At 55.8% G+C, this 57671-nt stretch carries 54 protein-coding genes (1 of these 54 cut by a window edge); 21 read left to right on the top strand and 33 right to left on the bottom strand.

The window, feature by feature from the left end:
* Together mlaE and A6R74_RS21640 are read right to left on the bottom strand one after the other, a co-directional pair.
* Window positions 1–444 carry the 5' portion of a lipid asymmetry maintenance ABC transporter permease subunit MlaE gene (mlaE, locus tag A6R74_RS21645; protein WP_064236540.1) on the bottom strand. Its footprint begins 357 nt before the window's first position, so 444 of the gene's 801 nt are visible here — the first part of the coding sequence; it begins with the start codon at window positions 442–444; its stop codon lies beyond the left edge, outside the window.
* Between the two features lie 53 nt (window positions 445–497).
* A complete protein-coding gene (locus tag A6R74_RS21640; RefSeq protein WP_064236539.1) occupies window positions 498–1319 on the bottom strand; it encodes an ATP-binding cassette domain-containing protein in 822 nt (273 codons plus the stop codon).
* Window positions 1320–1626: 307 nt separating this feature from the next.
* On the opposite strand from A6R74_RS21640, the gene A6R74_RS21635 reads away from it, so the two are divergent.
* From A6R74_RS21635 to A6R74_RS21590, 10 genes are all read left to right on the top strand, one after another.
* The gene (locus tag A6R74_RS21635) at window positions 1627–2613 is read left to right on the top strand and encodes a KpsF/GutQ family sugar-phosphate isomerase (RefSeq protein ID WP_064236538.1); all 987 of its coding nucleotides are present in this window, start codon (window positions 1627–1629) and stop codon (window positions 2611–2613) included.
* A 55-nt stretch (window positions 2614–2668) separates the two neighbouring features.
* Window positions 2669–3211, top strand: coding sequence for a KdsC family phosphatase (locus A6R74_RS21630; protein ID WP_064236537.1), 543 nt, complete (start codon window positions 2669–2671; stop codon window positions 3209–3211).
* A complete protein-coding gene (gene lptC, locus A6R74_RS21625; RefSeq protein ID WP_064236536.1) occupies window positions 3212–3781 on the top strand; it encodes an LPS export ABC transporter periplasmic protein LptC in 570 nt (189 codons plus the stop codon).
* A gap of 12 nt (window positions 3782–3793) precedes the next feature.
* On the top strand, window positions 3794–4288 hold the full coding sequence (gene lptA, locus A6R74_RS21620) for a lipopolysaccharide transport periplasmic protein LptA (RefSeq protein WP_064236535.1): 495 nt from the start codon (window positions 3794–3796) through the stop codon (window positions 4286–4288).
* A 53-nt stretch (window positions 4289–4341) separates the two neighbouring features.
* A complete protein-coding gene (lptB, locus tag A6R74_RS21615; RefSeq protein WP_064236620.1) occupies window positions 4342–5067 on the top strand; it encodes an LPS export ABC transporter ATP-binding protein in 726 nt (241 codons plus the stop codon).
* 144 nt (window positions 5068–5211) lie between these two features.
* Window positions 5212–6627, top strand: coding sequence for an RNA polymerase factor sigma-54 (locus tag A6R74_RS21610; protein ID WP_064236534.1), 1416 nt, complete (start codon window positions 5212–5214; stop codon window positions 6625–6627).
* Window positions 6628–6725: 98 nt separating this feature from the next.
* Window positions 6726–7034, top strand: coding sequence for a ribosome hibernation-promoting factor, HPF/YfiA family (gene hpf, locus A6R74_RS21605; RefSeq protein WP_007114683.1), 309 nt, complete (start codon window positions 6726–6728; stop codon window positions 7032–7034).
* A 4-nt stretch (window positions 7035–7038) separates the two neighbouring features.
* A complete protein-coding gene (locus tag A6R74_RS21600; RefSeq protein ID WP_064236533.1) occupies window positions 7039–7509 on the top strand; it encodes a PTS sugar transporter subunit IIA in 471 nt (156 codons plus the stop codon).
* A gap of 117 nt (window positions 7510–7626) precedes the next feature.
* Entirely contained in the window at window positions 7627–8556 is a 930-nt protein-coding gene (rapZ, locus tag A6R74_RS21595) for an RNase adapter RapZ (RefSeq protein ID WP_064236532.1), read from the top strand.
* Window positions 8557–8600: 44 nt separating this feature from the next.
* Window positions 8601–8870: an HPr family phosphocarrier protein gene (locus A6R74_RS21590; protein WP_064236531.1), complete on the top strand. Its 270-nt coding sequence runs from the start codon at window positions 8601–8603 to the stop codon at window positions 8868–8870.
* Window positions 8871–8885: 15 nt separating this feature from the next.
* On the opposite strand, the gene pmbA is transcribed toward A6R74_RS21590, so the two are convergent.
* Window positions 8886–10226, bottom strand: coding sequence for a metalloprotease PmbA (gene pmbA / locus A6R74_RS21585; RefSeq protein WP_064236530.1), 1341 nt, complete (start codon window positions 10224–10226; stop codon window positions 8886–8888).
* A 155-nt stretch (window positions 10227–10381) separates the two neighbouring features.
* Between pmbA and yjgA the strand changes: the two genes are divergently transcribed.
* Window positions 10382–10915, top strand: coding sequence for a ribosome biogenesis factor YjgA (yjgA, locus tag A6R74_RS21580; protein WP_064236529.1), 534 nt, complete (start codon window positions 10382–10384; stop codon window positions 10913–10915).
* 48 nt (window positions 10916–10963) lie between these two features.
* Here the strand turns inward: yjgA and tldD are convergent, their stop codons facing one another.
* The 7 genes from tldD to A6R74_RS21545 form a co-directional block, all read right to left on the bottom strand.
* Window positions 10964–12415: a metalloprotease TldD gene (tldD, locus tag A6R74_RS21575; protein ID WP_064236528.1), complete on the bottom strand. Its 1452-nt coding sequence runs from the start codon at window positions 12413–12415 to the stop codon at window positions 10964–10966.
* A complete protein-coding gene (locus A6R74_RS21570; RefSeq protein ID WP_064236527.1) occupies window positions 12412–16266 on the bottom strand; it encodes a YhdP family phospholipid transporter in 3855 nt (1284 codons plus the stop codon). Before A6R74_RS21570 ends, tldD begins: the two co-directional genes overlap by 4 nt.
* 2 nt (window positions 16267–16268) lie before the next feature.
* On the bottom strand, window positions 16269–17732 hold the full coding sequence (gene rng / locus A6R74_RS21565; protein ID WP_064236526.1) for a ribonuclease G: 1464 nt from the start codon (window positions 17730–17732) through the stop codon (window positions 16269–16271).
* Between the two features lie 70 nt (window positions 17733–17802).
* On the bottom strand, window positions 17803–18384 hold the full coding sequence (locus A6R74_RS21560; protein WP_064236525.1) for a Maf family protein: 582 nt from the start codon (window positions 18382–18384) through the stop codon (window positions 17803–17805).
* Window positions 18381–18869 carry a rod shape-determining protein MreD gene (gene mreD / locus A6R74_RS21555; RefSeq protein ID WP_064236524.1) on the bottom strand — a complete coding sequence of 163 codons (489 nt, stop codon included), beginning with the start codon at window positions 18867–18869 and terminating at the stop codon, window positions 18381–18383. Before mreD ends, A6R74_RS21560 begins: the two co-directional genes overlap by 4 nt.
* Complete coding sequence (mreC, locus tag A6R74_RS21550; protein ID WP_064236523.1) at window positions 18869–19798, bottom strand: rod shape-determining protein MreC; 930 nt, start codon at window positions 19796–19798, stop codon at window positions 18869–18871. Before mreC ends, mreD begins: the two co-directional genes overlap by 1 nt.
* Window positions 19799–19822: 24 nt before the next feature.
* A complete protein-coding gene (locus tag A6R74_RS21545; RefSeq protein WP_007114671.1) occupies window positions 19823–20860 on the bottom strand; it encodes a rod shape-determining protein in 1038 nt (345 codons plus the stop codon).
* Between the two features lie 230 nt (window positions 20861–21090).
* On the opposite strand from A6R74_RS21545, the gene gatC reads away from it, so the two are divergent.
* The 3 genes from gatC (at window position 21091) to gatB (ending at window position 24387) form a co-directional block, all read left to right on the top strand.
* Window positions 21091–21378 (top strand): Asp-tRNA(Asn)/Glu-tRNA(Gln) amidotransferase subunit GatC, encoded by a 288-nt coding sequence (gene gatC / locus A6R74_RS21540; RefSeq protein ID WP_064236522.1) that lies wholly within the window; start codon window positions 21091–21093, stop codon window positions 21376–21378.
* Window positions 21379–21472: 94 nt separating this feature from the next.
* Window positions 21473–22933 carry an Asp-tRNA(Asn)/Glu-tRNA(Gln) amidotransferase subunit GatA gene (gene gatA / locus A6R74_RS21535; RefSeq protein WP_064236521.1) on the top strand — a complete coding sequence of 487 codons (1461 nt, stop codon included), beginning with the start codon at window positions 21473–21475 and terminating at the stop codon, window positions 22931–22933.
* Window positions 22933–24387, top strand: a complete 1455-nt coding sequence (gene gatB, locus A6R74_RS21530; protein ID WP_064236520.1) for an Asp-tRNA(Asn)/Glu-tRNA(Gln) amidotransferase subunit GatB — start codon at window positions 22933–22935, stop codon at window positions 24385–24387. Before gatA ends, gatB begins: the two co-directional genes overlap by 1 nt.
* A gap of 83 nt (window positions 24388–24470) precedes the next feature.
* On the opposite strand, the gene sixA is transcribed toward gatB, so the two are convergent.
* From sixA to A6R74_RS21510, 4 genes are all read right to left on the bottom strand, one after another.
* A complete protein-coding gene (gene sixA / locus A6R74_RS21525) occupies window positions 24471–24953 on the bottom strand; it encodes a phosphohistidine phosphatase SixA (RefSeq protein ID WP_064236519.1) in 483 nt (160 codons plus the stop codon).
* Window positions 24946–26076: an NAD(P)H-dependent glycerol-3-phosphate dehydrogenase gene (locus A6R74_RS21520; RefSeq protein ID WP_064236619.1), complete on the bottom strand. Its 1131-nt coding sequence runs from the start codon at window positions 26074–26076 to the stop codon at window positions 24946–24948. The genes sixA and A6R74_RS21520 overlap by 8 nt, the downstream gene beginning before the upstream one ends.
* Before the next feature lie 108 nt (window positions 26077–26184).
* Complete coding sequence (gene htpG / locus A6R74_RS21515; protein WP_064236518.1) at window positions 26185–28119, bottom strand: molecular chaperone HtpG; 1935 nt, start codon at window positions 28117–28119, stop codon at window positions 26185–26187.
* Window positions 28120–28253: 134 nt separating this feature from the next.
* On the bottom strand, window positions 28254–28586 hold the full coding sequence (locus A6R74_RS21510; RefSeq protein WP_064236517.1) for a YkvA family protein: 333 nt from the start codon (window positions 28584–28586) through the stop codon (window positions 28254–28256).
* 138 nt (window positions 28587–28724) lie between these two features.
* On the opposite strand from A6R74_RS21510, the gene A6R74_RS21505 reads away from it, so the two are divergent.
* Window positions 28725–30674 (top strand): transglycosylase SLT domain-containing protein, encoded by a 1950-nt coding sequence (locus A6R74_RS21505; protein ID WP_064236516.1) that lies wholly within the window; start codon window positions 28725–28727, stop codon window positions 30672–30674.
* 38 nt (window positions 30675–30712) lie between these two features.
* Here A6R74_RS21505 and A6R74_RS21500 read toward each other — a convergent pair whose 3' ends face one another.
* Entirely contained in the window at window positions 30713–31369 is a 657-nt protein-coding gene (locus tag A6R74_RS21500; RefSeq protein ID WP_064236515.1) for a LysE family translocator, read from the bottom strand.
* A 133-nt stretch (window positions 31370–31502) separates the two neighbouring features.
* On the opposite strand from A6R74_RS21500, the gene A6R74_RS21495 reads away from it, so the two are divergent.
* Complete coding sequence (locus A6R74_RS21495; protein ID WP_007114660.1) at window positions 31503–31706, top strand: cold-shock protein; 204 nt, start codon at window positions 31503–31505, stop codon at window positions 31704–31706.
* 69 nt (window positions 31707–31775) lie between these two features.
* Here A6R74_RS21495 and A6R74_RS21490 read toward each other — a convergent pair whose 3' ends face one another.
* The 4 genes from A6R74_RS21490 to A6R74_RS21475 form a co-directional block, all read right to left on the bottom strand.
* A complete protein-coding gene (locus A6R74_RS21490; protein ID WP_064236514.1) occupies window positions 31776–32591 on the bottom strand; it encodes a hypothetical protein in 816 nt (271 codons plus the stop codon).
* Window positions 32592–32635: 44 nt separating this feature from the next.
* Window positions 32636–33592, bottom strand: a complete 957-nt coding sequence (gene yegS / locus A6R74_RS21485; RefSeq protein ID WP_064236513.1) for a lipid kinase YegS — start codon at window positions 33590–33592, stop codon at window positions 32636–32638.
* Window positions 33593–33636: 44 nt separating this feature from the next.
* A complete protein-coding gene (pepN, locus tag A6R74_RS21480; RefSeq protein WP_064236512.1) occupies window positions 33637–36267 on the bottom strand; it encodes an aminopeptidase N in 2631 nt (876 codons plus the stop codon).
* A 68-nt stretch (window positions 36268–36335) separates the two neighbouring features.
* Window positions 36336–36821, bottom strand: a complete 486-nt coding sequence (locus A6R74_RS21475) for a YajQ family cyclic di-GMP-binding protein (protein WP_007114656.1) — start codon at window positions 36819–36821, stop codon at window positions 36336–36338.
* A 250-nt stretch (window positions 36822–37071) separates the two neighbouring features.
* Here A6R74_RS21475 and cobO point away from each other — a divergent pair, with 250 nt between their 5' ends.
* Entirely contained in the window at window positions 37072–37671 is a 600-nt protein-coding gene (cobO, locus tag A6R74_RS21470) for a cob(I)yrinic acid a,c-diamide adenosyltransferase (RefSeq protein WP_064236511.1), read from the top strand.
* A gap of 67 nt (window positions 37672–37738) precedes the next feature.
* On the opposite strand, the gene A6R74_RS21465 is transcribed toward cobO, so the two are convergent.
* From A6R74_RS21465 to A6R74_RS21415, 11 genes are all read right to left on the bottom strand, one after another.
* Entirely contained in the window at window positions 37739–39034 is a 1296-nt protein-coding gene (locus A6R74_RS21465; protein ID WP_007114654.1) for an adenylosuccinate synthase, read from the bottom strand.
* Window positions 39034–40230: an ATP phosphoribosyltransferase regulatory subunit gene (locus A6R74_RS21460; RefSeq protein ID WP_064236510.1), complete on the bottom strand. Its 1197-nt coding sequence runs from the start codon at window positions 40228–40230 to the stop codon at window positions 39034–39036. Before A6R74_RS21460 ends, A6R74_RS21465 begins: the two co-directional genes overlap by 1 nt.
* A 199-nt stretch (window positions 40231–40429) precedes the next feature.
* Window positions 40430–41326 (bottom strand): protease modulator HflC, encoded by an 897-nt coding sequence (gene hflC, locus A6R74_RS21455; RefSeq protein ID WP_064236509.1) that lies wholly within the window; start codon window positions 41324–41326, stop codon window positions 40430–40432.
* Window positions 41327–42601 carry an FtsH protease activity modulator HflK gene (gene hflK, locus A6R74_RS21450; protein ID WP_064236508.1) on the bottom strand — a complete coding sequence of 425 codons (1275 nt, stop codon included), beginning with the start codon at window positions 42599–42601 and terminating at the stop codon, window positions 41327–41329.
* Between the two features lie 148 nt (window positions 42602–42749).
* Window positions 42750–44060 carry a ribosome rescue GTPase HflX gene (hflX, locus tag A6R74_RS21445; protein WP_064236507.1) on the bottom strand — a complete coding sequence of 437 codons (1311 nt, stop codon included), beginning with the start codon at window positions 44058–44060 and terminating at the stop codon, window positions 42750–42752.
* 37 nt (window positions 44061–44097) lie between these two features.
* The gene (gene hfq, locus A6R74_RS21440; protein ID WP_007114649.1) at window positions 44098–44346 is read right to left on the bottom strand and encodes an RNA chaperone Hfq; all 249 of its coding nucleotides are present in this window, start codon (window positions 44344–44346) and stop codon (window positions 44098–44100) included.
* A gap of 205 nt (window positions 44347–44551) precedes the next feature.
* On the bottom strand, window positions 44552–45490 hold the full coding sequence (miaA, locus tag A6R74_RS21435) for a tRNA (adenosine(37)-N6)-dimethylallyltransferase MiaA (RefSeq protein WP_064236506.1): 939 nt from the start codon (window positions 45488–45490) through the stop codon (window positions 44552–44554).
* A 75-nt stretch (window positions 45491–45565) separates the two neighbouring features.
* Window positions 45566–47545 carry a DNA mismatch repair endonuclease MutL gene (gene mutL, locus A6R74_RS21430; RefSeq protein WP_064236618.1) on the bottom strand — a complete coding sequence of 660 codons (1980 nt, stop codon included), beginning with the start codon at window positions 47543–47545 and terminating at the stop codon, window positions 45566–45568.
* Between the two features lie 18 nt (window positions 47546–47563).
* The gene (locus tag A6R74_RS21425) at window positions 47564–49027 is read right to left on the bottom strand and encodes an N-acetylmuramoyl-L-alanine amidase (RefSeq protein WP_064236505.1); all 1464 of its coding nucleotides are present in this window, start codon (window positions 49025–49027) and stop codon (window positions 47564–47566) included.
* Window positions 49018–49569, bottom strand: a complete 552-nt coding sequence (tsaE, locus tag A6R74_RS21420) for a tRNA (adenosine(37)-N6)-threonylcarbamoyltransferase complex ATPase subunit type 1 TsaE (RefSeq protein WP_064236504.1) — start codon at window positions 49567–49569, stop codon at window positions 49018–49020. Before tsaE ends, A6R74_RS21425 begins: the two co-directional genes overlap by 10 nt.
* Window positions 49570–49580: 11 nt before the next feature.
* A complete protein-coding gene (locus A6R74_RS21415) occupies window positions 49581–51053 on the bottom strand; it encodes a bifunctional ADP-dependent NAD(P)H-hydrate dehydratase/NAD(P)H-hydrate epimerase (RefSeq protein ID WP_064236503.1) in 1473 nt (490 codons plus the stop codon).
* 144 nt (window positions 51054–51197) lie between these two features.
* Here A6R74_RS21415 and queG point away from each other — a divergent pair, with 144 nt between their 5' ends.
* Window positions 51198–52289, top strand: coding sequence for a tRNA epoxyqueuosine(34) reductase QueG (gene queG, locus A6R74_RS21410; protein ID WP_064236502.1), 1092 nt, complete (start codon window positions 51198–51200; stop codon window positions 52287–52289).
* A 67-nt stretch (window positions 52290–52356) separates the two neighbouring features.
* On the opposite strand, the gene orn is transcribed toward queG, so the two are convergent.
* Window positions 52357–52962, bottom strand: coding sequence for an oligoribonuclease (orn, locus tag A6R74_RS21405; protein ID WP_082906776.1), 606 nt, complete (start codon window positions 52960–52962; stop codon window positions 52357–52359).
* A gap of 157 nt (window positions 52963–53119) precedes the next feature.
* Between orn and rsgA the strand changes: the two genes are divergently transcribed.
* The 3 genes from rsgA to asd are packed head-to-tail and all read left to right on the top strand — an operon-like array spanning window position 53120 to window position 55844.
* Window positions 53120–54139 (top strand): small ribosomal subunit biogenesis GTPase RsgA, encoded by a 1020-nt coding sequence (gene rsgA, locus A6R74_RS21400; RefSeq protein ID WP_064236501.1) that lies wholly within the window; start codon window positions 53120–53122, stop codon window positions 54137–54139.
* An 18-nt stretch (window positions 54140–54157) separates the two neighbouring features.
* Window positions 54158–55000, top strand: coding sequence for a sulfurtransferase (locus A6R74_RS21395; RefSeq protein WP_064236500.1), 843 nt, complete (start codon window positions 54158–54160; stop codon window positions 54998–55000).
* 10 nt (window positions 55001–55010) lie between these two features.
* Window positions 55011–55844, top strand: a complete 834-nt coding sequence (gene asd / locus A6R74_RS21390) for an archaetidylserine decarboxylase (RefSeq protein WP_064236499.1) — start codon at window positions 55011–55013, stop codon at window positions 55842–55844.
* A gap of 41 nt (window positions 55845–55885) precedes the next feature.
* Here asd and epmA read toward each other — a convergent pair whose 3' ends face one another.
* Complete coding sequence (epmA, locus tag A6R74_RS21385) at window positions 55886–56866, bottom strand: EF-P lysine aminoacylase EpmA (protein ID WP_064236498.1); 981 nt, start codon at window positions 56864–56866, stop codon at window positions 55886–55888.
* Between the two features lie 91 nt (window positions 56867–56957).
* Window positions 56958–57524 carry an elongation factor P gene (gene efp / locus A6R74_RS21380; protein WP_007114636.1) on the bottom strand — a complete coding sequence of 189 codons (567 nt, stop codon included), beginning with the start codon at window positions 57522–57524 and terminating at the stop codon, window positions 56958–56960.
* Window positions 57525–57671 lie beyond the last annotated feature (147 nt).

Genomic DNA, 57671 nt, shown 5'->3' with positions numbered 1-57671 from the left:
CACCCGGCGTAGCGGATCAACACCAATCATTTCCATGCTGGTGAGCTGCTCTGTGGCTTTCATCAAGCCAATCTCGGCGGTAAGCGCAGAGCCTGCCCGCCCAGCAAACAGCAGCGCCGCCACTACTGGCGCTAGCTCACGCAATAGCGAAAGCGCTACCATTTGTCCCAGGGCCTGCTCAGCACCGAAATCGACCAGAATGGTATAGCCCTGCAGCGCCAGCACCATGCCGATAAACAGCCCCGACACCAGCACAATGGCTAACGAAAGCACGCCAACAAAGTGCATCTGGTGCAACCATAGTCGCCAGCCTTCTCGGGAAGGCACACCAATTGCTGACTGAAACAGAAACACGCCAGCTCGACCTAATGCTTCCATTAAGTCGCACCCTCGGCGCCCCAGCCGGGTGATACGCGCGGCGCTGTTAGAGAATTTTGACTGCATTAACTCTGCCCTTTATTTACCCTGCATATGTGCATTTAAGCCAACTTTGCCACCTAATCTTTCTGTGTCACCGGGGTTTCACCCAGAATATCGCGATAAAACGCCTCAGCGGGGTAATGAAACGGTACCGGGCCATCAGGCTCACCATGAATAAACTGACTCACCCGAGGATCCTGATTGATATCCAGCGTTTGCGGCGTGCCATGCGCTATTACCTGACCATCTGCGATGAGATAGAGATAGTCAGCAATACTCAATGTCTCTTTGATGTCGTGGGAGACCACCACAGAGGTGAGCTGCAGCGCTTGATTAAGACGCTTAATAAGCTGCACCAACACGCCCATCGAAATGGGATCCTGACCGACAAACGGCTCGTCATATAGAATCAGCTCCGGATCCAGCGCCACCGCACGGGCCAACGCTACCCGGCGCGCCATCCCTCCCGATAGCTCAGCGGGTGTTAAGTGACGCGCTCCGCGCAGTCCGACGGCCTGTAGCTTGAGTAACACAAGATCTCGCACCATCGTATCGGGTAAATCAGTATGCACCCGCAACGGAAAGGCAACATTCTCAAACACATCCAAATCGGAAAACAGCGCACCACTCTGAAACAGCATCCCCATCCGCTTGCGTAGCGTAAATAGCGCCTTCCGAGATAGCCGGTGAACGTCCTGCCCATCAATCAGTATGCGTCCGCTCTCCGGGGTCAACTGCCCACCGATCAACTTCAGCAGCGTCGTTTTACCGGTGCCGCTCGGCCCCATGATCGCGGTCACTTTACCCCGCGGTATGGTCATATTCACGCCACGGAAAATTTCGTGATCGCCACGAAAGAAATAAAGGTCTTCAATTTCTATAAAGGGTGCATCTGTCATGGATCAGTTGACTCTTAACGGGGCGCAGCTAGGGCTAAATAGCATACCCTACTTGCTACTAGCGCAGTTAGAAAACAGTGTTTCTAAAACATTATCGAACATTGTACTATAACGCCACAAAACATTACTCCGCGAGTGAGCATTCCTAGTGATTAGTATAACGACTGGTGAGCAGATCCCTAGGCTAGGGCAGTTTATCGCTCAAGCCACCAGGGATTACGACCTCAATTACTGCCTATAAGCGGTGTCGAGATGTTATTCTTGCGGTTACTACTTTTCATATTTTCAATCGTTAAGAGAAAACGCTATGCGCCAGCCTCTCGCTTCATCCAGCCTACTACGCGAAAGCGCTCTGCGTACGCTGCAAATTGAGCAGGCAGCGATTGGAGGCCTCCAGGCTAAACTAGACGAAAGCTTTGACCGCGCCTGCGAGCTAATCCTCGCCTGCCAAGGACGCGTGGTGGTGACTGGCATGGGCAAGTCGGGGCATATTGCAGGCAAGCTGGCGGCAACGCTGGCCAGTACGGGCACACCGGCTTTTTTCGTTCACCCCGGTGAAGCCAGCCACGGCGATTTAGGCATGATCACCCGCGCTGATGTTGTGCTGGCGTTATCTAACTCGGGAGAAACGGCTGAAGTCACCGCCCTACTGCCGCTGCTTAAACGCTTGGGCACACCGCTGGTCAGCATGACGGGGCGCCCCCAATCCACGCTTGCCAAACACGCTGATGCGCACCTAAACAGCGGCGTTGAGCGAGAGGCGTGCCCGCTCGATCTCGCCCCTACCAGCTCCACCACTGCGGCTCTCGCCCTAGGCGATGCACTGGCGGTGGCGTTACTGGAAGCACGCGGCTTTACCGCTGAAGACTTTGCCCTTTCCCACCCTGGCGGCAGTTTAGGCAAGCGCTTACTGCTGCGCGTCAGAGACCTGATGCACGATGGCGAGCGGCTACCCCAGGTCACATTAGGAAGCCCACTGCGCGATGCGTTATTAGAGATCACCCGGCAAGGACTTGGCTTTACCTGCGTGGTGGATAGCGAAGGACGCCTGGCCGGGGTTTACACCGATGGCGACCTGCGCCGTACGCTGGATCAGTTTCACAACCTGCGCGATGTCCTCGTTGACGACGTTATGACCCGGCCAGGCAAACGCATCGGCCCCGACATCCTGGCGGCCGAAGCGGTACGTATTATGGAAGAGAGCCGGATTACCGCGCTAGCGGTGGTCGATGAACAACAGCGCCCTATTGGGGCTCTACATATGCACGACCTGCTCGCCAGCGGCGTTATTTAACCCATCGGCGTTTTTTATCCGTCTGGCTATAAGAAATTACTGATATGGAGGCTCTATGACCCTACCCACCGCGCTACTCGATCGACTCCGCCGCGTACGCCTATTGGCGTTGGATGTTGACGGCGTCCTCACCGATGGCCGCCTCTACTTTCAGGCCGATGGAATCGAAATCAAAGCCTTCCATACTCAGGATGGCCATGGGCTAAAGCTGCTCAAACGCGTGGGCGTGCATGTTGCACTGATTACCGGGCGCGATTCCCCCATGGTCAGTCAGCGTGCCGCCGCCCTGGGTATCGACCATGTTCACCAAGGCTGTGAAGACAAACTGGCTACCCTGCGCGGGCTTTGCCAGCGCCTTGATATCGAGCTGGAACAAGTAGCCTATTGCGGCGACGACCTGCCCGATCTAGCGGCTATTAAGCGTTGCGGCGTCGGCATTACCGTGCCTAACGCACCGGATTATATGCACACCCACGCCGACTGGATCACCGAACGCCTGGGTGGTCACGGTGCCGTTCGTGAAATCTGCGATACGCTGCTTGAATCTCAAGGGCACTGGGGCGCGGTGCTCGACACCTATTTGCACGGTCGAGCATAAATGTTGAAGCGGCTTAAGGTACGCCTCTGGCTGGGCGGGCTGGTTATCGCGCTGGGTGCGCTGCTGGTATGGCTTGACCCCGGCGGCCCTCAAGACACTACCATCGACCCTGAAGCGCAGGCTCAGGAACCAGGTCACGTACTGGAAAATGCTGAAATTACGCTATTCGGTGATAACGGCAGCGTTTTGCAGTCGCTGACAACACCGCGTCTTATCCATACGCCTCAGCAAAGCGAAACCTGGTCGGAAGAGCCCGAAGCCGTTCTGTATGACAATGAGGGGCGCCAGTGGCTGGCTAGCGCCGATGTAGGCACGCTCAACACCGCTACCCAAGCGCTGTTACTGTCAGGCTCGGCTCGCTTGATCGCACCTGATGAAGGCTGGCAGCTAGATACCGAGCTATTGCATTATGATGGGGTAACTCAGCATGCCTGGAGTGCAACACCGGTACTGTTACAGCAACCGCCCCAGCAAATGCGCGCTTCACGTATGGACGTGTGGCTTAACGATAGCCGGGTACGCCTAACTGATAATGTGCGCGGCACACACCCCCCGGCCACGCAACCTTAAAGAGGAGTCGCCATGAAAGCACTTATTTACACCGCCCTATTTGCGCTAGCGATGCCATTATCGGCACTGGCCCAAACTTCACAACAGGCCCCTGTGGAAGTGGAAGCCGACCGTTTAGATCTCGACCAGCGGGCGGGCACCGCCGTTTATACCGGGGATGTAGAGATACGTCAGGGCGAAATGCAGCTGCGAGGTGATCGGGTAGAGATCAAACGCAACGAGGCCGGCGAACTTTCGACGGCAACCTCCACCGGTGAGCGCGCCTACCTGCGTCATCAAGCACAAGGTCAGGATGGCCCCACTGAGGGCTGGGCAAGAAGGATTATTTATCATGTCGCTGAACGCCGCGTAGAACTGATTGACCAAGCCGAGCTGACTCAGCAAGAGGACAAGTTCAGCGGCGGGCGGCTTGAATACTTTATTGACCGTGAAGTGATTCAAGCACGCTCTGACGTTGACGGCAGCGAGCCCCAGCGCATACGTATGACCCTTCAGCCTGAACAATAGGGAGCCGAGCTGTGGCAACTGTTGACACTACGCCGAACCAAATTCTTACGCCGATCAAAACCCTTTATGCCCACCACCTGGCCAAAAGCTACAAACGCCGCCGCGTGGTCAAAGACATCAATTTGGAAATCTGCCAAGGCAGCGTGGTCGGCCTACTTGGCCCTAATGGTGCCGGCAAAACCACCTCGTTCTATATGATTGTCGGGCTGGTAAAATCCGATGCTGGCGAAGTGGGCATCGACGATGTGGATTTAACCCGCGCACCTATGCACGAGCGCGCAGCAGCAGGTATCGGATATCTCCCCCAGGAGGCGTCTATCTTCCGCAAACTTTCGGTTGCTGACAATATTATGGCGATACTCGAGACGCGCAAAGAGCTCAATCGCAGCGACCGGGAACAGCGCTTGGAAGCGCTACTCGAAGACTTTCATATCACTCACATTCGCGACAACCTCGGCATGAGCCTTTCGGGCGGCGAGCGCAGACGCGTGGAAATTGCACGCTCCTTAGCAACAGAGCCTGCCTTTATTTTGCTCGATGAGCCCTTTGCTGGCGTTGATCCCATTTCTGTGGGCGAAATTAAAACCATCATTCGTGCGCTGAAGCAGCGCCATATCGGTGTACTGATTACCGACCATAACGTGCGTGAAACCCTGGATATTTGCGATATCGCCTATATCGTCGGTGATGGGCAAATCATCGCCAGCGGCTCGCCAGCTTCAATACTTACTAACCAAAAAGTAAGGGATGTTTATTTGGGCGCAGATTTTCGCCTCTAAGATTATTTTCACTTCTAAACTGACTTTTCACCCCACTAAATAGCGCTTTACAACAACTTTACTACCAATGGCATGCTTATTGCACTTGCACCCGGCACTCACTCGCACTAGTGTGGAACATTCCGATTAACGAGTGGTTCTCAGATGGTCATGAAAGCTTCTCTCCAACTGCGTATCGGCACACAGCTGACCATGACGCCCCAGTTGCAGCAGGCCATTGCGCTGTTGCAACTTTCGACGCTGGACCTTCGTCAAGAAATTCAGCAGGCCCTAGACGCCAACCCCATGCTGGAGCAAGAAGATGAATTTAGTGAGCAGGCTGTCAGCGAGCCTAAAGAAGAAGAGTGGTCAGAGAGCATCCCTACTGAGCTCTCGGTAGATAGCGACTGGTCAGATACCTATCAAGATATGGGTAGCCAGGGTGGTAGCAGCAGCGAAGGCCCCGACTTTGAGCGCCAGGCAGCCGGACAGAGCCTGCACGGGCACCTGCTGTGGCAACTTGCCATGACCGATTTTAGCGCCCGTGAACAGCTTGTCGCGGAGAGCTTAATCGACGCGCTAGATGCTAATGGCTACCTAACCCAGCCGCTCAACGATATCCGTGAAGGACTTCGTGCCCAGGGCATTGACGGGCTTAGTCAGCGCGAAGTGGAAACCACGCTGCTCAAGCTCCAACAGTTTGAGCCGACCGGTATCTTTGCCCGTGATTTGCGTGAATGCCTGATGCTGCAGCTCGCCGCCCTTCCCGACGATACACCACTGCTGGTTCCCGCCCGCCGTCTCGTTCGGCAGTTTCTTGAAGCGCTCGGCAAGGATGATATGCGCTTGCTTAAGCGCCGTCTCGGGCTTGATGACGAGCAGTTGGCCGATGTTATCCTACTCATTCGCAGCCTCGACCCACGTCCAGGTAGCGCCTACGGCGATACCGACGACAGTTATGTAACGCCCGATCTAGTCGTCCGCCACGACCAAGATGGCTGGCATTTAGAGCTCAACCCAGAGGCCCTGCCACGGCTGCGCATTCAGCCCGACTACGCCAGCTTGATTAAGCGTGCGGACAAAAGCGATGATAACCAGTTTCTCAAAGAACACCTGCAGGAAGCGCGCTGGCTGATTAAGAGCCTGTCTAGCCGTAACGATACGCTATTGCGGGTTGGTCGCGAAATTATCACTCGACAGATTGGCTTTTTGGAGCACGGCGAAGAAGCCATGAAGCCGCTGATACTCGCCGATATTGCCGAAGCCGTTGAGATGCACGAATCAACTATCTCGCGGGTAACGACGCAGAAATACATTCATACGCCCCGCGGTGTTTTTGAGCTCAAGTACTTTTTCTCGAGCCAGGTGAGCAGCCAAGATGGCGACAGTCACTCAAGTACCGCCATCCGCGCGCGTCTCAAAAAACTGATTCAAGAGGAGCCCCCTGGCAAACCGCTTTCTGACAGCCGCTTGGTCACGCTATTAGGCGAAGGGGGCGTGCAGGTGGCGCGTCGCACGGTGGCTAAATATCGTGAAGCCATGGGCATCCCCTCCTCCAGCGAAAGGCGCCGTTTACGCTAGGCCCTGCTGCCGTTTCAGGGAAACTCTCGACAAGGGCTTTGCAACGCGGCAAAAAGGGTTACAATCGAAGTACAGTCCGATGGATAAGGAGTACGTCAATGCAAGTAAATATCACTGGTCATCACGTAGAACTGACTGACGCCTTGCGTGACTATGTCAACGAAAAGCTTGAGCGTGTAGAGCGCCATTACGACAATATAACTACGGTGCAAGTCACCTTATCAGTGGAGAAAGAGCGCCAGCAGGCCGCCTGTACGCTGCACGCCGCAGGTGCTGACTTACATGCGGAAGCCCTAGACAGTGATATGTACGCCGCTATCGACGCCCTAGCGGATAAAATCGACCGTCAACTCGTTAAACACAAGGAAAAAGCACAAGCTCGCGCCCAAGGCGCAGGTGTGCGTTAATTCAATGACGTTGGAAACCATACTTCCCCCGGAACGCGTTCTATTTGACGTACCCGGGGGCAGCAAAAAAAGGGTGCTGGAGTTTTACAGCACCTTTATTGCCCAAAATATTCCCAGCTTGGACAGCCAAGAAGTGTTTAGCCGTTTAATCGGCCGTGAACGCTTAGGCAGCACCGGTATTGGTAACGGCGTGGCTATTCCCCATGCGCGTAGCCCCCACTGCACCGCCCCTATCGCTGGTTTTTTAAAATTGTCAGAAGCGATTGATTTTGACGCTATCGATGGCGACCCGGTAGACCTGGTGTTTGTACTGTTGGTACCCGAAGAAGCAGATGACACGCACCTTTCACTGCTCGGCCAAGTAGCGACCATCATGAATGATGCGGATACACGCCAGCTGCTGCGTAAAGCGGCCAGTCAGCGTGAATTGCTTGAGCTCATCACTGCCAAAATTCGTGAGCAATCAGCGGCCTAACCGGTCTTAAAATCTATTTTAAAACCTATTTTTAAAATCTATTTAAGGTTAGTCACCGCAGGTGTATGTTTCGCTCACCACCCTTAACGCAGCTTGACCAAGGCAAAGAGAGACTCTATGCAACTGGTGATCATTAGCGGCCGCTCAGGTTCAGGTAAATCTATCGCTCTACAGGCGCTGGAGGATCTTGGCTACTACGCGATTGATAACCTCCCCGCTATGCTGCTGGGCTCGTTGGTGGACGAATTACGCGGCCAGGGTGACCGTACTCATTTGGCGGTCAGTATTGATGCCCGTAATTTGCCGGGAGCGCTGGAGCGCTTGCCCTCTTTGTTAGAGGAGTTGCGCCAGCGTAAAATTAACTTTCAAGTGATTTACTTGACCACCGATGCCCGCATCCTGCTTGAGCGTTACTCGGCTACCCGGCGACGTCATCCGCTGACTCGCGATAGTGAAATGACCCTCGAAGAAGCGATCAATAAAGAAGAAGAGACGCTGGAGGATATTCGCGACCTAGCCGACTTACTGATCGATACATCACGGTTATCGGTACACGATTTACGCCGTCGCATTACCGACCAGGTAGCACACCAGCAGCGCGATAAGCTAACGTTGACCCTTGAGTCATTCGGTTACAAACGCGGCGTGCCGTTAGATGCTGACTTGGTCTTCGACGTGCGCTGCCTGCCGAATCCTTACTGGGATCCAACGCTGCGCCAGTTCACCGGCCGTGACGCTGATATTGTGGCTTTTTTGAGCAGCTATCCTATTGTTGACGCCATGAGCAACGATATTTTGGCGTGGCTTGAGCGTTGGCTACCCGCTTACCAGAATAGCCAACGCAGCTACATGACCATCGCGATTGGCTGCACTGGTGGCCAGCACCGCTCGGTCTACATGGTCGAGAAGCTGGCGGAGAGGTTGACCACTAGCATGGGCGACGTTCAACTACGCCATCGTGAACTGGGGCTGCACTACACCTTGGGTGAACAGTCGGCGGCGGCTCTCCTCAGCGCTACTTCCAACAACGAACGGAAAGAGACTTAGCGCGTTTATCCATTAATGACACCACTCGGCGAGAAGGAACCAGGGTGCCAGAAAGAATACTCACACTTACCAATCAACGCGGGCTACATGCTCGCGCGGCGACAAAACTGGTCAAATGCGGCCAACAGTTTACGGCTAAAATACGTGTTTACAAACAGCAACAGGTAGCTGACGCCGCCAACATCATGTCACTGCTGATGCTAGCCGCCCCTTGCGGTACCGAGCTAACGATCAACGCCGAAGGTGATGACGCCGAACAGGCGCTTGAAGCCATTCAAGCGCTGTTCGATGCCCGCTTCGAGGAAGATCAGTAGCCGCCGCTATACCTGTTAGTCACCCGCCACCGTCATCGCATCAATCAACCAACTACCCGTGTGAACACTGCCACGGGTATCAGTGTCATCGCCAATCCCGGCTAATCCAGCAAACATCCGATCTAGGTTACCGGCAATGGTGAACTCTTCAACCGGGTACTGCACCTTACCGTTTTCGACCCAAAAACCTGCTGCACCGCGGGAGTAATCACCGGTCACGCCATTAACGCCTTGGCCCATCAGCTCAGTCACCCAAATACCCCTGCCCATCTCCTGCAACAGGCTTTCGCGTGATTGCAGCGGCGCCGCTAACCTTACGTTCCTCGCCCCACCGGCATTCCCCGTGGTATGCATACCCAACCGACGAGCGCTGTAAGCAGAGAGCATATAGCTTGCGATGCTACCCTGATCGATAAAGCGATTATTGCGGGTTTGCACACCCTCGCCATCAAATGGCGAGCTGGCCGTGGCACCAATCTCCATGGGCAGCTCTTCAAGACTAAACCAGTCTGGAAACAGTGGTGTGCCGAGCCGGTCACACAAAAACGAGGCCTGACGGTAGAGCGCGCCACCGGCTAAACCACCAAGCAGATGGCCAATTAAGCCACTGGCCAACGAGGGGTCAAACAGCACCGGAAAGGTGCCCGTGGGGGGACGTTTAGCACCCAGCCTGCGCAGCGTGCGCGCGGCGGCCTCGCGGCCCACCTCGGCGGGGTCACGCAGCGTCTTGGGGTCGCGGGCAGATGTGTAGTCGTAGTCGCGCTGCATACCCGCCGCGTCTTGGGCAATCAGCATGCACGAAAGCGAATGGCTGCTGCCTTTTTGAGTACCTAAAAAGCCGTGGCTATTGGCGTAAACGCGTACCCCTTCGCCGCTGGAGAGTGACGCGCCATCCGACTGGGAAATGCCTTCAACGTCGCGCCCCGCCTGCTCACAGGCAAGCGCCAGCTCAATCGCCTCATCCGTTGTCAGGGCCCAGGGGTAGTGCACTTTTAGATCGGGCAACTCGGCGGCCATCAGAGAGGCGTCGGCTAGCCCTGCGGCCGGGTCTTCACCGGTATAACGAGCAATCGCCAGCGCTTTCTCCACCGCTGCCTGAATCGAGGCGCTGCTGGCGTCTGTGGACGAGGCGCTGCCTTTACGCTGGCCCACGTAAAGCGTGACGGCAATGCCCTGGTCACGGGATAACTCAACCGTTTCAACTTCACCCTGACGAACGCTAACGCCGATGCCCTGATCAACGCTGGCGCCCACTTCGGCAGCATCCGCGCCCAAGCGTTTTGCCAGCGCTAGCGCCTCTTCGGCACGCGCGGTCAATAACGACTGCTGCGCGGATGCATCAAATGCCTGTGCCATATGGCCTCCTTTTTTCAAACGAATGTCTCTCAACCGAATATCTTTCAAGAGAACGTCTTTCAAGAGAGTATCTTTCAAGAGAGTATCTTCGGCGAATCAATGTTGTACTCGCAGCTGGTATAATGCCGCCACGAATCTTGTCTGTGAGTCACACTATGCGTAAGCAACGTCCCGATCCCGTCCTAAGTACTAATGAAGTAGAAGAGCAGGAAGAACGCCCTAGCAAGTCGCAACTCAAACGTGAAATGCATGCCTTACAGGCACTTGGGGAAACCTTAATCGCCATGCGACCGGCGGAACGAGCTCGTTTCCCCCTTTCTGACGATATGCTGCGCGCTATCGAGGAAACCTCGCGCATTCGTTCCCATGAAGGTCGCCGCCGTCATATGCAGTATGTCGGTAAGCTAATCCGTAAAGAGGATCTCACCGCCATTCAAGGCGTATTCGATTCCATCGATCAGGAGCAGGAGCAGCGCGACCATGCCTTCCACCGACTGGAAAAATGGCGGGAACGCTTAATTGACGAAGGCGATCCTGCTGTTGACCTTTTTATGGCAGAGCACCCAGATGCCGACCGCCAGACCTTGCGTCAGTTGATTCGCAACGCCCAGCGAGAGCGCGAACAGGGCAAACCACCCACCAGCTCGCGCAAGCTCTTCAAACACCTGCGCGAAACGCTTGCTCTTTAAAGGCAGCACTTAAGACCAGCACTTAAGACCAGTACTTAAGACCAGCACTTAAGACTGAGTCCCACCGACGGTCAGCTCATCCAATTTCAAGGTAGGCTGGCCGACACCCACCGGCACTCCCTGCCCCTCTTTACCACACACGCCGATGCCGGTATCCAGCGCCATATCGTGGCCAATCATAGAAACCCGCTGCATCGCTTCCGGCCCATTACCAATTAAGGTGGCCCCTTTCACCGGCGCCGTCACTTTACCGTCTTCAATTAGGTAGGCTTCGCTGGCAGAGAACACAAATTTACCCGAGGTAATATCCACCTGACCGCCGCCAAAGCTCACCGCATAAATACCGCGCTTAACGCTTTTGATGATATCGCTGGGCTCTTCTTGGCCTGCGAGCATAACGGTGTTCGTCATACGCGGCATCGGCAGGTGGGCAAAGGATTCACGCCGCGCGTTGCCTGTGGGGGCCATATCCATTAAGCGAGCATTGAGTTTGTCCTGCATATAGCCAGTCAAAATACCGTCTTCAATAAGCGGCGTGTATTGGCCCGGCGTGCCCTCGTCATCAACGCTCATGGAGCCACGGCAATCCGCTAGCGTAGCATCGTCGACAATAGTGACGCCTTTAGCGGCTACCCGCTTACCCATTTGGCCCGCAAAGGCGGAACTTCCCTTACGGTTAAAATCCCCTTCCAGGCCGTGGCCGACGGCTTCATGGAGTAAAATCCCTGGCCAGCCTGACGCCAGCACCACCGGCATTTGCCCAGCGGGCGCATCAATGGCTTCCAGGTTGACCAGCGCCTGACGAACGGCTTCTTTAGCGTACTGCTCTGCGACTTGATCATCGCGCAATTTGGCCATGGAGTAACGACCACCACCGCCCGCGCTGCCGCGCTCACGGCGTCCGTTCTTAACCGCAATCACGCTGACATTAAAGCGCACCAGAGGGCGAATATCTGCCGCCAAAGTGCCATCGCTGGCCCGCACTAACACCACTTCGTAGGTACCCGATAGGGAAGCACTCACCTGACTGATGCTAGGATCTGCGACACGGGCGACTCGGTCAGCCTGTTTTAACATGGCGACTTTCTCTTCGGCGCTTAGCCCGGCTAATGGGTCAATCCCCGCGTAGCGCGACGTAGCCGAAACGGGTTGAACCAATTGCCCGGGCAGGCGTTGACCACTGCGCACAATACCTGCAGCGGTCCGGCCAGTGTCCATTAACGCATCGGCCGTAATTTGGTTGGAGTAGGCAAATCCGGTTTTTTCACCCGCCAGGGAGCGCACACCGACGCCGCCGTCAATATTGTAGCTAGCCTCTTTCACCTCCCCATCTTCCAGCACCCAACCCTCTTGCCAGGTACGTTGAAAATACAGATCAGCGTAGTCAATGCCCGCGCCCATGGCGTAGCCCAACCCCGTTTCCAGAGCGTCTAAATCAAGCCCTCCAGGGGTCAACAGAATGGCAGCAGCCGTATCTACATCACTTTTATATGCGGTCATTGGGGGCCTTCTAAAGTAACCTGCGGCGAAGTCCAAGGGCCTCGCACGCGATAATGGAGTGTCGTGGCACGATCTAAAGCGTCGCCAAATAGCTGGTCAGCAAGGAACAGCGCGCCGCCCACGATGGGTGCGCCAACGGCGATCGCCGCGATCGGTAAACTTTGCGTCACTGGTAGTGTGACGCCAAGCCGCTGGTCAAGTTCACGCGTCACCAAGTCAACACTGCCGGTAAGCGTTAGGGTGGTGGCCGGGGCATCAATTTGCAATGGCCCGCGAAGCGTCAACAGCCCACCGGTAACATCAGCGGTGCCCTTGACACGGTCAAATGCCGTGCCCCGGCCGGTTACGTCGGAAAAATCCAGGCGCAGACGACGTAAAATATTATCGAAATTAAGCAAGCCAATTAACCGCGCAGGCGCCGACTCCAGGGTGACAAAACGGCCGTCGCGAATGTCGGTACTGATATAGCCATCTGAGCGACTTAACTCCAATTGCCAGGGTGCCCCCGGCCAGTCAAGCGAGGCGACCACATCGGTACTTCGGCTGCGCATGGCCACCGGCTGGTCAAGGCGCTCAAGGGCAGTGCCAATATCTCCGCCCTGAATCGTAATGTCTGCGCGGGTATGACTCGAAACAGCATCCCCCTCCCAGTGCAGCTCGCCGCGCGCCGATAGCTGGCCCAGGGTTAAGCCGACAGGGGTAAGCGAAAAGCGCTCACCGTCGGTTTTCCAGTAGGCGGTCAAGGGGCCAAAGCGGCGCGGCCCCATGGCAATTTCGGCTAAACGCAATCGCCCATTGGGCACATCGGCCAGCCAATCCGGAATGGCCATAGGCGCCTGACGCTGAGTTTCGACTGATTCCATCCAGGAGTCGGGCATCGGTGCATCGCTGTCATGTTCGACATTGGCTAACGCCAACAAGCGATCAAGCGCCAACGCTTCAATGGTCATGTCTAACGGTTGCGGTGACTCAGCATCGTACTGTAAACGCCCGGTGACCAGGTTACCACTTAGGCCCAAATCGATCAGACCAGCGTTGATGCCTCCAGATGCGTTAAGACTGCCTAAACACTCGCTTTGATAAACCACGCAGGGGGTGGTTAACGAGACATCCAGCGGTGTTTGAGTGCCTTCACTTGACGGCATAGTGGTTCCGCCAGCCATTAGCGGCGCTATCGCCCGCTGCCACGCTAACGGATCAAGCCTTGGCACGGCAGCGTCAAGACTGATGCCGGGCTGAGTGGGCCAGCCCGGCAGGCGCTCCGCTTGGCTGCCTAACTTTAGCGACCCTGATAGCTCGCCATTACGCTGTTGGATGCGTGCTGAAACGATATCGGCCAGCTGCGTTTCAAGTCGTTTGGCATCTAAATCAGCGGTCAATGTCCACGGCCAGGGCTGCTGTGGTGATTTGGCAAACGGTTCGGGCAGGTGGCTGGTGACGCCGAGCAAGCGACTCTCAAGACGCAGGGAGGGCGCTGGGCTTAGGGTGACACGGCCCTGCCACTCTATCGGCCCTTCAAAGGGCAGGCGCCCTTGGCTACTGTCTAACCCAGCAAGCCCGAACAGCGCCGCGGTAGCGACACGCCCTTGCAGTTGTATGCCGTCGCTTTGAGTATCAATATCAGCGTTGATAGCCCCCCCAAGCAACTGACCACTAGCCTCGCCGACGAGTCCCGAACTCTCCCCATCTTGAAGCCAAGCGAGATCCCCCTCAACCGATTGAAGGCGAAGGTCGAGCGGTTGATAAACCACTTCCGAGAAGCGCGGCTGAGCATTAATTTCCAGCTGCAGCGCCTCAGGGTTTGCCAACGGCAACGACAGCGCAATATCGCCGTTAACGTCCCCCGTCACGCGCAAATCACTTAGTTGGGAAAGGTCGATCTCGGGCATCGCCTGTAAAAATGATATTAGCGCTGGCCCATCCGAGGTTAACTGCCCCGAAAGGTTGAGCGTCTCATCCTCCATCACCACCTCGCCCTCTGAAGCCGTGACACCATGGCTCTGGGCGTTATCAATTTCAGCCTCTAACACCTTGTTTTGCCACTTCAGTCGCCCCTCGACATCGTCAAGGCGTGGCCAGCCTGGCGCAATCGGCAAATGCCCTTGCGTCACCGCCAAGGCAAGCGTTGCTGTAAAGTCCTGGGCAGTCGCCCCTTCGCCTAACGGCTGGCTTAGCTGCAGCGAGCCCTTGCTGACGTAGCCGCCAATATCATTAAGCAGCCATTCGCGCAGCTCGTCGCCCATGACGCTGAGCGGCAACCACTGAGCAAGCGGGCGCTCCACAGCATCTACGTCACTGAACGTCAGATCTAAACCAAAGTGACCACGCTGGTTTCCGGTCACCAAACCAAAGCCACCCGCTATCTGCGCACCGTCCCAATCAACGCTTAGCCGCTTGCCACTCACCATGGTATTGGGGCCGTCGTATACCCATTCGACTTCCCCTTCAGCGCGCCGCAGCTGCATGGGAGCGGCAAAAAACTCGGGGAAATAGAGGGTACTTTCGCCATTACTGCTAAACAGCACGCGCCCGCGGAAGTCTCGCGCCTGCACCCAGGCATCCAGAGGGCCGCCACCGGGCGCTTGCTGCCAGGGTGAGACTTCGACGCCAGTTAGCGCCGCGTCCACTCCCCAGTGGCCATCTTGCTGTCCCACGTGTAACCCCTCGACTTGCCCACGGGGGGCGAGGGTTTGCAATACTCGGGTGACGGACTCGGGGAGCAGTACATAATCGCGCCAAGCGGTCAGCGAGGCGAGTTCAAAAGCACTGGTGCGTACTTCCCACTGCCCTGGCTGGTGGGTGGCGTGCCAGTGGCGTGGCAAGGCAGGCCCAACGCTACCTCCAGGGGGCTGCGCCCACTCCACGCTATCTGCATCACCGCTTAGCCACGCTTCCCCCCCGTCGCCGTCGCGCTGCCATAAACCATTGGCCTCAATGTCCCTTAACACCGCGTACTGAACCTGATGGCGTAGCGTTAACTGGGGAACATCGACAGCGACGCGAGCTTCCTCAAGGCGTCCGGCGCTCCAGCGCCCCCACAGCCGCGCACTGCCGCCAGCTTGCTCTAAATAAGCGGCATGATCCGGCCGGAACATATCTGCCAGAACAACTAATTGGTCGAGCTGAACATCGAGTTGCAATGCTGCCGAAAAATCGCTGAAGCCCTGTCGGCCGGGCTGCATTTCGACTTTTATTTCCGCTGCGGGCAGAGCTTCAACTCGAGCTTGCTGCATGGATTCCGCAATATTGATTGCGCCTTCCATTCTTGTGCGCCGTTCATCGCCGGTTAGCAGCAAGGTCTCGGCATACAGCATTACGGTATTATGGCGACCATGCAGGACTACCCGGGTATCATCTACCCATACGCGTTGCCGCAAAATCAAGCCGGTCCAAGTATCGATAGTATCAAGGTCGACCTCTGGATCCGGCGCCATTAGTAGCGGTAACTCAGCGGGTTCAGGCCATTGCCAAGTAGCTCCCGTGCCTTGATAAAGGTGAAACTGAGTACCGCTGATGCGTGCGTCGCTAAAAATCGGCGCCATATTGACAAGCGATGCCCAGGTATCCAAACGCAGCCCCGCATGTTCCAGGGAAAATAGCGCTTGGCCATCGGGGGTCTCCGCGTTTACACCCTCAAGGCGTAACAAAAAGTCGCTCCGAGCGAGCGAAAGCGATAGCTGATCGATGGTGACCGGCACGCCAATGCGCGCCTCAAGCAGCGCTTCAATGCGGGGGGTTAGGGCATCGGATTGGCTAATCGCCAAGCGCAGCAGTAACAGCAGCACAGCCGCGCTGCCCAGTAGCCAGGCAGCGATCAACAAACTCCAACGCACCAGCGAACGCGTTAGCATGGTTACATCAGCACAATATCGTACTGTTCTTGGGAGTAGTGCTGCTCAACCTGAAAGCGAATGGTTTTATTGATAAACGCCTCCAAGTCAGCCACCGCGGCTGACTCTTCATCCAGCAAACGATCAACGACAGGTTGTGATGCCAGCACCATGTAGGTCTCAGCGCTATAAGCGCGCTCTTCGCGCAGTATCTCACGAAAGATTTCATAGCAGACAGTTTCTGGCGTTTTAAGCGTCCCCCGCCCACTGCAAGTCGGGCAGGCTTCACACATCGTTTGCTCCAGGCTCTCCCGGGTGCGCTTACGGGTCAATTGAACGAGGCCAAGCTCGGTAACGCCAGTGCATTTGGTTTTGGCATGATCACGCTCTAAGGCTTTTTCCAACACCCGCAAGACCTGTCGCTGATGTTCAACATCCGCCATATCGATAAAGTCGATAATGATAATGCCGCCTAGATTACGCAGCCGAAGCTGGCGGGCTATTGTCGTGGCCGCCTCAAGGTTGGTTTTAAAAATGGTCTCTTCAAGGTTGCGATGACCGACATAACCGCCGGTGTTGACATCAATAGTGGTCATTGCCTCAGTGGGGTCAATCACCAGATAGCCACCGGATTTCAACTGTACCTTGCGCCCCAACGCTTTTTGGATCTCATCTTCGACGCTGTAAAGATCAAAAATGGGACGCTCGCCGGGATAGTATTCAATCCGCTCCACCGCGTCGGGCATAAACTCTTCAGCAAACTCGACTAGCTTGACGAAGTTTTCCCGTGAATCGATACGCACTTTTTCGATATCGTCGCGCATTACGTCGCGCAGAGTACGCATAAAGAGCGGCAAATCATCATAAATCACGCTTTGCGGCGTAGCGGTTACTTTACGCTCGCTGACTTTGCGCCACAGTCGCAGTAGAAAGTGCATATCCCCTTTTAGCTCTTCGCCACCGACGCCTTCCGCGGCAGTTCGGACAATAAAGCCTCCCGTCACTTCCAGCGTCTGCTCCGCCACGCTGCTGTCTAGCAGGGCTTTTAACCGCTCGCGCTCACGCTCATCCTCAATACGCTGCGAAACGCCGTGATGAGGAGAATCAGGCATATAGACCAGATAGCGGGATGGGATCGAAAGATGCGTGGTTAAGCGCGCCCCTTTGCTACCAATAGGGTCTTTGGTCGCTTGCACCACTAACGCCTGGCCCTCGTGAAGCAACTGGCCGATAGTCTGCTGCTCATCAAGCGGTATGCCGGGAGGCATCACTTCGTGGGCGTGAATAAACGCCGCCCGCTCTAAGCCAATATCAACAAAGGCAGCCTGCATGCCAGGCAGTACACGAACCACTTTGCCTTTGTAGATATTGCCCACGATGCCACGCCGGCGGGAACGCTCGATCAGTGCCTCTTGCAAAACGCCGTTTTCGACCAGCGCGACGCGGGTTTCCATTGGCGTTAAATTGATGAGAACTTCACCGCTCATGCAAAATTCCTTGTTGGTTGACGTATTCCTTGCCAGCGATACAGGCGGCGACACCCTTTATTCAAGGGCGTTAAACGCGCTGCCAGATAGGAACTCCCTGTCGGCATAGCAAGTGCGTCGTCTCGAACAACGGTAGCCCTACCACTGCCGAGTGACTGCCTTGAATCTGTTTTACAAATATGGACGCTAATCCCTGTATAGCGTAGCCTCCCGCCTTATCTGCGGGCTCACCGGTACGCCAGTAGGCAGCGATTTCATCGGCGCTGATCTCACGCATCGTCACCTGGGTTGTCACACAGCAGGAAAGCATTCCCGCTGGCCCACTCACCGCCACGGCGGTAAGCACCTGGTGGTGGCGCCCAGAAAGCAGCCGCAACATTTCGGCGCCCTCCTCAGCATGCGCCGGCTTACCTAGGATACGCTCATCGACAACCACAGCGGTATCTGAACCTAAGGTAGGCAGATCAGTGAATGGCGCCGCCGCTTCGGCTTTGGCTATCGCCAAGCGCTTTACATAGGCTTGAGCCGACTCCCCAACCAGCGGCGTCTCATCAATATCGCAAGGATGAACCTTGACCGGCACACCAATGGATGCGAGCAAATCCCGACGGCGTGGAGAAGCCGAGGCCAAACATAAAACAGGTGCAATCATGAGGCGGCCAACCGACGCTCTAACGCCTGGAACATCGTCGCCAGCCACGGCCATAGCAGTGCACTGATCAGCGCGGGAATTAAAAACGCCAAATGAATCGAAAAATCACCCACGATAGTGCGCAGCCACTGGGCGACCAACTGCATCAAGCCCAGCAGCACCAGCACCAGTGCCGACTGCTGTACCAGCGAATAGGCCCGAAAACGTGGGTAGACCAGAGCACATAGAAATGCCAACAGCGCATAGATGAGCGCATGCTGCCCCAACGCTGTGCCTTCAATTAAATCCATCAAAATGCCCAGTACAAAGCCATGAAAAACGCCGATTCTATCGGGAGTCCGCATACACCAGTAGATGAGCATAAGCCCCAACCACTCGGGACGATACACCTGCCAACCATCGGCTAACGGCATCACTTGCAAACATAACGCCAGAAGCAGACTTAGCCAAATAACTAAAATAGGCACTACCGGTGCACGGGGCATCAAGGCACCTCTTGATCGGGTTTAGCAAGCTGAAGCGAAGAGCGTAAAGCCTCTGAAGAGATATCCAGCGTTTCATCCCATGCATGCTCCTCCACCTCCGTTCGCGGGGGCGGAAAAAGCAGCAAGAAGTGACGTGAGCGCTGCAGTTGGGCCATAGGCGCGGCCGTAACACGCGCAAACGGTTTGCCTGGATCGTGATAGACCTCGGTAACGCGCGCCACCGGGTAACCCGGTGGAAAGCGCCCAGCTAAGCCCGACGTGGTCAGTAAATCACCCTCACGGATATCCGCCGTATCAGGCACATACATTACATTTACGCTGTTGTAACGCCCCGCCCCTTGGACAATAAAGCGTAATCCATTGCGGTTTAACTGAACCGGCAAGGCGTGACTGGCGTCGGCTAACAGCAATACACGGCTGGAATAGGCAGAGACCGCGGTAATTTGCCCCACTAGCCCCGAGGCATCAATGACCGGCTGACCTACATAGGCGCCGTTACGGTGGCCACGGTTAACCACCATCTGATGGCTAAAGGGATCATTATCCAGCGACAGCAGCTCAGCCGTGATATAGGGAATATCACGGCGCTTAGCCGCTTGCAGCAATTCGCGCAGTTCGCTGTTTTCCGCAGTCAAATTTGCCAACCGTTGACCACGATGGGAAAGGGTAAGAATCTGCTCTCGCAGGCGGCGGTTTTCATCCACCAATGCCTGCTGATCAGAGAGCGCAAGCGATCCCCAATTCAACAGGTCGCTAGGCACACTAACAACCCATTGAATAGGGGCAACGACCATCGACAGTTGCGCACGCACTTGTTCCATGCGCGTGAAATGCAGGTCGACAAACATCAATGCACTGGCAGCCAAGGCGCAAAAAAACAGCCGGTAGCCCGGCAATGGCCCGTGCGAAAACAGCGGTTTAATAGGCAATCCCCCCGCAATTAACCGCTGCGATTAGTCGCTCGACAGCAACTCAAAAGTGTGCTGATCAATCATTTCCAGCGCTTTGCCACCACCGCGAGCAACGCAGGTCAACGGATCTTCGGCAACGATCACCGGTAGCCCCGTCTCTTCAGCGATAAGCTTGTCCAGATCGCGTAACAGCGCACCACCGCCCGTTAACACCAAGCCTCGCTCGGCAATATCAGACGCCAATTCAGGCGGTGACTGCTCAAGGGCGCTCTTAATGGCGGCCACGATAGAACCCAGGGTTTCTTGCAACGCTTCCAGGGTTTCGTGGGAATTAAGCGTAAAGCTGCGCGGGATACCTTCGGCTAGATTACGACCACGCACATCAATTTCGCGTAGTTCGCCGCCGGGGTAAGCGCAACCTATTTCCTCTTTGATGCGCTCAGCTGTCGCCTCACCAATCAGGCTGCCGTAGTGCCGACGCACGTAGGCTGTGATGGCCTCATCAAAGCGGTCGCCACCCACCCGAATGGATTCGGAGTAGACCACGCCATTGAGTGAAATAATCGCGATTTCAGTGGTACCACCACCGATATCCACCACCATCGACCCCTGCGCTTCATCAACCGGAAGGCCTGCGCCAATCGCCGCCGCCATGGGTTCTTCAATCAAGAACACCTCGCGGGCACCGGCACCTTCTGCTGACTCACGAATTGCCCGGCGCTCTACTTGCGTTGACATGCAAGGAACACACACCAGCACACGCGGGCTGGGGGTTAAGAAGGTGCTTTGGTGAACTTTGCGAATAAAATGCTGGAGCATCTGCTCGGTGACGGTGAAGTCGGCAATAACGCCATCTTTCATCGGCCGAATCGCGGTAATATTACCCGGCGTGCGCCCCAGCATTCGCTTGGCATCGGTACCGACTGCCGCGACGCTGCGCATATTGCCAGACTGGCGGATAGCAACCACGGATGGCTCATCGAGCACGATACCGCGACCGCGTACATAAATCAGTGTGTTGGCCGTACCCAAGTCGATCGATAGATCGCTGGAAAACAGCCCCCTCAAACGTTTAAACATGGATGTTGTTACCTAGTGCAGACCGGGAACCCTGTGCGGATGCAAACGGTATCACCGCAACCCCTTGGCAGCAAGCACGAGTCGCGCCTAAGACTGCCCGTTGAGGCCAAGATGTGGTACCTTTTGCGGCTATTTTCCACGTCTGCGACACAAGACGTATTTTTTGATATCGGTATGTATACCGCCTAAAGCGGATTATGTTCCATCACATTGACAAGGAAATATCGATCATGGCGCTTGAAGAATCTCATGTGCGCCGGGCCGCTCACTTGGCCCGACTCGCCGTCAGCGATGACCAAGCCAGCGGCTTTGTCGACGACCTAAGCCGGATTCTGGACATGGTCGACCAGCTACAAAGCCTTGATACTGAAGGCGTTATGCCGCTCGCCCATCCGCTCGATGCGACCCAGCGACTGCGCGCCGATGAAGTAACCGAAACTAACCAGCGCGAAACCTTTCAGCGCTGTGCTCCGGCAGTGGAAAATGGCCTGTATCTGGTGCCCCGCGTCGTTGAATAAACTTAGTGCATAAACACGCTGAGTAACGGCACACGAGCATTGGCAGCCACCACTATTGCCTCTTTTTTTCTCCCCTGAACGGAGCTTCTGGGACATGCATGAGAAAACCTTAACGCAACTCGCTGCCGCCTTGAAAAGCGGCGAGTTTTCCAGCCGCGAGCTAACCGCTCACTATTTACAGCGCATCGACAAGGCTGACGGCAAACTGAACAGTTTTATCAGCGTGACCGCTGAGCAGGCGCTGAAGCAGGCTGAAGTCGCCGACAACGCCAGAGCAGCTGGCAAAGCCGGGCCTCTAGCGGGCATACCTTTGGCACTGAAAGATATTTTTTGCACTCAAGGTGTAAAAACCAGCTGCGGCTCGAAAATGCTGGATAATTTTATTGCCCCCTATAACGCCACCGTTGTTGAAAAACTCAACGCGGCGGGCACGATTAGTCTGGGTAAAACCAACATGGATGAGTTCGCCATGGGCTCCTCCAACGAAAGCAGCTACTACGGCCCGGTGAAGAACCCTTGGGACTTAACGGCTGTGCCCGGCGGTAGTTCTGGCGGCAGTGCTGCAGCGGTCGCAGCAGGCCTAGTGCCCGCCGCCATGGGTACCGATACCGGCGGTTCTATTCGCCAACCGGCAGCGTTTTGCGGCATCACCGGCTTAAAGCCCACCTATGGCCGCGTATCGCGCTTTGGCATCATTGCCTACGCCTCGAGCCTTGATCAGGCAGGCCCGCTGGCGCGCAGTGCCGAAGATTGCGCCCACCTGCTGGGTGTGATTGCGGGTCATGACGGCCGTGACTCCACCAGTGTTGCCCGCGGCGTACCCGACTACGTAGAGAGCCTTAACGCCCCCCTCTCGGGACTTAAAATCGGCCTACCGAAAGAATACTTTGGCGATGGTTTAGACCCGGAGGTCGAAAATGCCGTCCGCGAGGCGGTGAAAGTTTACGAATCCCTAGGCGCCACGGTGCGCGAAGTCAGCCTGCCGCATACCCATTATGCGATTCCGGCCTACTACGTGATCGCCCCTGCGGAGGCTTCTTCGAATCTCTCCCGCTACGACGGCGTGCGCTTTGGTCACCGCTGCGACAACCCCAGCGATCTGATTGATCTGTACAAGCGTTCGCGAGAGGAAGGCTTTGGCGAAGAGGTCAAGCGACGCATCCTCATCGGCACTCACACGCTTTCTGAAGGCTTCTTTGACGCCTACTACACCAAAGCCCAACAGGTGCGCCGTTTGATTCGTCAGGACTTCCTGGACGCCTTTGAAGACGTCGATGTGCTGATGGGCCCCGCCTCGCCTACGCCAGCCTTCGACCTGGGCGCTAAAAAAGATCCGGTGTCGATGTACCTGCAGGATATTTACACCATTGCGGTTAACCTGGCTGGCATCCCCGGCATTAGCGTACCCGCAGGTTTTGTCGGTGGCCGCCCGGTGGGTCTGCAGATTCTGGGCACCCATTTTGCCGAAGCGCAGTTGCTTAACGTCGCCCACCAGTTTCAGCAAGCGACCGACTGGCACTTACAACGTCCTGCCTTTGCCGAGGAGTACGCCTAATGCAATGGGAAACCGTGATTGGGCTTGAAGTCCACGTTCAGCTCGCAACGCGCTCTAAAATCTTCTCCGGCGCCTCTACGGCGTTTGGCGCTGAGCCAAATACCCAAGCGTGTGCGGTAGACTTAGGCCTACCCGGCGTACTGCCGGTGCTTAACGAGCAAGCCGTGGCCATGGCCGTGCAGTTTGGCCTGGCAGTGCATGCAGACATCGCTGAAGTGTCGGTGTTTGACCGTAAAAACTACTTCTACCCCGACCTGCCCAAGGGCTATCAGACCAGCCAGATGTACCACCCCATCGTCGGCCCTGGCGACGTTGAGATTACCCTGGAAGATGGCAGCTCCAAGCGTATTCGCATTCACCATGCCCATCTCGAAGAGGATGCCGGTAAATCACTGCATGAAGATTTTCATGGCATGACCGGTATTGACTTGAACCGAGCGGGCACGCCGCTGCTGGAAATCGTCTCCGAGCCGGATATGCGCAATGCCAAAGAAGCCGCAGCGTATCTCAAGGCGATTCACTCCATCGTTACTTACCTGGGCATTTCCGACGGCAATATGGCGGAAGGCTCAATGCGTTGCGACGTTAACGTCTCGGTTCGCCCCAAAGGCCAGGAAGCTTTTGGTACCCGCGCTGAGATTAAAAACGTTAACTCCTTCCGCTTTGTCGAACGTGCGATTGCATTCGAGGTGGAGCGCCAGATTGAGCTGATTGAAGATGGCGGCAGCGTGGTTCAGGAAACCCGCCTGTTCGACCCAGACCGCGATGAAACCCGCAGCATGCGCACCAAGGAGGAGGCCAACGACTACCGTTACTTCCCCTGCCCCGACCTGCTGCCGGTGGTGCTGGATCAAGCCTACCTGGATCACCTGCGCGGGCAACTGCCCGAGCTACCGGCGGATAAGCGCGAGCGCTTCCAGAACGAACTGGGGCTGTCCGCTTATGACGCCAACGTCATCTCCGCCAGCCGCGATATGGCCGAATTTTTTGAAGCCGTGCATAGCGAATGTGGCGATGCCAAACAGGCGGCTAACTGGGTGCAGGGTGAGCTCTCCGGGGCACTTAACCGCGAAAGCCTAAGCATTGCCAATAGCCCGATCTCTGCCCGCCAGCTAGGCGAACTGATCAGCCGCGTGCTGGATAACACCATTAACGGCAAAGCCGCTAAAGAGGTTTTCCAAGCGCTGTGGAATGGCCAGGGCGAAAGTGCTGATGAGGTGATCGAAGCGAAAGGCCTCAAGCAGGTGACCGACACCGGCGCTATCGAAGCAATGATCAATCAGGTAATCGCCGACAGCCCCGCCCAGGTCGCTCAATACCGCGACTCGGAGCCGGAAAAACGCGGCAAGATGATCGGCTACTTCGTCGGCCAAGTGATGAAAGCATCGCGCGGCACCGCCAACCCTCAGCAGGTCAACGGCTTGCTAAAAGAGAAGCTCGACGCGCTGTTGTAACAGGGGGCGATTCGGATCTGAAGCTTACTAGTTCATAGCGGCTGCCCTGGGCAGCCGTTTTTAATTAATGGCACAAATCTGAACTAGGGCAACTGGCTGGGCTGGGTAAAGCGCGTTAGCTGAGCACATCCCGCCGCCCATACCTCAGCCTCAAACTCGGCGATGGCGGCGGTAGGGAAACCAACCCCTTGCGCCGGGCTGCCTTCTACCAACAGCCCCGCCAACTCTCCCACCAGCGGCATATGGCTGACCAGCATGATTGGCGTGCCCTCAGGCTGCTCAAGTAGCCAGCCACTTACCGCACTAGGGGGATCGTCCGGGGTAATAAAATTCAACGTTTGAAGCGACACTCCCAGCGCATCACTGATTATTTGCGCGGTCTGCTGCGCGCGGGCATAAGGGCTGGCATAAACCCTCGGCACAAACAGCTCGCCCGCGGACACACGCTCGGCCAACCAACACGCCATTTTCTCAGCCTCCTGCTCACCATGGGGCGTCAATCGGCGCGCTTGATCAGGATACCCCGGCGCGGCCTCGCCGTGGCGCATAATCAGCATATCAGCCATTCCTGCCTCCATGGTTCTTAGAAACCTGTTCCTTAGAAGCCTGGTTGTGATGAGATTGGTCTCGATGGGCCTGCTGAACGGCTTCACGGGGCAGAATAAACTCTACATCGCTACTCTGCTCCCCCATCATTAGGGTGCGCGCCATATCCTGAGCTGGCACACCATCAAATAGCACGTGATTAAGGCCTTCAGCGAGCGGCATATAAACACCCATTTCGCTCGCTTTAGCGCATACCAGCTTAACGGTATTCACCCCTTCTGCGACTTGACCAAGCGCATCTACGGCCTCCTCCAGCGTACGCCCTTCGCCCATGGCATAGCCGACGCGGTAGTTGCGCGATAGGTTAGACGAGCAGGTAACAATTAAATCCCCCACCCCCGCCAGACCTAAAAACGTCATCGGGTTAGCCCCCTGGGCGACGGCAAAGCGGCTCATTTCCGCTAAAGCGCGAGTCATTAACATACTGCGGGTGTTTTCGCCCATACCCAGCGCCGCCGCCATGCCGGCGGCAATGGCATAAATATTTTTCAGCGCACCGCCCAACTCAACACCATGGCGGTCATCGCTGGCGTAAACACGAAAATAACGGCAGCCCAGAGCCTGCTGAACCCGAGTGCGGGTTAACGGATCTGCGCTGGCAATCACTGTGGCGGTTAGCTGCTTATCGGCAATTTCAGAGGCTAGATTGGGGCCAGCAATCACACCAATATGACTAAAGCCCGTCTCTTGCTCAAGCACTTGGCTCATCAGCAGAAAACCTTCCTGCTCAATCCCCTTGGTCGTGCTGACCAAGATCTGCTCAGGCCTCAGCCACGCTTTCGCCGCTTGCACAACGCTGCGAAAAGCTTTGGAGGGAATCGCGATCAGCACTAGCTCGGCGTCAGCCAACACAGCTTGGAGATCAGTTGAGGCTTCGACGGCCGGATTCATAGCGTAATGGGGTAAATAGCGCCCGTTACGGTGCTCTTGGTTGATTTGCGTGACCAGCGCTTCATCACGCATCCACTGGCGAACCTGGGCGCCATTGTCAGCGGCAATACTCGCCAGCGCCGTGCCAAAACTACCGCCCCCCAGCACCGCTACATTGGTTGGCACTGGGACATTGGTTTGCTGCTCAGCCATCATAATAGTGTCCTAAGAAGTCTTGTAGAACGTAAACCCTACTCTATCAAAACAGACGGCCCGCTGGGGTAACCAGCGGGCCGTCGTTCGTTAACGCAGGGTATTTTATTACGCCGTTAGAACGCTATTCAGGCGCTTGACGTAGGCGGCTGGGTCATCCAAATGGCCGCCCTCAGCGATGATCGCTTGATCCAGCAGAATGTAGGCTAGCTGGGTAAACAGATCGCCTTCAGCTCCTTCCAAGCGCGCTACCAGCGCATGGCTGGGGTTCAGCTCAAGGATCGGCTTCACCTCTGGCAGCGGTTGCCCAGCGGCTTCCATAATGCGGCGCATCTGGTAGCCCATCTCATGCTCGGGCAACACCACGCAGGCCGGTGAATCGGTGAGGCGGTGAGTCACTTTGACTTCTTGAACACTGTCACCCAGTGCTTCTTTAACGCGCTTGACCAGATCTTCTTTGGCTTTAGCGGTCTCTTCCTGGGCTTTTTTCTCTTCTTCGTCTTCTACATCACCAAGATCCAGCTCACCTTTAGCCACATCGGCAAAGGTTTTGCCGTCGAATTCGGTGAGATGGCTCATCAGCCAGTCATCGATACGGTCAGATAACAGCAGTACTTCGATACCTTTTTTGCGGAAGATTTCTAAGTGCGGGCTATTTTTGGCCGCATTGAAGCTATCCGCCACTACGTAGTAAATCTTTTGCTGACCCTCTTTCATGCGCTCAACGTAGTCTGCCAGCGCATGTTCCTGGGTAGCCGTATCGCTGTGGGTTGAGGCAAAGCGCAGCAAGCCAGCAATTTTTTCGCGGTTGGATGGATCCTCTCCCGGCCCCTCTTTGAGAACGCTGCCGAAAGTATTCCAGAAGGTTTGGTACTGCTCTTTATCCTTGGCGAGCTTTTTCAGCATATCCAAGCCGCGCTTGGTGAGCGCCGCTTTGATCTTATCGACGTTGGGATCTTGCTGGAGCAGTTCGCGGGAGACGTTCAGCGATAGCTCACGGGTATCCAGCACGCCTTTTACAAAGCGCAGATAGAGCGGCAGGAACTGTTCAGCGTCGTCCATAATAAACACGCGCTGCACGTAGAGCTTAACGCCCCGGGCGCCGTCGCGGTCAAACATATCAAAGGGCGCACGACCCGGTACATAAAGCAGGCTGGTGTACTCAAGCTTGCCTTCAACCTTGTTGTGACTCCAGGTCAGCGGGTCTGAAAAATCGTGAGCAACGTGTTTATAGAACGCCTTGTACTCATCGTCGGAAACCTCGCCTTTCGGGCGCGACCAAAGCGCTGTTGCCTCGTTAACGGTTTCCCAGGTGGTTACTTCACTACCTTCGATGGGACTGCCTTCGTCATCTTTTGCCGTTTCGGTTTTCGGCATACGAACAGGCACTTCGATATGATCTGAGTACTTGCGCACCAAGCTCTGCAGACGATAGTCGTCGGCAAACTCTTTGGCGTCCTCTTTCAGGTGCAAAGTGATTTCGGTGCCGTGCTGAGCACGTTCGATATCAGCAACGGTAAATTCACCCTCCCCTTTTGAGCGCCACTCAACGCCCTCAGCGGCGTCCGTGCCCGCTTTGCGGGTACGCACGGAAATTTCATCAGCAACAATAAAGCCTGAGTAGAAGCCTACGCCGAACTGGCCGATCAGCTTGGCATCTTTTTGCTGCTCGCCGGAAAGCTGCTTGAGAAATTCGGCAGTACCGGAGCGCGCGATGGTGCCCAAGTTGGCGATCACGTCTTCACGGTTCATACCGACACCGTTATCACGTAAAGTGATCGTATTGGCCTCACGGTCATGCTCGATTTCGATACGCAGTTCGCTATCGCCTTCGTAGAGCGCATCGTTATCAAGCGCCGCGTAGCGCAGCTTGTCGCAGGCATCCGCCGCGTTTGAAATAAGCTCGCGTAAGAATATCTCCCGGTTGGAGTACAGGGAGTGAATCATCAAATTCAACAGCTGCTTAACTTCGGTTTGAAAGCCTAGCGTTTCTTCGTGGTTAGCCGATTTATCAGTCGCTTGTTCGTGGGTAGCAGTTGTCATGCGCTTAGCCCTTATCAATCACGTTGAGTCATGTACCCCTGCGTGACGCATGCAGGGGCTTAAAGTAGTTTCGTGAACTTGATATGGGGCTAAGCAGAGATTTTTCAAGCGCGGGGGTTAACAAGTCGTCAGCATTAAGAAGGCGTCATATCGGGATCGCTATATTTCCAGGCCCGATAGCCTTCCAGACGTTGATCGATACGATTGAGCAGCCAGCCGACAATCAGTACGTCGTCCACTACACCGATGAGCATCAAAAAATCGGGGATCAGATCAAACGGCATTACCAAATAACCCAGCGCTAATGCCATCATGCCAAAAGCTGACCAGGGAATAGGCCGAAAGTCGCCGCGCATCACGTCGCGGGTCATGGGTATAAACAGTTTTAACGCACGCACAATGCGTTTTGTCGCCCAAACACGGGATTTGAGTCGACGTAAGAACCACCAAGTGGATAATGGAGCCATCGTAATTAGATCCTTTAAGTATCTGGGCGGTCAGATCATGACTGCGGGTATTCGTTCAGTATAGCGGCTGCTCAGCAAACTAGGCGGGCAGCACCCAAGCCCAGATAAAGTGACACCGATTGATAGAGAGAGAGCACCATGTTGGTTTCGCCATTTCGCCATACCGCCCGCGTGCTATGTACCGCATTGCTGGCGGGGTTACCCGCACTTTCCTGGGGCGCTTCAGACAGTGAGCTACGTGATGCCCTAGCTGCCGCAAGGGAACAACAGTGGGCGCGGGTAGATGAACGCGCCATTGAAGACCACCCGCTGCGGGGCTACGTGGAATACCACCGCATAAGGGGACAACTGCCGCATGTTTCCCCTGACCGAGTGCAGCAATTTATTGATCAATACGCTGACTCTCCGCTAGCAGGGTGGATTCGTGGTCAAGCGATTGCCAAGTATGGTCATGCGGGTCGCTATAGCGACCTGCTCGCGGTGGCCGACGGCGAACCAGCGGGTACCGCTCGCCAGTGCCACTACTACACCGCGCTACTCGCTAGCCAACCCCAGGTGGCAAGCGAAGCAGGGCTCGACTTATGGCGCGTCGGCAGTTCCCAGCCGGATGCCTGCGATCCGCTATTTGAACGCCTGCGGGCTAACGGCACTATCGACGCCACGGCTATTTGGGAGCGCAAGATGCTCGCTTGGCAGGCAGGCGAAACAAGCCTCTCAAGCTATCTTGGAGGGCTGTTAAGCGGCCAGTGGCAAACCGCATTGGACACAATGGATAGTGTTGCCGCGCGCAGCAGCGCGATCACTCAGGCGCCCTCTTGCCTGGGCCCAGAGTGTGCCGCGACAGCAAGCTTCTACCGGGCCGCCATGCAGCGCTATACCCGTGAAGACACACCGGCAGCCTTTGCCGCCTGGCAGACGCTCTCGTCGCGCTTAAATCTGCTCCCCAGTGACCGTGCAGCCATCGAAGAGGAACTGGCCTTCTACGCGCTAGTACGGGATGTCCCCGGCACGCTTAGCTGGGTCGACGGGGTGTTACCCACGTTTGACAGCGAGCGGGTGTTAGAGCTGCGTGTTCGCCGTGCGCTGGCTAACCGTGACTGGAATGGGGTTATCCACTGGATTGCTGAAATGCCCGCTATCCAGCAAGAAAATAGCCGTTGGCAGTATTGGCTGGGCCGCGCCAATGGGCAGCTTGGCAACCAGACAGCCGCCGAAGCGCGTTACCAGCAAGCCGCTTTAGATCGCAGTTTTTACGGCTTTGCGGCAGCAGAAAGACTTGGCCAATCCTATCAGTTGAATCTTGAGCGCAACCATTTTGACGAAGCGTCGCGCCAACGTATTGCCCAACTCCCCGCCGTGCAGCGCACCGAGGCTTTGCTACGCATTGGCGAAGATGGGCTGGCCAACAGCGAGTGGTTAAATGCGGTACAAAGCGGCTCTCCCCAGCAGGCGCGCGCACTAGCCGACTACGCCGCTCAGCAGCAGTGGCATGCACGCTTAGTGCAGACCACCATAGCCGCCGAAATGTGGGACGCCTTGGATTGGCGCTTCCCCCAGGCCTACCACGACAGCTTTCAACATTGGGGCCGCATGACGGGCGTTGACCCTTACTTGTTGATGGCAATTACCCGGCGCGAAAGCGCTTACAACCCCAACGCCCTTTCACCCGCAGGAGCCCGCGGGCTTATGCAATTGATGCCCGGCACCGCCAGCCAAGTCAGCCGCGAACTAGGCATTAGCGACCCTGGCCCCTATGGCGTGCTAGACCCAGAACTGAATATCCGCCTGGGCAGCACCTACCTGCGCGATAAGCTGCAGCGCTATCAGGGTAATCGCCTGGCCGCCGCTGCAGCTTATAATGCTGGCCCTGGCCGCGTCGACCAGTGGCTTGGCGATGGCGTAGAGGCCTTTGATCTGTTTGTGGAGAGCATCCCCTTCCGCGAGACCCGCGACTACGTCCAGGCAGTGCTTAGCTATCGAGTGATTTTTGAAAGCCTTGCCAACGGCGGCAGCAGCGAAGGCGTTTCACTGCTAAGCGATAACGAACAACAAGTGCGCTACGACCGGGCGCTACTTGCCCGCCGCTAAGCTGCATTCTCTTGTTTAGATTGACGTCAGCGCCCGGTTTAAACCGGGCGCTGTGTTAATGCCAGCCGAATACCAAACACCACCAACACCGCACCCGTAGCGGCGTTTAGCGTTTGCGCAAAGCGCGCACTGGCCAGCCACTTACCAGCACTCCCCACCATTAGCACTACCCCGATTTGCCATATATTGGCGATGATAAAGTGCACCCCTGCCAGCCATAGCGACTTCAGTAACGCAGGGTCGCCGGGCGCTATAAACTGGGGTAAAAAAGCCATGTAGAACACCACGGTTTTAGGATTCAATACATTGGATAAAAAGCCTTCTTTGACCGGCTGCCAGCGTGAAACAGCAGGCGTACCTGCTAGCACGCCATTAACCGGCAGCGGCTGCCCTCGACGCGCTGCCAGCAAACTGGTGATTCCCAACCAAATGAGATAGCCCGCCCCCACCAGTTTCAGCATATGAAATGCCCAGGCCGATTGCAGCAAGATCAGCGAGATGCCCAACGCTGAAATCGTAGCATGTACAAATAGGCCGCAGCAGATAGCAAGGCTGGTGGTAACGCCATCCCTAATCCCTCCACGCGCCGTATTCCGAATTACCAACAAAGTGTCAACACCAGGGCTAATCGTTAACAGCGTGATCGCTACCAGAAAGGAAATAAATTGTGTATCGATAAAACCTAACTGCATCATGGGTACTTACTCGCAACGAAATAAAAAATCTTAGGAATGTCGCTGGACGACAGCCGCGTTTGCATCTAGAGTAATTGTAGCGGGTGGACAATTGAGTTGCCCGTGATTACTAAGCACGTTAAGGAAATAGAAAATGGCAACTGGCACTGTTAAGTGGTTTAACGATACTAAAGGCTTCGGCTTCATCTCTCCTGATGACGGCGGAGACGATCTGTTCGCCCACTTCTCCGAAATTCAAGCTGAAGGCTTCAAGACCCTGCAAGATGGTCAAAAAGTCAGCTTTGAAGTGACTCAGGGTAAAAAAGGCCTTCAGGCTTCCAACATCCGCCCAGCTTAATTGCTAACGGATGTACAAAGGCCCGCGCTTGCGGGCCTTTTTTATTGCCTAACGGTAATCGCTCAAGCGTCATTCCTCACTCCGCGACTCATCACTCGCATTGGATTCCTGACTAGGCTCATTGCTCTCAACGCCTCTGCCAAGCTCGCCTGACGGCTCGACTACCGCGCCACTCTCAGCCCCGCGATTTTCCAACTCTTGATACTGCTCTTCAAGCCGCTGCTGTGCTTCTTCAAAGCGGCGTTCGGTATCTTCAATCAAAGCGTCAACATCGGTTGATTCACGATCATCTTGCAACGGCGTCCGCTCTGGCAAACTGCTTTCAGTGTCCCAACTTGGCGAGACATCCTCACTTTCCATCGGCTCTAGTGATGGCGCCTGCTGCTCCACCTCCTGAAACTGCTCTTCTAAACGCTGCTCAGCCTCTTCGAAACGACGCTCAGTTTCGGCAATGATCTCATCCACATCAGAACGTGTAGCTTCACCCGGCATAGCACCTTCTTCATCGAGCACGTCCTCAGGATTAGCCGCCAGCGTATCTTCTCCGGCTTCAACCTCCTCGCTACCTGCCGTGGCACTGTCACTAGACGCGGCACCATTAGACTGGGTGTCGCCCTCGCGTAATGCATCCGCTCGCTCAAGCTCTTCAGCGGCCTGGCGTGCTTCAATATCATCCTCCACTTCTTCGGGACTGGACATCTGCGCCGCGTTTTCAGCGGCGTCCGGCGCCTCTTCCTCGCCCGCCCCTTCGTCGCGAGCGGTTTCTTCATCCATCACCGCAGAATCCTCATCGGGTGTCACGGTGGGGTCATCCTGGGAGTCACCGCAGGCACTGAGCAATAGAGCCACAGCGGCGAGCGCGGGTATCCACACGCGATTTGCCATTTGATTCTTCTCCTTTGTATCGTTAAACATCTAAACTTAGCGGGTCATGGTCGACTGGAGGAAAGCAACGGGCACTCCTCGGGCAGTAATACACGCAGTGCAAGAGGCACTACTTCCGCGCAGAACTGATCATAGTAGCGCGCCTCACCATCTAGCGTGAGTGGCCAAGGTGACTCGTTTGGCTGAGTGGTCACCGTCAATTGGGTAGTGGTGAAATAGCGCACGAATCGCCCGTCATAGGGAAAGCTTTGCAGCTCGCCGATGAGTTTGGTCAGTTCCGTTACCGAGCTGAAGTCTTTGACCAGCAGCACGTCCAGGCGGCCATCATCCAGCTTGGCACGCGGTGCCAGCACTTGGCCGCCGCCTGATTGGCGACCATTGCCCAGCGCCAGTAGCAACAGCGATGCGCTTTCCTCTTTCTCGTCCCAATGCAGCGTGCCGCGGTAGCTGCGGTGGCGCCACGCTTTTAGCGCCCCCATCACCGAGTATGCTCCGCCCCCGAGCAACCGCTTTAAGGTTTTCGGGGTCGATGACGTCACTTCAGCGCCAAACCCACCGGTGGTCATATTGATATAGTAGCTGGTGGCTGATTCACCGCCGGCACCTGCGGTCACCCGCACAACATCGATAGGATAGGCGCTTAACCCCCTGGCTGCCGCCAAAGCTTCGCCTGGTTCCAGTGGCAGGCCGACCGAGGTCGCAAAGTCATTGGCACTGCCTAAGGGCACAATCCCCAATACAGGTCGTCGGTCATGGGGCAAGCGCATTAACCCATTCATGACCTCACTGACGGTGCCATCACCACCACAGGCAATCACATGGGTAATCCCCATGGCGTCAGATTGCTCAGCAATATCAGCCGCGTCGCCCCCTTCCCAGGTAGCGCGAACAGTAATCAGCATCCCTGCCTGACGTTGTTCATCGACGGCTTCACGCAATGCCGGATTACCGGCGGATTTACCATTAATAACAAGTAAATAGTGTTGCTGAGAATCTGTCACTGTTGTTATTCCTTTCCTTAGGATACATATTTAATGGCAATACCTTATGCCAATGCCTTCTCGACCACCTCGTAAACATTTGCCGATAGCGGCTGTTGTTTAATACGTTCAAGCTCAGACCGCATTAGTGCTTGGCGCGTTTCATCAAAGCGCTGCCAGCGGGTTAGCGGCGTAATAAGCCGTGCTGCAATCTCTGGGTTGAGCCGATTAAGCTCAATGACCACATCGGCCAGCAGCTGGTAGCCTTGGCCATCCAAACGGTGGAAATTCACTCTGTTCTGAGCAAAGGCCCCTATCAAAGCGCGGACTCGGTTGGGGTTTTTGAGCGAGAAGGCGGGGTGCTGCATCAGATACTTGACCCGCTCAAGCACATCCGACTGAGGACGCGAGACCTGCACAGTGAACCATTGATCCATTACCAGCGGATCATGGGCCCACTTCTCTCCGAACGCCTTCAAGGCAGGTGACGCAAGGTCATCGCGATCACTGTGCACTAGTTGAGTTAGAGCTTGACGCACATCGGTCATATTGTGGTCGGCCGCAAACTGCGCTTCACACCAGGCCAAGCCCTGCTCATCCTCGATCGACATTAGATAAGCGAGCGCCACGTTTTTCAGACTACGCTGGGCAATTTGCTCCGGGGTCGGCGCGTACGCTTCTTCAGACATATTGGCTTCGTAGATGGCGGCAAACTCATCGCGCAGCGCCATGGCTAACGACTGACGCACAAACTCACGCGCAGCGTGAATGGCATCAACATCGACAATAGGCTGCTGCTCAGCGATATAGGCTTCAGAAGGCAGCGTCAGCATCTCAGCCAAGACCGCTTTATCATTCATGGGCCCGTTCAGCAATGCTTTAAAGGCATCCACAACGCGGCTGTCCATGACCTTTTCAACCCCATTGCGATGAGCGGCAATCAAGTCTTCCAGGGCCAGTAGTGCCAGCCGCTGGCCCGCATCCCAACGATTGAAACCATCGCTGTCGTGGGTCAACAAGAAGGCGAGATCTTCCCGTGAGTAAGGATAATGCATCTTCACCGGCGCGGAGAACTCGCGTAGCAGAGAGGGCACCGGCGCTTCGGCAACATCGGTAAACACAAACGTTTGTTCGTCTTCACGCAGATGAATGACCGCATCTTTGCCTATTTTCTCGCCATTGAGCGTTAGGGTTAGATCCTGGCCCGACTTGGTACCCACTAAGCCCATACGCACAGGAATGTGCAGCGGCAGCTTATCTGTCTGGCCTGGCGTTGCAGGCGTACGCTGACGCAGCGTTAAGTGGTACTCGCCGTGCACATAGTCATACTCGCCGTGGGCATCGATGTCCGGCGTTCCCGCCTGGGAATACCAGCGCATAAACTGACTAAAATCTTCACCGGAAACTTCCGCCATACAGCCGACGAAGTCTTCGATGGTCACCGCTTGCCCGTCAAAGCGCTCAAAGTATCGGTCTGAGCCGCGCCGAAACGCCTCTTCCCCCACCAAATTACGCAGCATGCGGACGACTTCGGCGCCTTTCTCATAAATCGTTAGGGTGTAAAAGTTAGTAATTTCAATATAGTGGTCGGGCCGAATCGGATGCGCGGTGGGGCCGGCATCTTCGGCAAACTGGGCAGTGCGGAAAAAGGACACATCCTGAATGCGCTTAACCGGCGCGGAATTGGTATCCGCCGAAAAGCACTGGTCACGAAAGACCGTAAAGCCCTCTTTCAGCGAGAGCTGGAACCAGTCGCGGCAGGTGACACGATTGCCCGACCAGTTATGAAAATACTCATGGGCAACGATACCTTCGACACTCTGAAAAGCAGCATCAGTGGCCGTATGGGGGTGGGTTAGCACTGCCGCCGAGTTAAAGATATTGAGACCTTTGTTCTCCATCGCCCCCATATTGAAGTCACTAACGGCCACGATCATAAACAGATCCAGATCGTACTCGCGACCGTACGCCTGCTCGTCCCACTCCATCGCCCGCTTCAACGAAGCCATGGCATGGTCGGTTTTATCTAGATTCTCTTTTTCCACCCAAATCTGCAGCGTGACAACACGCCCGCTCATGGTGGTGAAATGATCCTCTACGCTATGCAAATTACCCGCGACCAGCGCAAATAAGTAACAAGGCTTGGGGTGTGGGTCTTCCCAGGTAACAAAATGACGACCGCCGTCCAGCTCGCCGCGCCCTATCGGGTTACCGTTGGCCAGCAAAATAGGCTCGCGCTGCTGATCACCGATCACCGTGACATTAAAGGTCGCCATAACATCCGGGCGGTCGGGGTAAAAGGTAATCCGCCGAAATCCTTCCGCTTCGCACTGGGTGCAGTACATAGCATTGGATTGGTAGAGCCCTTCTAACGCCGTGTTCTCCTGCGGGGCGATCTCCACCTCGCTCTCCAATACAAACCGCTCGGGCACCTGAGCAATGCGCAGGCCTTCATCATCCAGTGCATATGCCGAGGCTTCCAGCGTCACTTCATCAATCGCCAGGGAGATCAGTTTCAGGTGCTCGCCATTTAAGACCAGCGGGGCATTGGTGTCAGCTTCTGGATGTCGCTCCATCAACAGTCGCGCTTTCACACGGGTCGCGGCGGGGTCAAGATCAAACGTCAGCTCGGTATGAGTTACCCGGTAGGCGGGTGGCTGGTAGTCGCTTAAATAAACCGGCTGCGGATCAGACATAGTGCGTGACTCCTGTATAAAACGAATATTACATAATTAAAGCGGGATGGCAGGCAACGTAACCTCCGCTAGTCGCGGAAGTTATCGAACTGAAGTGGTAAGTCCGGCCCCTCTTCACCGCGTAGCAGCGCCATAACAGCTTGTAAGTCGTCGCGTTTTTTACCCGTGACACGCACCTTCTCACCCTGAATTTGCGCCTGCACTTTGAGCTTGCTGGCTTTGATGCGCTTGACCACATCTTTGGCTTCCGCCGCGTCGAGCCCCTCCTTGAGGGCAACTTCCTGGCGCGCTTTCACGCCGGAGAGCACCGGGTCTTGCACATCCATACAGCGGGCATCGATACCCCTGGCGATGAGACGTGCACGCAGCACATCGAGCATTTGCTTAAGCTGGAAATCAACTTCCGCTTCGAGCTGCACTTTGTCGCCTTCAAGGGTGAAGCTTGCATCGACGCCTTTAAAATCAAACCGCGACTGCACTTCTCGGTTGGCTTGATCAACGGCGTTCGCGCCTTCGTGCTTATCGAACTCTGAGACAATATCAAATGAGGGCATGATGTAATTCCTGACAAGACATGACCCCCTATTCTAGAGCAGCCAGCACCCCAGGGGCCAATTCTGTTGCTTATTGTTGGTTTTAAGGGGGCATTATTAAGACAAATATTCACAACAGCTGGCAAATATTTGTACAAAAACTGTCTTTAAGTAGATCTATGGTGATGTTAAACCTGCTGCGGATAGCTTAGGCTAGCGGTTTATAGCATTGACTATTGTTCAGCCTACCCTTTTTTACCCAGGAGATACCATGAGTGACCGCGACACCCGCCACAAAGCCTCCATGGAGAAGCTTAAAGCGCGCGTAGAGGAGAAAGTCGCCGGGGCCAACGAGCAGCGCGGCCTAATCATTATTAATACCGGTAACGGAAAAGGCAAAACGACGGCCGCCTGGGGCACGGTTACTCGCGCTTTGGGCTACGGCTACAAAGTGGGCGTGGTGCAGTTTATTAAGGGGCTATGGGAGTGCGGCGAACGCAACCGTTTGGAGGAGGATGCTAATCTAGAGGTGGCGATTATGGCCACTGGTTTCACCTGGGATACCCAAAATCGCCAAGCGGATACCGACGCCTGCCAAGAGGTATGGAAAGAGGCTGAGCGCATGCTGGCCGATCCAGAGACCTATCTGGTAGTACTCGACGAGATCACCTATATGCTCAAGTTTGGCTATCTGGACATCGCCACAGTGAAGCAAGCACTGGAGAATCGCCCTTCAGAACAGACGGTTATTATTACTGGCCGCAACGCTCACCGTGAACTCGTCGCCATGGCCGATACGGTGACCGAAATGCAGGAGGTGCGCCACGCTTTTAACAACGGCCTACAGGCGCGCCGTGGCATCGATTTTTAATTAGCAAAAGGGGCAAACCAAGTTGCCCCTTTTGTGCCTGCTCACTGATAATCAGTTTGAACTGTTCTTAACTATCGAATGGGTTACGCAGCACAATGGTTTCCATGCGGTCTGGGCCGGTGGAAATAATATCGATACTGGCGCCCACCTGCTTCTCCAGATAGCTGATGTAAGCGCGGGCATTAGCAGGTAAATCTTCAACTCGCTTGGCGCCCAGCGTTGACTCTTTCCAGCCAGGTAAGTCCTCATAAAGCGGCTCAACCGCTTCGAAGCCCTCCGAGTCCACCGGGTTATCCAATACATCGCCATCTTTACTGCGATAGCCAACGCAGACACGAATATTTTCTAGCCCGTCTAACACGTCAAGCTTGGTTAAGCAGATACCCGATACCGAGTTAATCTGCACCGCGTGACGCAGCGCGACGGCGTCAAACCAACCGCAGCGACGCGCCCGTCCAGTGGTGGCGCCAAACTCATGGCCGCGCTCGGCTAGGTGACGGCCGTCAACGTCGAACAGCTCAGTAGGGAACGGGCCTGAACCCACGCGAGTTGTGTAAGCCTTGGTAATACCCAGCACATAATCCAAATACAGTGGGCCAACGCCAGAGCCCGTCGCAACACCCCCTGCCGTGGTGTTGGAGCTGGTGACGTAAGGGTAAGTACCGTGGTCAATATCCAGCAGCGAGCCTTGAGCGCCTTCAAACAGGATATTCTCACCGGCCTTGCGCAGGTCGTGCACCATGCTGACGGTATCGCACACCATGGGGCGCAACTCTTCAGCCATCTGCATGGCCGTGTCGAGCACTTCCTGGAAATCGACCGCCGGTTCACCGTGGTAATTAACCAGTACAAAGTTGTGGTAGTCGAGCACTTCACCCAGCTTGGAAGCGAAGCGCTCGCGATGCAGCATATCGCCTAAGCGCAGGCTACGGCGGGCTACTTTATCTTCGTAGGCGGGCCCAATGCCGCGGCCAGTGGTGCCAATTTTAGCGATGCCACGAGCTTTCTCACGGGCCTGATCCAGGCGCACGTGATAAGGCAGGATCAGCGGGCAGGCCGGCGAAAGACGCAGTCGCTCACGCACTGGCACGCCTTTGGCTTCCAGCTCACGAATCTCCTTGATCAACGCTTCAGGTGAAAGCACCACGCCATTACCAATCACACACTTTGTGCCTGGGCGCAGAACACCTGAAGGAATCAGGTGGAGGACGGTCTTCTCACCGTCGATGACCAGGGTATGGCCGGCGTTGTGACCACCCTGAAAGCGCACCACGGCAGATGCGGACTCAGTCAGCAGATCAACGATCTTACCTTTGCCCTCGTCACCCCATTGGGTGCCCAGCACTACGACATTCTTACCCATTATGATGCACTCGTCTCTTGTGTCAGGGCCGTTGGCTGCCAACGACCATCGATAAGCTCAAGATAGCGGTCACACTCATGCTCCGCCGGCCCAGTACGCTGCCCAGGCAGCGCTTGAATCACGCGTTCTCCCTGCTCACGCAGCTCGACAATAACAGCGTTGAGCGCCTCATCCTGCGTAGCAGGCGCCCAAATAGCCCCGCGAACCGGTGATGCTAGCGCCAATGACGCCAACTGCTTCAAGTCCATCGAGAAGCCGGTGGCAGGGCGTGCACGGCCAAAGGCCCGTCCCGTATCGTCATAGCGACCGCCTTTCGCCAACGCATGACCGTATCCCGGCACATAGGCGGCAAACATCATACCCGTGTGGTATTGATAGCCGCGCAGCTCCGCCAGGTCAAAATAGAGCGAGACATCAAAGCGTGCCAGCACCCCCTGGTAAAGGGCGTCCAACTGATCCAGCGCGGCCGTGACCGAGGCTGGCGCGCCAGCAAACCGCTCCCGCGCCTGGCGTAGGATATCTGCGCCTCCATGCAACTCACCCAGGGCTAACAGCATGTCCGCTAACGCCGGGTCGCTGACACTGGCGTCTACAAGCCTTGCCAGTTGACTCGGTGATTTTAGCGCTAGCGCCTCAAATAACGCACGTTCTTGTTCGTCACTCAGCGCTGCAGCCTCTACAAGACTACGGTAAATACCGATATGCCCAAGCGCCAAGTGTATCTCTTCGGCACCCGCGGCTTTCATACTGGCCAGCGCCAAGTGAATAATTTCACTATCCGCCTCAAGCCCCGCATGACCAAACAGCTCAGCACCCACCTGCACCGGGCTACGCCCTCCTTGATGCTGATCCGCCTTAGCGCGCAGTACGTTGGTGCAATAACACAGCCGTACTGGTCCCTGACGCTTTAGTGAGTGGGCATCCATACGCGCAACTTGCGGCGTAACATCTGCCGAGGCGCCCATCATGCGTCCCGTCAACTGGTCGGTCAGTTTAAAAGTCTGAAGATCCAGATCCGTACCGGTGCCTGTTAACAGGGAGTCTAGAAACTCCACGGGTGGCGGCATGACTTGGTCATACCCCCAACAGTGGTAAAGATCGAGCAGCGCACGGCGCAGCTCTTCCATGCGGCTTGCCTGAGGAGGAAGCACCTCATCCATGCCGTCGGGCAGCAGCCAGCGGTCAGCAATGGTCATGTAAACAATCCTGCAAGACGATGAAGGCCCAACAAATTCAATCAGTAACGTAGCATGGTCATTGGCGACATTAGCGTTAAACGAGGGCCACAAAAAAACCGGGCGACGCCCGGTTAATAAATTCTATCACGTTTATGCGCCGGGTGAACCCCGCTTGGCTGTCATCCAACCAAGACGAGGAGCACCGGCCAACAACGTTTTACTCGCCGTTATCTTCACCGCTTTGCGGGTCAGCGCTTCGCAAATAGCGGAAGAAATCGCTACTCGGTTCCAGCACCATTAGATTGCCATCATCGGCGAAGCTTTCGCTGTAGGCATTAAGGCTACGCCAGAAGGAGAAAAACTCCTGATCCTGGCTATACGCTTCAGAGAAGATCGCAGCGGCCTGGGCATCACCTTCACCGCGCAGTGTCTCAGAGCGCTCATTGGCCTGGGCAAGCAGTACTTGGCGACGGCGATCCGCGTTGGCGCGAATCCGCTCGGCCTCTTCCTGACCCTGGGCACGCCATTCGCGGGCTTCACGCTCACGCTCAGAACGCATCCGCTCAAATACGGCGGCCGACACATCTTCAGGCAAGTCGATGCGCTTAATGCGGATATCACGAATGGCCACACCGAGCTCTTCACGCATTAGTGAATCAAGTTCTTCGGTAGGGCCAATCATCAAGTCATCACGCCGTTCGGCAATAATTTCCTGAAGGTTCAGACGACCAAATTCATTACGCAAGCTCTCATCTACTCGCGGCTGAATCAGGCGGATAGCCATCAGTTCATCACCCGCTGTCGCCTCGTAGTAACGCGTAGGATTAACCACTTGCCACTTAACGTAGGAGTCGACAATCACCGCTTTCTGCTCAAGCGTCAGATAGCGACTGGTATCCGTATCCAGCGTTAGCAAACGCGTATCAAACTTACGGATCGTTTGCGCGATCGGCACTTTTGCGTGCAAGCCAGGCTGAATATTCTCTTCGATGACTTCACCAAAACGCAGTTTAACGGCGCGTTCGGTCTCGTCTACCACGTACAGAGTATTGCTCGCCAGCCACGCAACGGCCGCCAGACCACCAACAATTAGCAGGGATCGATTATTAATCATTTACCGGCCCTCCCTGCGGATGGAGCTACTATTCGTATTTGATGAAGAGCTGGAACTCCCCTGAGTGTTGCGCAAACGCTCAAGCACATTAGGGTCTAGCTGCTCATCGCTGCTATTAGCGCTACCGCTTGTTGATGCGCGACCTTGGCTACCACTTCTGCCACTCAACTGATCCAGCGGCAAGTACATCAACGGGGCGTTTTCGCTTACATCCAAAAGCACCTTCGGCGTTTTACCGAACACCTCTTCCATTGTGTCTAGGTACATACGCTCGCGCATGATTTCCGGTGCATTAGTGTACTCGGTCAACAGAGAGTTAAAGCGGTTGGCTTGACCTTGCGCTTCAGCAACGACCGACTCACGGTAACCTTGGCCCTGCTCAACAATACGCTGCGCCTGACCTTGTGCTTCAGGAATAATCGCATTGGCGTAGGCGATACCTTGGTTGATCGTACGCTGGCGATCTTCACGTGCACGGATAACATCATCAAAAGCGTCAATCACGGGCGCAGGCGCCGAAGTGGACTCAATGTTGATGGTTTGTAAACGAATACCGGCGCCATAGTTGTCGAGGTAGGACTGCAGACGGCTAGCGACCGAGCTACCTAGAATCTCACGACCCGAGGTAAGTATATCGATCATATCGGTACCGCCAACCACGTGACGTAGGGCTGAATCAAGCGCGTTCTCAATCGAGATAGCTGGATCACGTACGTTGAGTACGAAGTCGCGCGGGTTAGCCACTTGGTACTGAGCAGAAATTTCCACTTCGACAATGTTTTCGTCACGAGTCAGCATCGACTGCGTTTGTGACAGCGAGCGTACACGGGTCACATTGACCATACGAACATCGTCAATCAGCGGCGGATTCCACTGAAGGCCAGGATTGACGACATTTTGGTATTCGCCAAAGCGGAGCACAACACCACGCTCGGATTGATCCACTAAGTAGAAGCCCATAGCAGCCCAGATCGCCAGCGCAACGATAATAATCAGGCCTGGCAGCGCAAAGGGGTTACGGCTTTTATCACTACCGCCACTACCGGTTTTCTTACCACCGCCTTTTTTACCGCCACCCAACATACTGTTGAGCTTGTCCTGAAACTTTTTCAGCGCTTCATCCAAGTCCGGAGGCCCTTGGTTATTGCCCCCTTTATTGCCACCGCCGTTGCCATTATTATTACCGCGGCTTCCATCACCATCACTTCCACCGCGTCGGCCGCCGCTACTCCAAGGGTCGTGCTGGTTGCCACCACCAGGCTCATTCCAGGCCATACTTCTTCTCCACTAAGGGTATTCGCTCACGCATCTGGCTTCGTCAATCAACGAAGCGCTAGCGTTTTGATATTATTGCTATGTAAATCTTGTACCGTTTTTATACAACAGCAGATAATGACAGCGTACTAGACATTAAACGGTGAGGCTACCAATCTTCGGTTTCCTGCAACGCAACAGGTAAGTAGGTATTGGCACGCTCGCCTAACTGAGCCATTAACTGGTTGAAATCACGCCGCGGCAAACGCACATCCAATACTGATTGCCCGTGTTCGTCAAAGGCCTCCTCGCGAACAGCATTCAGCTCATGAAGGCCAGCGCGCAGCTTACCTTGCTCAGGCGTGAGTGTCAGCGAAAAGCCAATGACATCGTTGGCCAGGCGCTCGGTTAGCGCTTCGTGGAGTAGCTCAAGACCCTGACCATTTTGGGCCGAGAGCCAAACCACCTCGGGTACGCCATGGCCATCACGTTCTATGCGCGGGGCACTATCGAGCTTATCAATTTTATTCATGACCTTGAGTACCGGCACATCATCCGCGCCGATCTCTTTGAGCACTAACTCCACCTGTTCCACGTTTAATTCGCGGTCTGGGTCTGCGGCATCAATCACGTGCACCAATAGTGACGCCTCTGATGCTTCTTGAAGCGTGGCTTGAAATGCCTCAACTAACTTGTGTGGCAAATGACGAATAAAGCCCACGGTATCGGCCATCACAACGGGGCCAACGTCTTCAATCTCAAGCCGTCTCAGCGTGGGGTCAAGTGTCGCAAATAGCTGGTCGGCGGCATACACCTCGGCATTGGTCAAGGCGTTAAACAGTGTCGACTTCCCAGCGTTGGTGTACCCCACCAGCGATACGCTATGAATTTCTGCACGCGCACGCGCGCGGCGATTCTGGTCACGCTGACTGCGTACTTTATCGAGCCGTTTATGAATCGATTTAATTCGCCCACGCAGCAGGCGACGGTCCGTTTCAAGCTGCGTTTCACCAGGGCCGCGCAGGCCAATCCCGCCTTTTTGGCGTTCAAGGTGTGTCCATCCACGCACTAGGCGGGTCGACATATATTCCAGCTGAGCAAGCTCTACTTGCAGCTTACCCTCATGGGTTCGTGCCCGTTGCGCAAAGATATCGAGAATCAGACCGGTACGGTCAAGCACTCGGCATTTGAGCTCTTGCTCAACATTGCGCTCTTGAGAGGGACTTAAGCTATGGTTGAAGATCACCAGCTCAGCTTCGTGAGCCGCGAGCAGTGCCCGCAGCTCTTCCAACTTACCTGACCCAATAAAAGTCCTCGAGTCAGGTCGGTGGCGGCTAGCAGTGAGTAGAGTCGCAGGCTCTGCACCCGCAGAGCGTACGAGCTCTAAAAACTCACCCGGGTCTTCACGTTTTTGTTCATCATGAAAATCAACATGAACAAGAACTGCCGTTTCACCGGCGTCTGGGCGTTCGAAAAACAATCAATACCTCGTGGACTCTCTTGCTGCTTCAGCGGTATTAAATCTCCGCATCCTGCTCTGCCGGGTCTTGCGCAGGCAAGCGTACGTTGCGAGAAGGGACAACCGTAGAAATAGCGTGTTTATAAACCATCTGGCTGACGGTATTACGCAGTAGGATAACAAACTGGTCAAACGATTCGATCTGGCCCTGCAACTTAATGCCGTTGACCAAAAAGATAGAGACCGGAATGCGCTCCTTGCGCAGGATGTTCAAGTACGGGTCTTGAAGGGACTGCCCTTTGGACATGTTGCTCTCCCTAAAACTGTCGTTGGGGGTTAATTATCAAATGGCGTGCCCTACTGGTGCTACGCCGCACTATTTATTACTGCCCGAAAGGCGGAGTGATGCCCGAGGAGCTTTGAGGTTCGCGAGAGGCCCAATCACTCAGCCAATCGAAAACGCACTTACTAAGTTACTATCTTAGAGACCTACCTTAGCGACCTATCTTACGCTAAGCACCGCTGTCACGCACGAGTTTCAGCACCTGATCCAGCGCGTCTGAACGCTGTGAATCCACCCAATTAAGCGCTGGCCAACTTCTTAACCAGGTTAATTGACGCTTGGCTAGCTGACGAGTTGCGATAACGCCACGCTCAACGAGAGCGGCATAATCGTAATCACCTTCTAGATACTCCCACACTTGGCGATAACCAACACTCTTCATCGCCGGCAGGCCTAAATGTAAGTCATTACGCTTTTTGAGGGCGGCGACTTCATTTATCAAGCCCTCACCCAACATTACTTCGAAACGCTGGGCAATACGTTGGTGCAAAAGCGCCCGGTCATTAGGCGCCAATGCTATCGACAACACGCGCCAGGGAAAGGTTTCCGGCTGTTGCTCCGCCCACAGCTCACTCATCGTCCGCCCACTGGCGTAATACACTTCAAGCGCACGCATTACACGCTGTGGATCATTGGGATGGATACGCTGGGCAGAGATCGCATCCACCTCACTCAACTGTTTGTGCAGCGACGATAACCCTTCACGTTGCCACTGCGCTTCGAGCCGCTGACGAATAACCGGGTCAGCTGAGGGCAAATTCGCCACACCTTCGACCAGTCGCTTGTAATACAGCATGGTACCGCCGACCAGTAGAGGAACTCTGCCCGCCGCGCTAATTTGTCGCATTAGCTGTAGCGAATCTTCACGAAAATCGGCTGCAGAATAGGGCTCGGCGGGGTCGCGGATATCGATCAAGTGATGGGGTGCGCGGGTAAGCTCAGCCATACTGGGCTTAGCACTGCCAATATCCATACCGCGATACACCATCGCCGAGTCAACGCTAATCAGCTCATGCCCCAGCCGTTCGTGTAGCGCCATCGCCGCATCGGTTTTTCCGGCGGCCGTTGGGCCCATCAAAAAAATTGCCCAGGGGCGCGTATCAGCCATGCGCGTTTCCATCAAGTAAGAAAAGGATAGTTAAAAAGAGTCGCTACAAAAGAGTCGTTGCGATTATCTATGCGGCTATTGACCACGCAAGAACAACCGATCGAGCGCTTTTAACCCCATCTGTGTCCAGGTAGGGCGACCGTGGTTACATTGATCGCTGCGCTCGGTGCGCTCCATATCCCGCAACAGCGCGTTCATTTCGTCGATCGTCAGGCGCCGGTTGGCGCGCACACTGCCATGGCACGCCATGGTGGAGAGCAAATCATGTAAGCGAGCCTCCACTTGATGGGTACGCCCATACCGCGCCAATTCCTCCAGCATCTGGCGCACCAGCGCCTCAGGATCAGCCTGGGCCAGCAAGGCGGGCAATTGGCGTACCAGTAGCGTCTCAGGCCCGGCAATATCCAGCTCAATACCCAGCTTGGAGATCGCCTGCTGCTCGCTCTCTGCGGTAGCCACCTCTGCTCGGCTAGCGGCAATGGAGACAGGCACCAGCAGCGGCTGCGCAGCCACCCCTTTCGCGGCGGCCAGCTGTGTTTTCATACGCTCATAGACAATGCGTTCGTGGGCGGCATGCATATCCACCAGCACCAGCCCTTCAGCGTTTTGAGCCAGAATATAGATACCGTGCAACTGCCCCAGAGCAAACCCTAGCGGCGGCGCTGCAGTAGGGTCGTTGTCGGGCATTGCCAGTGGTGCTTCACGCACCTCACTACCCCGCCCACCGGGGGCTCTCGGCTGAGGCGTTAACAGCGTCTCTTCGTGATCAGGGTGAAGCGCCTGATAGCCCTGCATAAAGCGCCGCACGCGCGCAGCACCAGGGTGGCGATCCGGCGAGTGAGTCAAGGCGATACCCTGTTGCTGCCAGCGGGGCTGCTCAATGCCCGCTTGTGACGCTACGCTCTTTGGCGCTGCGCCTAATGCACCGGCCTCATCGGCACCAATCTCTGCGGCACGCTCGTCTAAGCCACTATCTGAACCGTCACCTGAACCATCACCTGAACTATCACCTGAGCCATCACCTGAACGGTCGGCCGGTTTAGCGGAGGCTAGGCAGTGGTGGAGGCTTGAGTAGAGAAAATCGTGCACCATGCGGCCATCGCGAAAACGCACTTCGTGCTTGGTGGGGTGAACGTTGACGTCCACCACATCTGGATCTAGTTCCAGATAGAGCACAAACACCGGGTGACGGCCGTTAAACAAAACATCGCGATAGGCCTGACGCACCGCGTGGGCGACCAGGCGGTCACGCACTACGCGACCATTAACAAAGAAGTACTGCTGGTCTGCCTGGGAGCGCGAATGGGTGGGCAGCCCCACCCAGCCGCTTAACCGCAAACCGCCCGCTTCGCGCTCGATATAGCGAGCGTGCTCGATAAAATTCTTACCCAGCAGCGAGGCGATCCGCCGCTCGCGAGCCGCCGCTGAATGGCCTGCCGGGAGTTGGTGAATGACTTTTTGATTATGGCGTAATACCCAGGTGATGTCGTAACGCGATAACGCCTGGCGGCGGAATGCTTCTTCCACATGAGCAAACTCGGTCTTTTCAGTACGCAGGAACTTGCGTCGGGCCGGGGTATTGAAAAACAGGTCACGCACGCCGACGCTGGTGCCACGCGGGTGGGGCGCGGGGGTAACGCGTGCATCCATGCCCCGCCCTTCCGCCACCACCCGCCAGCCGTGACGGGGATCCTCTTCAGCATTAGAGATCAATTCCAGCCGTGAAACAGAGCTGATAGAGGCCAGCGCTTCGCCGCGAAAGCCTAGCGAGCTAACCCCCTCTAAGTCTTCGAGGCTGCCAATCTTACTGGTGGCGTGGCGGGCTAGGGCCAGCGGCAAATCCTCTTCGCCAATGCCAATACCGTCATCGCGCACCTTAATCAGCCGCGCGCCACCCTGCTCAATGTCTACCTCGATACGCTGGCTGCCGGCATCGATGGCGTTTTCAATCAGCTCTTTGGTGACAGATGAAGGGCGCTCAACCACCTCACCGGCGGCAATCTGGTTAGCCAGTCGCGGGTCGAGCACATGAATACGCGGTGCACTAGCAGTCACATCAGTCAACACGACACCTCATGAACGGGGAATCTGCAACACCTGACCAACGCGAATAACGTCACCATTCAGATCATTGGCCTGCTTCAGTTGATTCACCGGCACGCCGTGGCGCACGGCAATCGCCGATAGAGTATCTCCCGACTGAATACGGTACTCGTTACCCGAAGGCCTACGCTGGTTATCACGCTGCCATGCAAGCAGGCTGGCTGGCGGCGGGTAGCGCTCGAAATGCTCGCGCATGCCGCTGAAGATAGCCTGAGCAAGTCCTGACTGATGCACCGGGTCGCGCAAGCGACGCTCTTCGTCTGGGTTCGAGATAAACCCCACCTCAATCAACAACGAGGGGATATCGGGAGACTTCAGCACCATAAAGCCAGCCTGTTCAACGCGTGTCTTATGGAGCCGATTAATCCGCCCTAACTGCTCCAACACCTGCCCGCCGATAGACAGCGAATCGTTTAAGGTAGCGGTCATGGTTAAGTCCAACAATACCCCGCGCAGCACCTGATCTTTATCGCGCAAAGAGAGGCTGCCATCAACGCCGCCGATCAGATCAGAGCGGTTCTCGCTATCCGCCAGCCATTGGGCGGTTTCTGAGGTGGCGCCGCGTTGGGAGAGCGCATACACCGAGCTGCCCTGAGGGCGTGGGCTAGTAAAAGCATCGGCATGAATGGAGACGAAGAAGTCCGCTTTCTGTTCACGAGCCAGTGCGGTGCGCTGACGAAGCCCCAAATAGTAGTCGCCATCTCGCACCAATACGGCTTTAAAACCTTCAGTGCCGTTGACTTGCGCGGCTAAGCGCCGAGCTATTTCCAGGACTACGTCCTTTTCACGGGTGCCAGAAGGGCCAATTGCACCTGGATCCTCCCCACCATGACCCGCATCGACGGCAATAATGATGTCTCTACGCGGATGCGGCCGGGCTTCCTGTACTTCAACCGGTGCGGCATTACTAGGTGGCGCTACGCTGCCCGGCAACTGGCCTTGCGCAGATGCCCGCTGGGCCTGAATTTCCTGATCCCGAATCATCGCCTCAATAGGGTCGATCGGATTCTCAACGGCGCTTTCACCCGGATATTCAAGATCCACCACCAGTCGATGACCGTATTGGTCGTTAGGCGTCAGGGTAAAATGGCGCGGCTCTATTGCTCGGTTGAGCTCAAGCACCACCCGAAGGCCACCACCCTCCCGCGTACCGGTGCGCACCGAGGTAATTGCACTGTCATGCAAAGGCAGCGTACTTGGGTCGGTATCCATTTGGGTATCATCTAAATCAATCACCAAACGCGCCGGGTTCTCCAGCGAAAACACGTTGGCATTGGTGGCAGCGGAGAGATCAAATACCAGCCGGGCATGATCCGGCGCCGCCCACAAACGCATACTTTCCACGCTGGACGCTTGAACATTAACCGCCGCCAGGGCAAAAAAACTGACGGCTAAAAAGCGATATACGCGTGCCGCTGTGCCCTTTATTTCCATTGAATCACACCACTCTCCAACTGGTCGGAACTTAGCTTACTTGCGTTACCTATCTTACTGGCATTGCTTAGCTTATTGGCATTGCTTACCTGACGTTGCAAAGAGGCCAATGTGCGCTCACCTTGATCACTTCCCGCTACTAAGGAAACCAAACGCCCTGAATCCACTACTTCCAGCACCAGACGAAGATCCGGCTCTGGCAGCCATCCTTCACCGCGGCTAGGCCACTCAATAATGCTAAGTGCATCGTCGGCCAGCACGTCTCGACCACCGATAAACTCTAGCTCTTCAGGATCCGACAAACGGTACAAATCTAGATGATAAATCCGCTGGGAGCCTAGTTCGTAAGGCTCCACCAGCGTATAGGTAGGACTTTTAACGGCCCCTTGATGCCCGTAAGCGCGCAGAATGCCGCGAGTTAGCGTCGTCTTACCGGCGCCCAGTTCACCCTCTAGATACACCAGTCCGCGTCCTTGCAACACCTGCCCTAATGCTTCGCCAAAAGCAACCTGGGCTTCTTCACTGTCTAATCGCACCTGCATGTGGGCTGCCTTCACGGATTAATCAATTTTCGCGCATAGGATGCCAGATCGCTGGCCAGCAGGCCACGCTCACCTTCTTCCTCGGCTGCGCGATCTGCCGCTAACGCGTGCACCATGGTGCCCAACCAAGCGCTAAACTCCACGTCACCACGCTGCGCCATCAGCGCCCCTAGCATGCCGCTGAGCACATCGCCCATGCCACCGCTGGCCATGCCTGGATTACCGTAAGGGCATATCACCAAACCACTGGGGCCAGCAATTAAACTTCCCGCACCTTTTAGAATCACCACGCCCCCTCGGGCGCGTTGCAGCGCTAGGGCTGCTGCGGGCCGATCCGCCTGAATATCAGCCACCTCACAGCCCAATAGCCGCGCGGCTTCACCGGGGTGCGGCGTCAATATCCAGTTATCGCGGCGAACATCCGGCCACTGTCGCGCCAACAGGTTCAAGCCATCGGCATCGACTACCAAAGGCGCGTCTGACTGCAGCGCACTCTGAAGCACCGCTTGTCCCCAAGCAGCCTGACCAAGTCCTGGCCCGACTACCACAACGTCAGCGTTGCTGGGCAACTCTGCGGCCTCAGCGCCACCGCGAATGCCATGGGCCATCACTTCAGGGCAGCGCACCAAACTGGCGGTGATATGCTCTGGGGCGGTCGCCAAACTCACTTTACCCGCCCCCAACCGTGCGGCGGTTTGGCAGGCGAGTAGCGCCGCCCCGCCAAATCCAGGGGCCCCGCCCATCACCAGCACGTGACCCATGTCACCTTTATGGTGGGTGCGTAGGCGTGGCGCAAAGGCCTCTGTCAATAACGAATCATCCAAGCGCCAGGCAGTGGGCGGAATATCGAAATAGGCCTGGGCCTTGACGCCAAGAGGGCGAAAATCTATTTCGCCGGTGTAGGCCGGTGCATCCCCGGTGTGCAAACCCACTTTATCGCCAATAAACGTCACCGTGCAGGCGGCCTTAACGGCAAACCCCAATACAGCGCCGGTGTCAGCCACTAACCCGGAAGGGATATCAATCGCCAGTACCGGCTGTTCGGCGGCGTTGATCATTTCGATAGCACGCTTGAAACGCCCCTCTACCTCCCCGCTTAAACCGGTGCCTAGCAGCGCATCGACAATTACCTCGCCGGTGAACGTTATCCCAGCACTCCACTCTTCGCAGCCTACGCCTGCGGAGGTCGCCAACTCTGCTGCACGTGCCGCATCACCGTTTAGCTCCTCAAGGGGTTTAAGGGTTACCCGCTGAACTTTAAGACCGGACTGCATGGCCAGCGCTGCCAGCACATGACCATCGCCGCCGTTGTTCCCGCCGCCACATAGCACGCTGATGCTTCGCGCTTGAGGCCAACGCGATCGGAAGCTGTGCCAGGCACTTGAGGCGGCGCGCTGCATCAATGCAAAGCCATCGATACCACCGGCAATGGTGCGTCGATCGAGCTCCCGCACCTGGGCGGCTTTATATAATGGGCGTAGCATGGAAGTATTCGGGATCGACACGATCGCTCCTTTCACATGTTTTGATGGCTACCAATGCGTTAGCATAGCGCGGCTAACGTCTAACCGCTGAGTATCAACGTCCAATTCCTTTGGCTTTTCATTTTTCGCGACAAAACGGCGCCCATGCTTTCAGAAAACACGCTTACCGATCTTGCTGGCCTGATTAAATCCTGGGGGCGCGAGCTGGGCTTTCAGCAGGTGGGTATCACCGATACTGAACTGTCCGCTCATGAAGCCTACCTCGACGCATGGCTGGAAAACGGCCATCACGGTGAAATGGGCTTTATGGCCAAGCACGGCACTAAGCGTACCCGTCCTGCAGAACTTGAACCCGGCACTCAGCGCATTATCAGCGTGCGCATGGATTACCTGCCCGCTGAGGTGGAGAGCACCAAGGTGCTCGGCCAGCCAAGCCGCGCTTATGTTTCGCGCTACGCTTTAGGGCGCGATTATCACAAGCTGATACGCAAACGGTTAGCCCTGTTAGCCAAAAAAATTGAGCAAGAAGTCGGCGACTTCGGCTACCGCGCGTTTGTCGACTCGGCGCCGGTCATGGAGCGCGCCCTAGCGCAAAAAGCTGGGCTAGGCTGGTTTGGCAAAAACGCCATGCTACTTAACCCTAAAGCGGGCTCGCTATTCTTTCTGGGCGAACTATACACCGACCTCCCGCTTCCCGTTGATGAACCCTTTGAGCATGAACACTGCGGCAGCTGTAGCGCCTGCCGAACGGCCTGCCCCACCGGCGCCATCGTGGACGACAAAGTCATCGACTCGCGCAAGTGCATCTCGTACTTGACCATTGAACTGCACGGCACGATTCCGGTGGAGTACCGCCGCGCCATGGGTAATCGTATTTACGGCTGCGATGATTGCCAGCTTGTGTGCCCGTTCACTCGCTTTACCCATATCACCCAGGAAGGTGATTTTGCGCCGCGCCATGACCTAGACCGCACGTCGCTTATAAGCCTATTTACCTGGGGCGAAGCAGAGTTTCTAGATAAGACCGCCGGCAGCCCTATCCGCCGCATTGGTTATGAGCGCTGGCTGCGCAATATCGCCATTGGCCTGGGTAACGCGCCCTGGAGCCAGAGCGTTGAAGCCGCACTATGGGCGCGCAGGGCTTACCCAAGCGAACTGGTGCGCGAACACGTCGCCTGGGCGCTTGAGGAGCAACGTCTTAAACGCAGTGAGTGCATTGCCACTGACGCGTCTTAAACGCTACTCTTTTAGCCACTCTTCTTAACGATTCTTCTGAACTACTCTTCTTAACTACTCTTCTTAACTACTCTTCTTCGTCGCTGCGCTGATCAACGCGCAAAAATGTATCCCGGTAATGCGCCAGTTCAGCAATCGACTCTTTAATATCGTCCATGGCCAAGTGTACATTCTGCTTACTAAAGCCCGCCAGCGCGCCTGGGTTCCAGCGTTTGGCCACCTCTTTTATGCTCGACACATCAAGATTGCGGTAGTGGAAAAAGTTCAGCAGCGCAGGCATTTCACGCTCTAAAAAACGGCGATCCTGGTGGATACTGTTGCCACACATCGGTGATGAGCCCGGCACTGCATACTGCTTTAGAAACGCTAGGGTTTGTTGCTCGGCTTCGGCGGTTTCCACTTGGCTGGCTTTCACCCGTGCCACTAAGCCCGACTCGCCGTGGGTTTTCTGATTCCAGTCATCCATCTGCGCCAGCAGGCTATCGGGCTGTTTCACCGCGATCACCGGCCCTTCCGCGACCACGTTTAAATCCGCATCAGTAATCAGTGTGGCCACCTCAATAATGCGCTCTTTATTAGGATCCAGACCGGTCATCTCTAGATCAATCCACACCAGCAGATCATCCCGTGGTGCCATTTGATCTTTCGCCGCACCCGCCGCTTCGTTGCTCATTAGCGTTCTTCCTTAGCCTAAATTACGATTAACATCATGTAAGTGTGCCTTAAATAAGTCCGTCAAGCAGCTATACAGGCAAGCGTAGCGACTAGATCAATACAATGACACCTTTGCTAGGTACAATGACCGCTATTGTAACGATCATCAGGTGGTCATGAGCAAACGTAAATTAAGTCGCCAGCAGCAGTGGCGCGTCGATAAAGTCCAGTCGGAACGTGCCCAACGCGCGGAAAAACGCGATGTGCAGGACGCTGAAAAACTTGCCGCAGGCGAATACGGCGCCGAACAGCCGGGCCGTGTCGTTGCTCACTTTGGGCGTACCCTTGAGGTGCGCAACAGCGATAATGAGCCGGTGCGCTGCCACTTACGCGCCAATTTGGACGGCCTGGTCACTGGCGACCGGGTAATTTGGCGCGCTGGGCAAGAAGGCTCCGGCGTGGTGGTCGCCCGGGAGGAGCGCGACAGCGTACTTAAGCGCCCTGACGCCCGCGGCTTACTTAAACCGGTGGCCGCCAATATTGACCAGTTGTTGATCGTGTTCGCGGTGGAACCCGCGCCCCACGCCAACCTTATTGATCGCTACCTGGTGGCTGCCGAAGCTACCGGTATTGCGCCAGTGCTGGTGCTCAATAAAACCGACCTGCTGCCAGAAGATGGCGGCGAGCTGGGTAAGCTACTTGAACGCTATCGCGCGTTGGGCTATCCCGTGGTGCGTACCACCACTGCCACAGAGAACGGGCTAGACGAGCTACGCAGCCAGCTTGAAGGGCGTACGTCGGTGTTTGTTGGCCAGAGCGGCGTCGGCAAGTCATCGCTGATTGATCTTTTGCTACCCGACGAAACGCTGCGCATCGGTGCGCTTTCGGAAGACTCCCGCAAAGGCACCCATACCACCACCACGGCACGCCTTTACACCATGAGTCGTGCCGAGGTGGCCGACGGCGACCTCATCGACTCACCGGGTATTCGCGAGTTTGGCCTGGTTCACCTCAATGAGCAGGAAGTCACCGACGGCTTCATTGAGTTTCACGACTATATTGGTCACTGCCGTTTTCGTGACTGCCGCCATCGCAATGAGCCCGGCTGCGCTTTACTTGCAGCGGTTGAGGCAGGCAAGATTCATCCAGCACGCTTTACCAGCTATCGGCGCATTCTCGATAGTTTGGATAGCTAGGATTTACAGGAGTGAGCCATGAGCACTGAACGCCAATCGTCGGAAACCAACCTGCTGCCGCTGATCGTTGAGCCTGAACAGCTGCAGGCGCATTTGGATGATCCGCAGCTGCTGATTATCGATGTACCGGTCAACGGCGACAGCTATCGTCAGGGCCATGTGCCCGGCGCTATATTCCTCGACTTCCGCTACTTGATGCGCGGCGAAGGGCCAGTCCCCAGCGACGTTCCCGATGTGGATGTCCTCTCAAGGCTGTTTAGTGCCTTAGGCCTGACCCGCGACACCCACGTCGTGGCTTACGATGACGAAGGCGGCGGCTGGGCGGCACGGCTACTGTGGACGCTAGATCTGATCGGCCACACCCGCTACTCCTACTTAAACGGCGGCATTCACGCTTGGCGGGATGCAGGCCTTGAAGAGAGCATCGAACCGACGGCTCCATCGCCCAGTGAATACCAAGCGGAGATTCTTAACCCCGACACTCTGATCACGTTTGAAGAGATTAAAGAGAAGCTTGACGATAAGCAGTTTGCGATCTGGGATGCGCGCTCCAAAGATGAGTACGATGGCATGCGCGGTAACAACAAGCACCTGGGCCACATCCCCGGTGCAGTCAACATGGATTGGCTGCACGCCATGGATCGCCAACGCGCGCTGCGCATTCGCGATTATGCCGAGCTGATCACCGAGCTAGGCGCCCTAGGCCTAACGCCCGATATGGAAATCGCCACCCACTGCCAGAGCCACCACCGCAGCAGCTTTACCTGGTTGGTGGGCAAGGCGCTGGGCTTTAATATGCGCGGCTATGCCGGCTCCTGGGGTGAATGGGGCAACCGCGACGACACACCGATTGAGAAGTGAAAATATTATTGTGACCCTTTCCCAAAAAGCGTTTTCGCTACTCCAATACCCGCTGCCTCACCACGCGCTCTCGCGCCTGACAGGCAAGTTCGCCCAGTGCGATAACCCCTGGGTGAAAAACAACCTGATCAAGGCGTTTATCAAACGCTTTGATGTCGATATGAGCCAAGCGTTGGAACCTGACCCCACCGCCTACGCCACCTTTAATGACTTCTTCACCCGCGCACTAAAAGCAGATGCGCGCCCACTAGGCGATGGCATCCTAAGCCCCGCCGACGGCACGCTCTCCCAATACGGGCGCCTACAGGCCGGCCAACTGGTGCAAGCCAAAGGCCACACCTACTCCGCCCAAACCCTGCTCGGCGGCGACACGGCACTGGCAGAAGAGTTCTTAGGCGGTAGCTTTGCCACCGTTTACCTCTCACCACGAGACTACCACCGGGTGCATATGCCGGTAACCGGCACCCTGCGCGAAATGATCTATGTTCCCGGACGGCTGTTCTCGGTCAACCAAGCCACCGCCAACTATGTGCCGGGCCTCTTCGCCCGCAATGAACGCTTAGTATGTATCTTTGATACCCCGCAAGGCCCAATGGCGATGGTATTAGTAGGTGCCATGATTGTCGCCGCTATCGAAACAGTATGGTCAGGGCAGGTAACGCCACTTTCAGGCCACCCACAGCGCATCCAGTTTGGCCAACCGATCACGCTAGAAAAAGGCGCCGAGATGGGCCGCTTCAAGCTCGGTTCCACCGTGGTGATGTGCTTCGCCAAGCCGGTGAATTTCGAAGAACGCCCCCTCGCGACGATGGTCAGCATGGGAGAGTCGCTAGCGGCTCTCTAGTTAGCTGGTCTCTAGTTAGCTGGTCTCTAATTAACGGTTTTCTAGCAGTTAGGCGTTGAGAATGCGAGCACGTCTTCCAGGCGTGCTTTGCCAAGTGCTAACTGAATCAAACGATCTATCCCCAGCGCCACACCAGCTCCTTCAGGCAGTCCATGCGCTAGCGCAGCCAGCAGACGTTCATCGACATCTACCTCCGGTAAGCCCAAACGACGGCGCTCAGCGTTGTCTGCTGCAAAGCGCGCGCGCTGCTCAGCCGCATCGGTTAGCTCATCGTAGCCGTTAGCCAATTCAATACCGTTCAGATAGACCTCAAAGCGGGAAGCCACCCACTCACCCTCAGCATCTTGATGGCGGCGCGCCAAGGACGCCTGGCTGGCCGGATAATCAACCACCACGCTGAGCTCATGCTGACCTAGCTGCGGTTCGATCACCACGCTCATCAACAGGTCAAGGCAGGTGTCGCGGCCTTCACCGGCCAAAGCCTTGTCTGGCATTTGCGCTCGCTTAGCAGCTAGCGAACGCAGTTTTTCCAGTGACGTGGTAAAAGGGTCGACCTCTAAATGGGTATGAAATAGCTCCCGGTAGCGGTAATGCACCAGCGAACCGGGAAACCTGGGTAACAGTGACATAATGAGAGTAGCGGTCTCATCAATCAGCTTCTCCAGCGTAAACTGCGGCCGATACCACTCCAGCATAGTAAACTCGATATTATGACGGGCCCCGATTTCAGCGTCGCGAAAGCTTCTCGCAAGCTGAAAGATCGGCCCGCTGCCCGCCGCTAACAGGCGCTTCATATGGAATTCAGGAGACGTCTGTAGCCAGAGACGGCGTTGACCTTTATCCGTACGTGCCAAGGTGTGAAGTGACACCAAGTGGACATCCGTGCTGCCACCTTGCCCAAGCACCGGCGTCTCGACTTCCAGCACATCACGCTGGGCAAAAAAAGCGCGTACTTTGGCCAGTAACCGCGCTCGCTCGCGCAGCGTTTCAATTGACGCTGAGGGTTGCCAATCACTGGCCATAACTACTCCTTAGACACACAATTCCCACTTAAAAATGGCCACACACAATGCGTGCGTGGCCATTAAGACATACTAGCGCTCTGAAAAGCGATTAAGCGCGGGAGACGTAGTCGCCACTGCGGGTATCAATTTTCAGCACTTCGCCCTGATTGATAAACAGCGGTACGCGAACAACAGCGCCAGACGATAGCGTCGCAGGCTTAGAACCGCCTTGGGCCGTATCGCCTTTCAAACCAGGATCCGTTTCAACGACTTCCAGCTCGATGAAGTTAGGCGGCGTCACGGAAATAGCCTTATCATTCCAAAGCGTAATGATATAGGGCACCTGCTCTTTCAGCCACTTGACGGAATCGCCTAGCGCTTTTTTCTCTACCGCATACTGCTCAAACGAGCCATCGGTCTTCATGAAGTGCCACATATCACCATCGGTGTAGAGATACTCCATCTCCAAATCCATGACGTCGGCACCTTCCAGCGAGTCACCGGATTTGAAAGTCTTCTCACCTACACGGCCAGTCATCAGGTTACGCAGTTTAACGCGGTTAAACGCCTGCCCCTTACCGGGCTTGACCAGTTCGTTCTCAACGATCGAACAAGGATCGCCGTCGAGCATTACTTTCAGACCAGCCTTGAATTCGTTGGTAGAATAGTTCGCCATAATGCCTCTCAATCATCCATTTCAGTTATTTGTTTCAACAGGTGGTGCGCAACGCCCTACTTTGCCGCAGCCCGCTTGTTTTGTATGCCAGCAGCGTTGTAAATGGCGTCGTTAAATAAGTGCGCGCATGATAACCCGAAGGAGTGC

The sequence above is a fragment of the Halomonas sp. ALS9 genome (assembly GCF_001651035.1).
Classification (GTDB): Bacteria; Pseudomonadota; Gammaproteobacteria; order Pseudomonadales; family Halomonadaceae; genus Vreelandella.
Note: the sequence above shows the minus strand (reverse complement) of the source record. Positions and strands in the feature narration are given on the sequence as shown.

Excerpts from the sequence above, each read along its gene's own strand:
- A6R74_RS21545 (WP_007114671.1), bottom strand. The coding sequence starts at position 20,860 with ATGTTTAAACGTTTGAGGGGGCTGTTTTCCAGCGATCTATCGATCGAC.
- mreD (WP_064236524.1), bottom strand. The coding sequence starts at position 18,869 with ATGCCCCGTGCACCGGTAGTGCCTATTTTAGTTATTTGGCTAAGTCTG.
- lptA (WP_064236535.1), top strand. The coding sequence starts at position 3,794 with ATGAAAGCACTTATTTACACCGCCCTATTTGCGCTAGCGATGCCATTA.
- A6R74_RS21640 (WP_064236539.1), bottom strand. The coding sequence starts at position 1,319 with ATGACAGATGCACCCTTTATAGAAATTGAAGACCTTTATTTCTTTCGT.
- gatC (WP_064236522.1), top strand. The coding sequence starts at position 21,091 with ATGGCGCTTGAAGAATCTCATGTGCGCCGGGCCGCTCACTTGGCCCGA.
- miaA (WP_064236506.1), bottom strand. The coding sequence starts at position 45,490 with ATGGCTGATACGCGCCCCTGGGCAATTTTTTTGATGGGCCCAACGGCC.
- A6R74_RS21635 (WP_064236538.1), top strand. The coding sequence starts at position 1,627 with ATGCGCCAGCCTCTCGCTTCATCCAGCCTACTACGCGAAAGCGCTCTG.
- tsaE (WP_064236504.1), bottom strand. The coding sequence starts at position 49,569 with ATGCAGGTGCGATTAGACAGTGAAGAAGCCCAGGTTGCTTTTGGCGAA.
- efp (WP_007114636.1), bottom strand. The coding sequence starts at position 57,524 with ATGGCGAACTATTCTACCAACGAATTCAAGGCTGGTCTGAAAGTAATG.
- A6R74_RS21600 (WP_064236533.1), top strand. The coding sequence starts at position 7,039 with ATGACGTTGGAAACCATACTTCCCCCGGAACGCGTTCTATTTGACGTA.
- A6R74_RS21415 (WP_064236503.1), bottom strand. The coding sequence starts at position 51,053 with ATGCTACGCCCATTATATAAAGCCGCCCAGGTGCGGGAGCTCGATCGA.
- A6R74_RS21570 (WP_064236527.1), bottom strand. The coding sequence starts at position 16,266 with ATGCTAACGCGTTCGCTGGTGCGTTGGAGTTTGTTGATCGCTGCCTGG.
- tldD (WP_064236528.1), bottom strand. The coding sequence starts at position 12,415 with ATGACCGCATATAAAAGTGATGTAGATACGGCTGCTGCCATTCTGTTG.
- A6R74_RS21495 (WP_007114660.1), top strand. The coding sequence starts at position 31,503 with ATGGCAACTGGCACTGTTAAGTGGTTTAACGATACTAAAGGCTTCGGC.
- pepN (WP_064236512.1), bottom strand. The coding sequence starts at position 36,267 with ATGTCTGATCCGCAGCCGGTTTATTTAAGCGACTACCAGCCACCCGCC.
- hflC (WP_064236509.1), bottom strand. The coding sequence starts at position 41,326 with ATGATTAATAATCGATCCCTGCTAATTGTTGGTGGTCTGGCGGCCGTT.
- A6R74_RS21490 (WP_064236514.1), bottom strand. The coding sequence starts at position 32,591 with ATGGCAAATCGCGTGTGGATACCCGCGCTCGCCGCTGTGGCTCTATTG.
- epmA (WP_064236498.1), bottom strand. The coding sequence starts at position 56,866 with ATGGCCAGTGATTGGCAACCCTCAGCGTCAATTGAAACGCTGCGCGAG.
- hpf (WP_007114683.1), top strand. The coding sequence starts at position 6,726 with ATGCAAGTAAATATCACTGGTCATCACGTAGAACTGACTGACGCCTTG.
- A6R74_RS21510 (WP_064236517.1), bottom strand. The coding sequence starts at position 28,586 with ATGGCTCCATTATCCACTTGGTGGTTCTTACGTCGACTCAAATCCCGT.
- lptC (WP_064236536.1), top strand. The coding sequence starts at position 3,212 with ATGTTGAAGCGGCTTAAGGTACGCCTCTGGCTGGGCGGGCTGGTTATC.
- cobO (WP_064236511.1), top strand. The coding sequence starts at position 37,072 with ATGAGTGACCGCGACACCCGCCACAAAGCCTCCATGGAGAAGCTTAAA.
- gatA (WP_064236521.1), top strand. The coding sequence starts at position 21,473 with ATGCATGAGAAAACCTTAACGCAACTCGCTGCCGCCTTGAAAAGCGGC.
- hflK (WP_064236508.1), bottom strand. The coding sequence starts at position 42,601 with ATGGCCTGGAATGAGCCTGGTGGTGGCAACCAGCACGACCCTTGGAGT.
- A6R74_RS21475 (WP_007114656.1), bottom strand. The coding sequence starts at position 36,821 with ATGCCCTCATTTGATATTGTCTCAGAGTTCGATAAGCACGAAGGCGCG.
- rapZ (WP_064236532.1), top strand. The coding sequence starts at position 7,627 with ATGCAACTGGTGATCATTAGCGGCCGCTCAGGTTCAGGTAAATCTATC.
- gatB (WP_064236520.1), top strand. The coding sequence starts at position 22,933 with ATGCAATGGGAAACCGTGATTGGGCTTGAAGTCCACGTTCAGCTCGCA.
- orn (WP_082906776.1), bottom strand. The coding sequence starts at position 52,962 with ATGAGCAACGAAGCGGCGGGTGCGGCGAAAGATCAAATGGCACCACGG.
- A6R74_RS21505 (WP_064236516.1), top strand. The coding sequence starts at position 28,725 with ATGTTGGTTTCGCCATTTCGCCATACCGCCCGCGTGCTATGTACCGCA.
- A6R74_RS21520 (WP_064236619.1), bottom strand. The coding sequence starts at position 26,076 with ATGGCTGAGCAGCAAACCAATGTCCCAGTGCCAACCAATGTAGCGGTG.
- A6R74_RS21630 (WP_064236537.1), top strand. The coding sequence starts at position 2,669 with ATGACCCTACCCACCGCGCTACTCGATCGACTCCGCCGCGTACGCCTA.
- hfq (WP_007114649.1), bottom strand. The coding sequence starts at position 44,346 with ATGTCCAAAGGGCAGTCCCTTCAAGACCCGTACTTGAACATCCTGCGC.
- A6R74_RS21465 (WP_007114654.1), bottom strand. The coding sequence starts at position 39,034 with ATGGGTAAGAATGTCGTAGTGCTGGGCACCCAATGGGGTGACGAGGGC.
- A6R74_RS21425 (WP_064236505.1), bottom strand. The coding sequence starts at position 49,027 with ATGGAAATAAAGGGCACAGCGGCACGCGTATATCGCTTTTTAGCCGTC.
- A6R74_RS21500 (WP_064236515.1), bottom strand. The coding sequence starts at position 31,369 with ATGATGCAGTTAGGTTTTATCGATACACAATTTATTTCCTTTCTGGTA.
- rsgA (WP_064236501.1), top strand. The coding sequence starts at position 53,120 with ATGAGCAAACGTAAATTAAGTCGCCAGCAGCAGTGGCGCGTCGATAAA.
- A6R74_RS21560 (WP_064236525.1), bottom strand. The coding sequence starts at position 18,384 with ATGATTGCACCTGTTTTATGTTTGGCCTCGGCTTCTCCACGCCGTCGG.
- pmbA (WP_064236530.1), bottom strand. The coding sequence starts at position 10,226 with ATGGCACAGGCATTTGATGCATCCGCGCAGCAGTCGTTATTGACCGCG.
- sixA (WP_064236519.1), bottom strand. The coding sequence starts at position 24,953 with ATGGCTGATATGCTGATTATGCGCCACGGCGAGGCCGCGCCGGGGTAT.
- yjgA (WP_064236529.1), top strand. The coding sequence starts at position 10,382 with ATGCGTAAGCAACGTCCCGATCCCGTCCTAAGTACTAATGAAGTAGAA.
- A6R74_RS21460 (WP_064236510.1), bottom strand. The coding sequence starts at position 40,230 with ATGACCATTGCTGACCGCTGGCTGCTGCCCGACGGCATGGATGAGGTG.
- rng (WP_064236526.1), bottom strand. The coding sequence starts at position 17,732 with ATGAGCGGTGAAGTTCTCATCAATTTAACGCCAATGGAAACCCGCGTC.
- htpG (WP_064236518.1), bottom strand. The coding sequence starts at position 28,119 with ATGACAACTGCTACCCACGAACAAGCGACTGATAAATCGGCTAACCAC.
- A6R74_RS21395 (WP_064236500.1), top strand. The coding sequence starts at position 54,158 with ATGAGCACTGAACGCCAATCGTCGGAAACCAACCTGCTGCCGCTGATC.
- A6R74_RS21610 (WP_064236534.1), top strand. The coding sequence starts at position 5,212 with ATGGTCATGAAAGCTTCTCTCCAACTGCGTATCGGCACACAGCTGACC.
- queG (WP_064236502.1), top strand. The coding sequence starts at position 51,198 with ATGCTTTCAGAAAACACGCTTACCGATCTTGCTGGCCTGATTAAATCC.